The sequence below is a fragment of the Spongiactinospora gelatinilytica genome, from assembly GCF_003236385.1.
In the GTDB taxonomy this organism is placed as follows: domain Bacteria; phylum Actinomycetota; class Actinomycetes; order Streptosporangiales; family Streptosporangiaceae; genus Spongiactinospora; species Spongiactinospora gelatinilytica.
Genome location: NZ_POUA01000020.1, coordinates 1 through 41499, shown reverse-complemented (window position 1 = coordinate 41499; position 41499 = coordinate 1). Strand labels below are relative to the sequence as shown.

Here is a 41499-nt window from a genome sequence, read left to right as displayed (position 1 = left end):
AGATGTGGATAAGAGACAGTCCTACGAGCGGCGGGAGGACTTCGCGGAGGTGGCCCGCAAGAACGTCGAGAAGTTCTACGGCGGGCCGGTGGAGCAGTGGCGGCTGGTGGTGGGCGACTTCGTGACCGCGCTCGACGAGAGCGACGTCGACCGCGTGGTGCTCGACATGCTGGCCCCCTGGGAGTGCGTGGACGCCGCGGCCAAGTCCCTCACCCCCGGCGGGGTGATCTGCTGTTACGTCGCCACGACCACTCAGCTCTCGCGTACTGTCGAAAGCATCAGGGACCACGGGAGTTTCACCGAGCCGCATTCGTGGGAGACCCTGATCCGCGACTGGCATGTCGAGGGGCTCGCGGTGCGGCCCGACCACAGGATGGTCGGGCACACGGGGTTCGTCGTCACCGCCCGCCGCATGGCGGAGGGGGTCACCGCCCCGCCCCGCCGCAGACGTCCGGCGAAGGGAGCGTATGGCGACGAGGCGACCGCCCGCTGATGGTGACGATTCAGCCACAGCGGTGAAACGCCCACGACACGGGAACAGATCGCCGTGTTCGTATGCTGCCACTACTAAAGGCATCCATTGGGGATTAATCACCAAGCACCGGTTGTAACTAGACGAACACTGCCCGGCCAGGTTACGGAAAGCCGTTAGATAGGTAGGGTCTTCAGTAGTCGCCCTCGACTGGGAAGGAGGTGACGGGCGTGGCAGCTCGCGACGACGCCGAAGCTCGGGCCGCCCAGCGCGAACGGGAGGTCGCCGACCTCACAACACAGGTCTCCTTCCTCCAGGAAGAGATCACCGCGTTGCGGCGCAAGCTTGCGGAGTCTCCCCGTCAGACAAGGGTCTTGGAAGAGCGCCTGCATGAGGCACAGGCGAATCTGGCCGCGGTCACCGGCCAGAACGAACGCCTTGTGGCCACCCTCAAGGAGGCCAGGGACCAGATTGTCGCCCTGAAGGAGGAAGTCGACAGGCTGGCGCAGCCGCCCTCGGGATTCGGCGTCTTCCTCTCCGCGCGGGAGGACGGCACGCTGGAGGTGTTCACCGGTGGGCGCAAGCTCCGCGTCAACGCCAGCCCGGCCGTCGATGTGGCCTCGCTGCGGCGCGGCCAGGAGGTCATGCTGAACGAGGCGCTCAACGTCGTCGAAGCCCTGGGCTACGAGACGGTGGGCGAGATCGTGATGCTGAAGGAGTTGCTCGAGGACGGCGAGCGGGCGTTGGTGATCTCGCACGCCGACGAAGAACGCGTGGTCCGTCTTGCCGAGTCCCTCAAGGACCAGCCCGTCAGAGCGGGCGACTCGCTCCTGCTCGAACCCCGGTCCGGCTATGTGTACGAGCGGATACCGAAGTCCGAGGTCGAGGAGCTTGTGCTGGAGGAGGTCCCGGACATCTCCTACGAGGAGATCGGCGGCCTGACCCGGCAGATCGAGCAGATCAGGGACGCCATCGAGCTGCCCTACCTGCACGCCGACCTGTTCCGTGAGCACGAGTTGCGCCCGCCCAAGGGCGTGCTGCTGTACGGCCCTCCAGGTTGCGGCAAGACGCTCATCGCCAAGGCGGTCGCCAACTCCCTGGCCAAGCAGGTGGCGGAGAAGACCGGCCAGTCGGGCAAGAGCTTCTTCCTCAACATCAAGGGCCCTGAGCTGCTCAACAAGTACGTCGGTGAGACCGAGCGGCATATCCGCCTGGTCTTCCAGCGGGCCAGGGAGAAGGCGTCGGAGGGCACTCCGGTCATCGTGTTCTTCGACGAGATGGACTCCATCTTCCGCACCCGCGGGTCCGGCGTCTCCTCCGACGTGGAGAACACCATCGTGCCGCAGCTCCTGTCGGAGATCGACGGCGTCGAGGGCCTGGAGAACGTCATCGTGATCGGCGCCTCCAACCGCGAGGACATGATCGACCCGGCGATCCTGCGGCCCGGCCGGCTGGACGTCAAGATCAAGATCGAGCGGCCGGACGCCGAGGCGGCCAAGGACATCTTCTCCAAGTACATCACCACCACGCTTCCGCTGTCCGACGACGATCTGGTCGAGCACGGCGCCTCCCGGGCGGCCACCGTGCAGGCGATGATCCAGCGGGTCGTGGAGCGGATGTACTCCGAGAGCGAGGAGAACCGCTTCCTGGAGGTCACCTACGCCAACGGTGACAAGGAGGTCCTCTACTTCAAGGACTTCAACTCCGGCGCCATGATCCAGAACATCGTCGACCGCGGCAAGAAGATGGCGATCAAGGAGTTCCTGGAGACCGGCCGCAAGGGCATGCGGGTCGCGCACCTGCTCGCCGCCTGCGTGGACGAGTTCTCCGAGAACGAGGATCTCCCCAACACCACCAACCCCGACGACTGGGCCCGCATCTCCGGCAAGAAGGGCGAGCGGATCGTCTACATCCGCACGCTCGTCTCCGGCAAGCAGGGCACCGAGGCGGGGCGTTCCATCGACACGGTTCCCAACACCGGCCAGTACCTCTGACCTGACACGAGGCGGCGCGGGCCCGAGCGGCCCGCGCCGCCTCGTGCCGTCAGGCGGGGCCCATGTGACGGATGCGACCGCTGAAAGCCCTGTGAATTAAGGGGAACCGGTCGTCGATCTAGATCGTCCAAGGGGCGTGCGTGCAGACATCGGTGCGGACCCCCGGTGACCGGGCGGGTTCAGGGGCCCGGCACGGTGCGCGTGCCGGCGCAGCGGACGGGCGCCCGTAAGGGCGCCTCGGCGGGGCCGGCGCCGGGCCGGGAGCGGGTGACCGGCCGCATCGCCGAACTCGACCTGCTGCGGTTCCTGGCCGCGTTGGCCGTGGTCGCCTTCCACTACCTGGTCGCCTTCGCCTCGATCTGGGGGGAACGGCCGAGCACGCTGTTCCCCGGCACCGCGTCCGTCGCCGGGCTCGGCATCCTGGGCGTGGAGCTGTTCTTCATCATCAGCGGTTTTGTGATCTTGATGACCGTGTGGGGCCGGGGGATCGGCGGCTTCGCCCGCTCCCGGCTGGTCCGGCTGTTCCCGGCCTACTGGGTGAGCGTGCTGGCCGTCGCGGGCGTCTACGGGTACACCAAGGCGACCGCGCTGGACCCGCGCCTGTCGGTGGGGGAGTACGCGGTCAACCTCACGATGTTGCAGCGCGCGTTCGGGGTCACCGACGCCAACGGGGTCTACTGGTCGCTGTGGGTGGAGCTGCGGTTCTATCTGCTCATCGGCGTCCTGGTGCTGGCCGGGGTGACCCTGGGCCGGTGCCTGGCGTTCATGGGCGTGTGGCTGGCCGCGGCCGTCGCCGCCACCTTCGTCGAGCTGGGGCCGCTCACCGAGGCGGCGGACCTCGTCGTGATGCCGAAGTACGCGCCGTACTTCATCACCGGCATGGCCCTGTTCCTCATCCGCCGCTTCGGGTCGTCGATCCCGCTGTGGGGGTTCGTGGCCGCCGGGTTCGCGCTGGCGCTGCGCTCGGCGACGCAGCGGGTGGCCGGGCGCGTGGAGGCCGCCGGCTTTTCGGCGATGCCGGTGGAGGACTGGATGGTCATCGCCGCCATCGCGTTCATGTACGCCGTGATGGCCGCCGTCGCGCTCGGCGCGCTGTCCCGGCTCACCTGGGGCGGCCTGACCACGCTGGGCGGCCTGACCTACCCGCTGTACCTGTTCCACACCCCGGTTGCGGTGGTGCTCGTCCCGGGGCTGCGCGACACGCTGCCCCCGTGGGCGGTGGCCTCCGCCGCGACGCTGGCCGCCATCGCGCTGTCCTACGCCGTCTACACCCTGGTCGAGCGGCCCGCGCAACGGCTGTTCCGGCCGCGGGCCCGGGGCAGGCGCGGCGGGGGGCGGCGCGCGACGGCGTAAAGTCGGCCTGCGGACCCGGCAAAAGGCATCTGTGCCATAACCGTCTGCCCGCAGCCGATGGTGAAGGGTCTAGGCTCGGGGATATATACGGCGGAACCACTGTCCCGACGAACAGAGGATGCGCATGACGGTACGGCGGGTGATGGGCATCGAGACCGAGTACGGGATTTCCGTGCCCGGCCAGCCGGGGGCCAACGCGATGGTGACCTCTTCGCAGGTCGTCAACGCCTACCTGGCGGCCTCGGCGGCTCGGGCACGCCGCGCACGATGGGACTTCGAGGAGGAGAACCCACTGCGCGACGCCCGGGGTTTCGACCTGGCCCGGGAGGTCGCCGACCCCAGCCAGCTCACGGACGAGGACCTGGGCCTGGCCAACGTGATCCTGACCAACGGCGCACGGCTCTACGTGGACCACGCCCATCCGGAATACTCCACGCCAGAGTGCACCAACCCCCGTGCGGCCGTCATCTGGGACAAGGCAGGCGAGCGGGTGATGCTGGACGCGGCACTCCGGGCGTCGGCCATTCCCTCCAACGCCCCCATCCAGCTCTACAAGAACAACACCGACAACAAGGGCGCCTCCTACGGCTGCCACGAGAACTACCTGATGCGGCGGGCCACGCCGTTCGCCGACATCGTCAGGCACCTGACGCCGTTCTTCGTGTCCCGTCAGGTGGTGACCGGCGCGGGACGGGTCGGCATCGGCCAGGACTCCCGCGGCGAGGGCTTCCAGATCAGCCAGCGCGCCGACTTCTTCGAGGTGGAGGTGGGGCTGGAGACGACGCTCAAGCGGCCCATCATCAACACCCGTGACGAGCCGCACGCCGACCCGGAGAAGTACCGGCGGCTGCACGTCATCATCGGCGACGCCAACATGTCGGAGATCTCGACCTACCTCAAGCTGGGGTCCACGGCACTGGTGCTCGCCATGATCGAAGACGGGTTCCTCACCCGCGACTTCGCGGTGGAGAACCCGGTGGCCGCACTGCGGGCGGTCTCCCACGACCCGAGCTGCCGCTATGAGATACCGCTGCGCGACGGGCGCAGGCTGACCGCCGTCCAGCTCCAGATGGAATACCTGGAGCAGGCCAGGAAGTACGCCGAAGAGCGCAGTGGCAACGGCGTGGACGAGATCACCAAGGACGTCCTCGACCGCTGGGAGTCGGTGCTGACCCGGCTGGCCGAAGACCCGATGCAGCTCTCCAGGGAGCTGGACTGGGTGGCCAAGCTGGAGCTGCTGGAGGGCTACCGCAGCCGCGACGGGCTGCCCTGGAGCCATCCGCGGCTCCAGCTCGTCGATCTCCAGTACTCCGACATCCGCACCGAGCGCGGCCTGTACAACCGGCTGGTGGCGCGCGGGCGGATGCAGCGGCTGGTGACCGAGGCCGACGTGGAGCGGGCGGTGGAGCAGCCGCCCAACGACACCCGGGCCTATTTCCGCGGGCGCTGCCTGCGGCAGTACAGCGAGGCGGTGGCCGCCGCCTCCTGGGACTCGGTCATCTTCGACATCCCCGGCCGCGATTCGCTGCAGCGGGTGCCCACCTTGGAGCCGCTGCGCGGCACCAAGGCCCATGTGGGCGAGCTGTTCGACCGCTGCCGCACGGCCGCCGACCTGGTGGCCGCGCTCACCGGCGACAACTGACCGGCGCAGGCTTGAGCCGTACGGCCCGGCGGCGGGCCGTACGGCGATCCGGTCCGCGGCCCGCCACGCTGATCTACTTTGTAAAGGCGCCGGGCCGTCAGAGCAGCCCGACGCCCAGCGTCAGCGCGCCCACCCCGAGGCCCGCCCCGCCGGCCACGGTGAGCCAGAGCAGCCCGTTGGGCTTGGTGTCGCGCGGCCGTGCCACCGACAGGAAGAAGCCCGGCGGCATCAGGATCGGGGCCGCCGCGATCAGTACGCGCACCAGCGTCCGCATGCCGTCCGACAGGTCCGCCTGGTCCACGTAGAGCATCGCCACCAGCACGCCCGCATGCGCGTGCCCGGCCCGCCAGAGGCTCCGCCTGGTCGGATTATCCAGATAGCCGGGTATGTTGCGAGTGAGGTGAGCCAGAAGTGACATGCCGCCGAAGGCGACCGCCGGAACGGTGATCAACAGCACTCCGGCCGTGCTGAGCGAGGAGGAGGACATGGCGACTCCCTGATTAGGTAGCTCTGCTATCCAATTATTGGATAGGACGGCTATCTGGTCAAGCGGTGAAGATCGCCCGCCCTCGGGCGCGCAAGATGGTCCACTTCGGGGAAGATATGAACTCAGGTGCGTCCCCTACACGGAGGTAGCGATGGCAACCAGGGACACCGGCGGTCAGAAGCAGACCGGCCGCCGCGAGAACGAGACCGAGGAGGTCGACGCACAGGCGGCCCCCGAAGTCCAGGAGCGCCAGGAGAAGCTCACCGACGACGTCGACGCGATCCTCGACGAGATCGACGAGGTTCTCGAAGAGAACGCCGAGGAATTCATCCGCAGCTACGTCCAAAAGGGTGGGCAGTAGGCAAGCCGGTAGTACATATGTCGTAAAAATCAGTCGCCCGGACCACGGTCTCCTGGTTCGGGCCGGACATATTCAGCACGCCGCCGGGGATGGGTTTCCGCTGCGGGGCCATGGCGGGCGCCAGAGCCTACGTGCAAAGGGCCATGACCTCGTTGCGGGCCGTCTCCAGGCGGTGGGGACCGGCCGGGGCGGGGAGGGCGACGAGGTCGCCTGTGACGACCTGGCGGGTCTGCGGGCCCCACAGGACCAGGCCGTCGCCTCCGGCGATGAGGAAGTCCGCGCCGTGCCGCAGCAGCAGCGGGCCGCCGGGCGTGGTGCTCACCGCCGTGCGCCGGGCGCGGACGCCCGCCACCACCGACGCCGGATCGCCGGGGTCCTCGGCGAGCACCCACGTGGTGGGCGCGCCGAGCTTCTGACCGTCGTGCTCGCTGTGGAAGTCGCTTCCTCCCAGCAGCACCGGATCATCGCGCCAGGCGGCGGCCCACGCCAGCGGCGCCCCCCAGGTGCGGTCCCACCAGCTCCAGTGCCAGATCTCGGCGGCGTGGGCGCCGATGTCCGGAGAGTGCCGCCAGGCGCAGTCGGCGGCCACCGGGTGGTTGATCGACAAGACCCCGCCACCGCCGTCCGCGGCCCGCGCCCAGGTGCCCGGCGGCCGCCTGAAGTCGATCCAGCCGAGGTCGCCGAAGGCGTTGGCGTGACCGAGGTCGGTGGTCACCTCCTGGCCGGGGACCAGTGTCACGCCGCTCGCGCGGGCCGCCGCGGGCAGCTCGCGGTGGTGGCTGACGGTGTTGTGGTCGGTGACGGCGAGGAAGTCCAGTCCGGCGTCGCGGGCGTGCCCGGCCAGCACGGGCACGGTCAGCGCGCCGTCGGAGTGCACGGTGTGCGCGTGCAGGTCGCCCGCCACCCAGGTCAACCCGTCGAGCCGGGGCAGTCCGCGCCGCTCGGCCGCGGGCGGGGGACGCTCGCCCGCCGGCACGGCCGGCCGTGGCGGCTCCTGCGGTGGCGTGTCGTACGCCGTGACGGTGACCTCGTACGGCAGGCCCTCCGCCGGGACCCGGTACAGCCCGAGCAGCACCCGCCAGACGCCAGGCTCCGGTTCTCCGGGCAGATAGCCGGGAGTGGCCCAGTGCGGCCCGATGGTGTACTCCTCGCGCGCCCCGCCCGACCACCCGCGAAACCCGGCCGGCCCGGCACAGCCCAGGTCGATGGTCCCCGCGCCCTTGTCGTAGGACAGGCGGACGGTCAGCGCGCGCACCCACGCCGGCGGCTCGAACGGCACCTCCCGGACCGGGCCGGTCACGCGGTCGTGCAGCGTGTGGCGGCCGTGCAGGCGGATCACTTGTTCCATGGTCATCTGAGGTCATGCCGTCGGCTCGGCGGATGCGGGCGCGGGGGCGACCGGCGCGCCGAGCAGCCGGCCCTCGCGGTAGACCAGGGCGCGGGAGGTGCGCGGCACCGCCCAGGCGGGCGTGCCGAGGGCCGGTTCGCCGCCCTCCTCGGGCACCACCACCTGCACCAGCGGCCCGTCCCCGCCGCCCGCGGGCTCCAGCGTGACGAGCAGCGCGGTGCCCATGTTCTCCACCACGCCCACCCTGCCGGGAAAGCCGTCCTCGCGCGGCTCGAACGACAGGTCGGCGTACTCCGGGCGCACGCCGTACGTCACCGGCTCCCCGTCGGGCAGGCCGCGCGCCGGGCCGGGAGGGGTGAGCCGCGCCCCGGCCACCAGCAGCGCGCCGCCCTCGGCGCGGCCGGGCAGCAGGTTCATCGGCGTGGCGCCGATGAAGGAGGCCACGAAGGTGGTGAGCGGCCGCTGGAAGACCTCGGCGGGGGTGCCCACCTGGGCCAGCCGCCCGCCGGACATTACGGCCACCCGGTCGGCGAGGGCCAGCGCCTCGCCCTGGTCGTGGGTGACGAAGACGGTGGTGACGCTTAGTTCGCGCTGCAGGCGCTTGAGGAAGGTGCGGGCGGTGAGGCGCAGCCGGGCGTCCAGGTTGGACAGCGGCTCGTCGAACAGGAAGGCGCGGGGGCGGCAGGCGATGGCGCGGGCCAGCGCGACGCGCTGTTGCTGGCCGCCGGACAGTTGCGCGGGCCGCCGTTCCAGCAGCCCGGAAAGGCCCAGCCGGTCGGCGGTGGCGGCGGCCCTGGCCCGCCGCTCGGCCCTGCCGACCCGTTTGACGCGCAGCGGGTAGGCGATGTTGGCGGCGACGTCCATGTGCGGGAAGAGGGCGTAGTCCTGGAAGACCATCGCCACGTCGCGGCGGCCGGGCGGCAGCGCCGTGACGTCCCGGCCGCCGATGCCCACCCGCCCGGCGGTGGGCGTCTCCAGCCCGGCGATGGTCCGCAGCAGCGTGGTCTTGCCGCAGCCGGAGGGCCCGAGCAGCGCCAGGAACTCCCCGCCGGCGATCTCCAGATCCAGGTCGTCGATGGCCCGGACCCCGCCGGGGAACTGCTTGACCAGGCCGCGCAGCGAGATCATCGCTTGATCCCTCCGTGGAAGCGGAAGCCGTACCTGCCGCTGACGAAGACGTACATGAGCACGACCGGGAGCGAGTAGACCAGCGAGAAGGCCGACACCAGCGGCAGGTCGGGCTGCCCGCCCTCGGTGTAGAGCGTGTAGAGGATCACCGAGCCGGGGGCCAGCCCGGGGTCCCTGATCAAGATGAACTGCAGCAGGAACCCGCCCCACACGTTGGCCACCGTCCAGACCGCGATGGTGGCGAGCCCGGGGCGGATCAGCGGCACCACGACGTGCCGCAGGATCTGCAGCGGGCTCGCCCCGAACACCCTGGCCGACTCCTCGTAGGAGGCGGGGGTGGCGTCGGTGAAGTCCTTCAGAATGAAGATCGCCGCGGGCAGCAGGCCGCCGGAGACCACCAGGATCACGCCGAGGTGGGTGTCGATCAGGTTGAGCCGGGTGGCCAGCTCGAAGATCGGCACCATCGCGGCGGTCCCGGTGACGATTGAGGACATCAGCAGCAGCAGGTACAGCAGGAGGTCGCGGCCGGGGACCTGGACCCGGGACAGGGCGTAGGCGGCGAGCGCGGCCAGTACCACCACCAGCGCCGCCGCCCCGCCCGCCTGGACGGCGGAGTTGACCAGCGAGCCCACCGCGAACGGGTTGACCAGCAGGGCGCGGAAGTTGGCCAGTGTGAACTCCGGCACCGACACCCGGATCGAGGCGCCCGCGTCGAACGGGGCGGTGGCCAGCCACAGCATGGGCAGCGCGAAGAAGCCGAGCAGGACCGCGACGAAGGCGGTGACACCGAGCCGCGCCAGCACGTGCCGGACCACGCGACGGCCCTCATCGGCGCTCACACCGGCCCCCGGCCGCCCGGCGCCGCCGCTGTGGGGGGCGCGTTCCTGGCCCGCAGCAGGCGCAGGTAGATGAGCGCGAAGACCAGGTTGATCAGCAGGATCAGGAACGACACCGCCGCCCCCGCGCCCAGCCGCCCGCCGTTCAGGGCGATGGCGTAGACGTAGACGGGCAGGATCTCCGAGCGGCCCTCCGGCCCGCCCGCGGTGAGCAGGAACGGCGTGAAGTCGTTGAACGTCCACAGGCTGATCAGCAGCAGGTTGGTCAGCACGTGCCCCTTGATGCGCGGCAGCACCACGTCACCGAGCTGGCAGGCGGTGGAGGCCCCGGCCAGGCGCGCGGTCTCCAGGTGGGAGGGCGGCACGTTCTCCAGGGCGGCGGAGTAGAGCATCATCGAAAAGGCGGTGCCCCGCCAGATGTTGAACACGATGATCGAGAGCATCGGATGGTCGAGCAGCCAGGCCGTGCCCGGAGTGTTCAGCAGCGCGTTCAGGGTGCCGCCGTCGCGGTCCAGCAGGGCGATCCACAAGAACGCCACCACCGAGCCCGGCAGGATCCACGACAGCAACACCAGGCCCTCCACGGCCCGCCGTACGGGGGTCCGCAGGCCGCGGGCCACCCAGGCCACCGCGAAGCCCAGCACGGCCTGCCCGGCGACCGCGGAGCCCAGCACGAACTGCACGGTCAGCCACAGCGAGGAGCCGAACCTCGCGTCGGTGAGCGCGGCGGCGTAGTTGTCCAGGCCGACGAACCGGGGCTCGGCGGCGGCGAGCCCGGTGAGCCGGTAGTCGGTCAGCCCGAGGTAGACCGTCCACAGCGCGGGGAAGACCAGGAAGACCCCGATCAAGACCAGCGCGGGCAGGATGAACGCCATGGCCCTGCCGCGGCCCAGCCCCGCGGCGTCGGTGCCCATCGGTCAGGCCGGGGTGATGGCGGAGGCGCCGACGAGTTCGGTGAGCCTGTGGTGGTAGGCGGCGGCGGCCTCTTCGGGGGAGCGGCCGGAGACGACGGCGGCGGTCGCCTCCTGCAAGGCCGCCGACACCTCGGGGTAGACCGCGAGCGGCGGGCGGTAGGCGGTCACCGGCAGCACCTTCTCCGCGACGAAGGAGAGCATGGGGTCGCGGCCGAGCACCTTGTCGTTGACGTCCGTCCTGGCCGTGACCCGCGCCTCGCCGCCGAGTTCGGCCTCCACGGCGGCGGCGGAGTGCATGAACGACAGCAGCTCCCAGGCCAGCGCCGGATAGCGGGACCTGGGGTTGAGCACGCGGGCCGATCCGCCGGACATGCTGACGAAGTCCTGGCCGCGCAGGCCGGCGCCGGGCCGGGCGGCGGGGATCAGCGCGTAGCCGACGACTCGGTCGCGGTTCTTCATCGGGTTGACCCCGACGACGGGATCGACGACCGAGCGCCAGAAGTAGTCGCCCTCGGCCAGGATGCCGATCTCGCCCTCGGCGAACTCCAGGAACGACTTGTCGCGGCCCTGGGCCTCCTGCTGGATCCTGGGATCGCCCAGACCGCCGGAGTAGACCTCGCGGTAGAAGCCGAGGACGTCCCGCAGCGCCCCGGTGCCGCCGGTCCACTTGCCGCCGGAGTAGATCTCCGTGCCGGTGCCCGCGAGCAGCGGCAGGACGCCCTGCATGGTGGTGGCCTCGCCCATCGCGGTGCCGGCGTTGATCTGCAGCGGGGTGACCCCGGGGAGCCGTTTCAGCGCCCGCGCCGCGTCGATGACCTCCCGCCAGCTCCCCGGCTGCCACTGCGCGGCGAGGCCCGCCCTGGCGAACAGCTCCTTGTTGTAGTAGAGCACCCGGCCGTCGGTGCCGACCGGCAGCGCGTACTTGCGGCCCTCGAAGATCCCGAGCCCCTGTACGGCGGGCGGGATCTGCTTCCAGCCCTCCCAGGTGTCCACCGCCGCCCCGGCCAGTTCGCGCAGCGGCCTGAGGTATCCGGCCTGGGCCAACTCGCCGATCCAGATGCCGTCGATGTCGATCACGTCCGCGCCGCGGCCGGACTTCAGGTCAAGCGCGATCTTGGTCTTGTAGACCTCGTCCTCCACGCCGTTGGGCTGGAACCGGACACGGACGTTCTGGCCCGCGGCCCGCTTGGCGGCCTCGAAGCGGGGGATCACCCAGTTCTTGATCCAGTCGGCGCCCTTGGCGTTCTTCCCGCCGGAGATGGCGTTCTGGGTGATCGTCAGGGTGATCGCGCCGCCGCCCCCGCTCTCACCGCCGCACCCGGCGGCGGTGACCGCCAGCGTCAGGGCGGTGACCAGGGCGCCGAGTGTCGTCGCAGGCCGGCGGGGTAGTCTCACGGGAACCTCCTCGGGGAGGCGCGGAGCCACGGCATATGGGACGTGCAACCACATCGACCATCGCACGCCCGTACCCGGCCGTAAAGCTTCGCGCTGGTGAACGGAGGACGAAGCAACGCGGTTCGCGCTTAGCTGATCGTGGGAAGTGCAAGCAACGGACCAAGATGAGTAGGGTCGCCCTATCGGTTCGTACGTTTGGGAGGGAGTCGCGTGGCATCGCACAGGGACCTGCCCACGGGACTGACGGCCAACCTGTCAGTGGACCCCGGCGGCTTGCCGCTCGCGGAGTTCGCCGGGCCGCGCCAGCGGCGGCGGTTCCACTCCATCGGCTCCGGATCGATCTTCGCCAGGGGATCACTGACGCTCTGCCGCCAGGACGCGCGACTCCGGACGGCCCCACCGCACCGCTGAGCCGGCCCGCGGCAGAGCCTTCGGCCCCCCTGATCAACGGCACTGAACGAGGAGAGGAAAGCCACCGGTGTCCATGCCCTTTGGATACGTCCCGGCAGAACAGCAGATGCGGGACAAGGCCGACTACGCGCGGAAGGGCATCGCGCGGGGCCGCAGCTCGGTCGTGCTCCAGTACGAGCACGGCATCCTGTTCGTCGCGCACAACGCCTCCCAGGCCCTGCACAAGATCAGTGAGATCTACGACCGCATCGGGTTCGCGGCCGTCGGGCGCTACAACGAGTTCGAGTCCCTGCGGCTCGGCGGCATCCGCTACGCCGACATCAACGGCTACACCTTCGACCGGGGCGACGTCACCGCCCGCGGCCTGGTCAACGTCTACGCCCAGAACCTCGGCATGATCTTCACCGACTCGATCAAGCCCTACGAGGTGGAGATCGTGGTGGCCGAGGTCGGGGCCTCGCCCGAGCAGGACCAGATCTACCGGCTGACCTTCGACGGGTCGGTGACGCACGAGCACGGCATGGTGGCGATGGGCGGGCAGGCCGACGCGGTCGCCACCCGGCTGCGCGAGCGCTACCGCGAGGGGCTGTCGCTGCCCGAGGCGCTGCGGGTCGGCGTCGCGGCGCTGACCGAGCCGGACGGCGACCCGCCGCCCACCTCCCAGATCGAGGTGGCGGTGCTGGACCGCAACCGGCCGCACCGCAAGTTCCTGCGGCTGATCGGCCCGAGGCTCAACGCCCTGCTGGCCGAGGGCGCCGCCCCGCCCGCGGGCGAGAGCGCGCAGGCCGAGGGCGAGCCGCCCGCGGCGCCCGGCACGCCCGCTCCGGAGCCCGAGCCGGGCACCTCGAGCCCGCCGACCGGGCCCGGGGAGGGCGATATCGACACCGGATCGGGCGACTGACCGCCCCTCGCGGGGTACATGTACGGCCATGCCGCGTTTCCGCCGTGGAAGGACCGCAGGGCCCGGCACGGCGGAGGCCGGCGACCAAGATCTCGCGCGGTGCCGACGAGGGGACTAGTGTGTGGTGATGGATCGTCGCATCTTCGGTCTGGAGAACGAGTACGGCGTCACCTGCACGTTTCGGGGGCAGCGCCGGCTGTCGCCCGACGAGGTGGCACGGTATCTCTTCCGGCGGGTCGTCTCCTGGGGCCGGTCCAGCAACGTGTTCCTGCGCAACGGCGCCCGCCTGTACCTCGACGTGGGCAGCCACCCCGAGTACGCCACCCCCGAGTGTGACAACGTCGTGGAGCTGGTCACGCACGACAAGGCGGGGGAGCGCATCCTTGAGGGGCTGCTCGTCGACGCCGAGAAGCGGCTGCGCGAAGAAGGCATCGCGGGCGACATCTACCTGTTCAAGAACAACACCGACTCGGCCGGCAACTCCTACGGCTGCCACGAGAACTACCTGGTGGGGCGGCACGGCGAGTTCGGCAGGCTGGCCGACGTGCTGATCCCGTTCCTGGTCACCCGGCAGATCATCTGCGGCGCCGGCAAGGTGCTACAGACCCCGCGCGGAGCGGTCTACTGCGTCTCGCAGCGGGCCGAGCACATCTGGGAGGGCGTGTCCAGCGCCACCACCCGGAGCAGGCCGATCATCAACACCCGCGACGAACCGCACGCCGACGCCGAGCGGTTCCGCCGCCTGCACGTCATCGTCGGCGACTCCAACATGAGCGAGACCACCATGCTGCTCAAGGTCGGCGCGACCGACCTGGTGCTGCGCATGATCGAGGCCGGCACGGTGATGCGCGACCTGTCGCTGGAGAATCCGATCCGGGCGATCCGCGAGGTCTCCCACGACATGACCGGGCGGCGGCGGGTCCGGCTGGCCAACGGGCGCGAGGCGTCCTCGCTGGAGATCCAGCAGGAATACCTCTCCAAGGCGAGGGACTTCGTCGATCGGCGCGGCGGCGACGAGATCGCCCACCGGGTGCTGGAGTTGTGGGAGCGCACCCTGCGCGCGGTGGACACCGGCGATCTGGACCTGGTGTCGCGGGAGATCGACTGGGTGACGAAGTACCAGCTCATCGAGCGCTACCGGAACAAGTACGACCTGCCGCTGTCCTCCCCCCGGGTCGCCCAGCTCGACCTCGCCTACCACGACGTCCACCGCAGGCGCGGCCTGTTCTACCTGCTCCAGCGGCGCGGATCGGTGGAGCGGGTGGCCTCCGACGTGAAGATCTTCGAGGCCAAGTCGGTGCCGCCGCAGACCACCAGGGCGCGGCTGCGCGGCGAGTTCATCCGCAAGGCCCAGGAGAAGCGCCGCGACTTCACGGTGGACTGGGTCCACCTGAAACTCAACGACCAGGCGCAGCGCACGGTGCTGTGCAAGGACCCGTTCCGCAGCGTCGACGAGCGGGTGGACAAGCTGATCGCGGGCATGTGAGGGGAGCCGTGTTGTTTACCCTTCCCGTACAGGCGAGCGGGTAGGGTGACGCGGACAGCCGACTCCTCAGAGGGATACCTATACAATGCGACGCCGCCTGGCCGTACTCGCCGCAGTGCCCCTGTTGTTCGCCGCAGCCTGCGGCTCGGAAGGGGGCGGGTCGGCCACGTCGGCGTCGACCCCTGCGGGGGGCGGCATCACCGTGACGGGTGCCGCCAACGCCAAGCCGACCGTGAAGTTCCCCGCGGGCGCGCCGGCCAAGACCTCCAGCTCCAAGGTGGTCACCGAGGGCCAGGGCGCGCCGGTCAAGATGGGCGACACGGTCGTCACCAACATGACCCTCTACACCTGGGACGGCAAGTCCAACGCCCCGGGCGGGTCCACCTACGACGCCGGCTCCCCGGAGCTGGTGCCGCTGTCGGCGCAGTTGCCCAAGGTGATCCAGGAGGCCTTCGTCGGGTCCAAGCCGGGCGGCCGCTTCTACGCGATCGTGGCCCCCGACAGCTACTCCAAGAAGGATCTGGACCAGGCCAAGGCCCAGGGCGCCGACCTCAGCATGGCGCAGGTCTTCGTGGTGGACGTGATCGGCACGGCCAAGAGCATGGCGGCGCAGGGCGCGGCGGTGAAGCACAAGCTCAAGGGCGTCGATCTGGAGAACCCGGGCGGCGACAAGGCGCCGAAGCTCACCACCAAGACCAAGGAGAAGGCGCCGAAGGAGCTGGTCGCCGAGACGGTGATCAAGGGCGACGGCCCGGCGGTGAAGTCCGGCGAGACCATCATGGTCCAGTACACCGGCAAGATCTGGGGCAGCGACACCGAGTTCGACAGCAGCTGGACCAGGGGCAAGCCGGTGTTCTTCCAGATCGGCACCGGCAAGGTCATCAAGGGCTGGGACCAGGCCCTGGTGGGCGTGCCGGTGGGCAGCCGCGTGCTGCTCAGCATCCCGCCGGACCTCGGCTACGGCAAGAACGGCCAGGGCGACAAGATCAAGGGCGACTCGACCCTCGTCTTCGCCGTTGACGTCCTGGGCGCCTACAACCTGCCCGCCTGACCGGGCTCTGACGCGGGGCGGGCCACCGGCCCACCCCGCGTTCCAGACTCCCTGTGTGGAGGATCTTCAGGCCATCGCGCTGCTCCAGGACGAGGTCCGCCGGGCGCTTTACGACTTCGTGGCGGGCGCCGGGCGCGACGTCGGCCGGGAGGAGGCGGCCCGGGCGACCGGCGTGCAGCGCACCCTGGCCGCCTTCCACCTGGACAAGCGCGATGATGTGCTGTTCGCATGCACCTCGCCGAGCTGAACATCGCGCACATGCGAGCGCCCAAGGAGTCGGCCCTGATGGCCGAGTTCGTCTCCGCGCTCGCGCCGATCCACGCCCTCGCCGACGAGGCGCCGGGCTTCGTGTGGCGCTGAGGGCGGTGAGGAGCCCGACGCCACGGTGATCCACGGCGACCACCTGCTGATCGACTTCTCCGTCTGGGAGAGCCGCGACGCGCTGTGGAACTACGTCTACCGCAGCGCGCACCTGCCGGTGATACAGCGGCGCAGGGAGTGGTTCCACCGCATGTCCACGCCGTACCTGGTCATGTGGTGGATCGAGGAGGGCGTCATCCCGACCCTGGAGGAGGGCCTGGAGAGGCTGGAACGCCTGCGCGCCGAGGGCCCGGGGCCGCAGGCGTTCACCTTCAGGGACTTCTACGAGCCCCCCTCCGCCGCCGTGAGCGTCGCGGCCAGCCGCCCGCCGGCGGCCGAGGTCAGGAAGTAGGCCAGGTCCTCGTCCAGGCCGCGGCCCATGGTCGAGAGCCTGACCGGGGAGGCCGCCAGGGCCTCACGCAGGCCGTCCACCGGCACGCCGACCAGTTCGTGCCGTTCGCCGAGCGCCGCGGCCTGCGCGCTCACCCGCGCCCCGAACGCGCCGGGCAGCTCGGGCACCGCCACCGCGGCCCGGGCCAGCGCGACCCGCCCGTAGGCGGTCAGCGAGTGGTGGGAGACCCCGACGTGGCGCTCCCGGGCGTCGCCCTCGCTGACCCGCAGGGCCGCCACCGGCCGCCCGGACAGCACCGCCGCCGCGTTGACCGCCTCGCCCGCCGACACCCCGGAAAAGCCCCAGCGGGTGCCCGTGCCGAGGTTGCCGGGGCCCTGCGTCACGATCGCCACGTCCGCGCCGAGCACGTGCCGGGCGGCCAGCAGGCCGGTGTGGGTGGTCACCGTCTCCACATCGCCGCCGAACGCCTGCCCGACGGTGACCACGCCGGTCAGCCAGCCCGCCTCGCGCAGCCGGGCGCACGACATGGAAAACCACGCGGGCAGCGCGCCGCCGTCGAGCATCACGTACGCGACCTTGAGCGCGGGCCGCCCGCCGTACCGGTCGTACAGGCCGCACAGGATCGGCGCTAGCGCCGAGTGCAGGTCGGCCACGATCACCGGCATCCCCTCCACGGAGTCGGCCTCGCGCAGCACCTCGTGGTGGGGGGAGTCCTGCTCGTCGGCGCCGAGCACGGTGGCCTGCATCGGGGTGTACCTGGCCTTGACCAGGTGACCGGGCCCCTCGGGATCGGGGGGCAGCCGGTCGGGCACGGCCACCACCATGGCGTAGCCGCCGGTGCCCAGGCCCATCGCCAGGGCCGTCGTGTTGAGCAGGACCGTATCGCCGGGTTGCGGACGCCCGACCAGCGCCGGATAAGCGAGCGCGCGCACCTGTTGTCCAGATAGGCTCACCTGGAGTTCGACGGCGCCGTCCCACTCCCGCTGGATTTCCACCACTTCGCCCTTACGCCATCTGATCACGCCGGAAGGGTAGTGGAAGGCGGCGCCCGCTGACGCGCGCCGACGCCCCCCGGGACGCGGTAGCGTCTCCTGGGAGGAAGGAGGGGACCGATGTCGCGGCGCAAGACCGAGCGCCTGCTCAACCTCGTGATCTGCCTGCTGGCGACTCGCCGTCCGCTGCCCGCGGACCAGATCCGCCAGGTCGTGCCCGGCTACGACCGCGACGGCGACGAGGCGTTCCAGCGCATGTTCGAGCGTGACAAGAACGAGCTGCGCGAGATCGGCATACCCATCGAGGTCCACAAGGACCCGTGGGACGACGAGCCGGGCTATCGCATCGTACGGCAGGCGTACGAGCTGCCGGAGATCACGCTCGCGCCCGACGAGGCCGCCGTGCTCGGCCTGGCGGCGCAGGTGTGGCGGCGGGCCAGCCTGGCCGAGGCCGCGGGCGGGGCCCTGCTGAAGCTCCGCGCCGCCGGGGTGGAGACCCAGGAGAGCGGGATGGACGCGCTGGAGCTGCGCGTGGACACCCGCGACCCGTCCTTCCCCGCGCTGTGGGAGGCCGTGCGCGACCGCCGCGCCGTCCGCTTCGACTACCGCACGGCCGGCAGCGGCGAGGCCCGCACCCGCACGGTCGAGCCGTGGGGCGTGGTCAGCCGCCGCGGGCGCTGGTACATCGTCGGGCACGACCGCGACCGCGACGGCCACCGGGTCTTCCGGCTGAGCCGGATCACCGGCCCGGTCACCCCGCTCGGCCGCCCCGGCGCGGTCCGCGTGCCGCCCGGGGTCGATCTGCGCGAGCTGGTCGGCTACCGCGATGACCAGGCGATGCCCGAGCGCACCGCGCTGCTGCGCCTGCGTCCCGGCACCTGCCAGGGCGTGCGCCACCTCGCCAGGGATGTGCGCCCGGCCGGCGACGGCTGGGACGAGGCCGACGTGGTGTTCGCCGACCCCGAGCGGCTGGCCGGCTGGCTGGCGAGCCTCGGTCCCGACGTCGAGGTCGTGGACCCGCCCGACGCCCGCGACGCCGTCATCCGCCGTCTGAAAGGGGCCATGGCGTGAGCGCGTCGGCCGATCGTCTCCCGCGCCTGCTCGCGCTGGTGCCGTACCTGATGTCGCACCCCGGCGCCCAGGTCGCCGAGGTCGCCAAGATCTTCGCGGTGAGCGAGAAGCAGCTCATCGACGACCTGCAGCTCGTGTGGATGTGCGGGCTGCCCGGGCACACGCCGGGCGACCTCATCGACGTCTCCTGGGACGGCGGCGAGATCCTGATCGACAACGCCGAGACCATCGCCAGGCCGCTGCGGCTGGCCGTGGACGAGGCAAGCGCGCTGCTGGTGGCGCTGCGGATGCTGCTGGAGTTCCCCGAGTTCGCCGAGATGGGCGACCGTGAGGCGCTGGCCCGGGTGATCGCCAAGCTGGAGCGGGCGGCGGGCGAGGCCGCGGCGGCCGTCAGCAGTAAGGTCGCCGTGGAGGTCGACGTGGAGGCCGCGCCCGACGCGCTGGCCGCGGTGCAGGAGGGGCTGCGCGCCCGGCGGCGGCTTTCGCTGCGCTACTACGTGCCCGGCCGCGACGAGGTCACCTGGCGCGAGGTCGATCCCATGCGGCTGGTGTTCGCCGACGGGCGGCCCTATCTGGAGGGCTGGTGCTACCGGGCCGAGGCGGTCCGGCTGTTCCGGCTGGATCGCATGCAGGAGGTCCGGGTGCTCGGCGTGGCCGCCGAGCCGCCCGCGGGGGCCGAGTCACGCGACGTCGCGCAGGGCGTCTTCCGGCCCTCGCCGACCGACGAACTGGTGGAGCTGGAGGTCACGCCCGACGGGCGCTGGGTGGCCGAGTACTACCCGTGCGAGGAGGTCACGGAGCTGGGGGAGGGCCGCCTGCGGGTGGCCCTGCGGGCCCGCGACCAGGGGTGGCTGGTGCGCCTGGCGCTACGGCTCGGCGACACCGGGCGGGTGGTCTCACCGCCCGCGCTGGCCGCCGCGGTACACGAGCGGGCGGGCGCCGCGCTTGCCCTGTACGAACGCGAGCCGGCCCGATGACCTGGATCTTCGCCGGGGTGGGGGTGGCCTTCGCGGGGGTCGCCGTGATCGCCGTGCTGGCGGTGCGGGTGCTGGCCGCGGCGGAGAAACTGCACCGCGAGTTGGACCGCACCAGGGCCCAGCTAACCCCCAAACAGGACATACTTCGACAAAAGATCGACGCTTTGCGGCACCCGGAATGATGTGGCCGCGCCCGCGGCAGCGTACGATCGATGTCAGTGAAAGAACGCCGCTCGGTGTAAAGGATGTGTCATGCCCAACCTGGGACCTACTGAGCTGATCATCATCGCGGTCATCTTGGTGTTGCTGTTCGGTGCCAAGAAGCTTCCTGACGCCGCCCGGTCGATCGGCCGCTCCATGCGCATCTTCAAGTCGGAGACCGCGAAGCTGCGCGAGGACGACGAGACCACCGTGGAGAAGGTCGACTCCCCGGCGCAGCAGCAGCCCGCCCAGCCGCACCCGCAGCAGATCCACCAGGGCGTCGTGCTGACCCCTGAGGAGCAGGCCAAGATCCTCGCCGAGCGCGAGCGGGCCCAGGCCGGCACTCTCAAGGACAAGCTGAGCTGACGGTCCCGGCACCAGGTCGGCTCCGCCCTCGCCTACTTCTCCCCGAGACCAGGACACCCGTATGGCTCTGCTGAAATGGCCCAAGCCCGGCGCCGACGGGCGTGACCCGGAGGGGCGCATGCCCCTGATGGACCATCTGCGCGAGCTGCGCAACCGGCTCGTCGTCGCGGTCCTCGCGGTCATCGTGGGCACCGTGGTGGGGTTCCTCATCTTCGACCCGGTATGGAACTTCCTGAAGGCGCCGTTCTGTGACACGGCCGCCGCACAGCAGTTGCGGCCGGGGGAGTGCAGCCTGGCGGTCGGCGGCATCTTCCAGTCCTTCTTCCTCACCCTGCACGTCTCGGCCATGGTGGGGCTCGTGCTGGCCTCCCCGGTGTGGCTGTACCAGATCTGGGCGTTCGTCACGCCGGGCCTGTACCGCAACGAGCGGCGCTACACGTTCGGCTTCCTGGGCCTGGCCATCCCGCTGTTCCTGGCCGGCGCGGCGCTGGCCTACATCGTCCAGGACACCGCGCTCGGGCTGCTGCTGGGCTTCGCCCCCGACGACACCGTGCCGCTCATCCAGATCGACGAATACCTCAGCTACACCATGATCATGCTGCTGGTGTTCGGCATCTCCTTCGAGCTGCCGCTGCTGATGGTGTTCCTCAACATCATCGGCGTGCTCCCGCACCAGACGGTGAAGAAGCACCGGCGCATGGTCATCTTCCTGATGTTCGTGTTCGGGGCCGTGGCCACGCCCGGCGGCGAGCCGCTGACCATGATGGCGCTGGCGGCGCCCATGGTCCTCCTGTTCATGCTGGCCGAGCTGTTCATGTACCTGCGCGAGAAGCGGCGGCCCGCGGGTGAGGACTATTCGGGTCTCGACGATGACGAGGCATCACCGCTGGACCTCGACGGCTCGGACGACCAGGAGCCGGCGCGCTAGCCGACGTCCGGCATGGCCTGGTTCCGGTCACTTTGAGATCTACTTTGTAAAGGGGTCGGCCGGTTCCGCACCGGACGGACGGACCGGAATCCCGGTATCGGTAGGCTGAACAGCATGACGACGCCAGCGGAGCGGTATGCGGCCTTCCGGGAGAGCATCGCCGACGAAGGCCCCGCGATGAGCTCGTTCCGCGAGTTGTACGACTTCGAGCTGGACGAGTTCCAGATCGACGCGTGCCACGCCCTGGAGGCCGGTGACGGCGTGCTGGTGGCCGCGCCGACCGGCTCGGGCAAGACGGTGGTCGGCGAGTTCGCCGTTCACCTGGGGCTCGAGCAGGGGCGCAAGTGCTTCTACACCACCCCGATCAAGGCGCTGTCCAACCAGAAGTACAACGATCTGGTAAAGCGCTACGGCACCAAGAAGGTCGGCCTGCTGACCGGCGACAACAGCGTCAACGGCGAGGCCCCCATCGTGGTGATGACCACCGAGGTGCTGCGCAACATGCTCTACGCCGGGTCGGCGACGCTGGCCGGGCTGGGCTTCGTGGTGATGGACGAGGTCCACTACCTGGCCGACCGGTTCCGCGGGGCGGTGTGGGAAGAGGTCATCATCCACCTGCCGGAGTCGGTGCGCGTGGTGGCGCTGTCGGCCACGGTGAGCAACGCCGAGGAGTTCGGCGAGTGGCTGGGCGAGGTTCGCGGCGACACCACGGTGATCGTCGATGAGCACCGCCCGGTGCCGCTGTGGCAGCACATGCTGGCCGGCAACCGGTTGCACGACCTGTTCGTCTCCGAGGAGGAGGGCGAGCGGCCCAGGGTCAATCCGGAGCTGCTGCGCATGGCCCGCGAGGAGGGGCGGCTCGGCGGCCCGCCGCGGGGCAGGCGCGGGTACGGCAGGCCGCGCGGGCTCCGCGCGCCGAGTCGGGCCGACGTGGTGGAACGCCTCGACGCCGAAGGGCTGCTGCCCGCGATCACCTTCATCTTCTCGCGGGCCGGTTGCGACGCCGCCGTCATGCAGTGCCTGTATTCCGGGCTGCGGCTGACCACCGAGCGGGAGCGGCACGAGATCCGCCAGATCGTGGACGAGCGCACCGCGCATCTGCCCGACGAAGACCTCGCGGTGCTCGGTTTCCTGGAGTGGCGCGAGTGCCTGGAGCGGGGCCTGGCCGCCCACCACGCGGGCATGCTGCCGACCTTCAAGGAGGTCGTGGAGGAGCTGTTCACCGAGGGCCTGGTCAAGGCGGTGTTCGCCACCGAGACGCTGGCCCTGGGCATCAACATGCCGGCCCGTTCGGTCGTCATCGAAAAGCTCGACAAGTGGAACGGCGAGACCCACGCCGACCTCACCCCCGGCGAGTACACCCAGCTCACCGGGCGGGCCGGGCGGCGGGGCATCGACGTGGAGGGCCACGCGGTGGTGATCTGGCAGCCGGGCAGCGATCCGGTGTCGGTCGCCGGGCTGGCCAGCACCCGCACCTACCCGCTGCGCTCCAGCTTCCGCCCCTCCTACAACATGGCGGTCAACCTGGTCGGGCAGGTCGGCCGGGCGCGGGCGCGCACCCTGCTCGAAGCGTCGTTCGCCCAGTTCCAGGCCGACCGTGCGGTGGTCGGGCTGGCCAAGCAGCTCCGCCGTACCGACGAGGCCCTGGCCGGCTACCAGGACGCGATGACCTGCCACCTGGGCGACTTCACCGAGTACGCGGCGCTGCGCAGGCGGCTGTCGGACCGCGAATCCGACCTCGCCCGCCAGCGCACCGCGACCCGCCGCGCGCACGCGGTCAGGTCGCTGGAGGCGCTGCGGCCGGGCGATGTGATCCGGGTGCCCGCCGGGCGCCGGGCGGGTCTGGCGGTGGTGCTGGACCCCGGGCTCAACCCGCGCGGCGCGGCCGGGCGCGGCGAGGGCCCCTCGCCGCTGGTGCTGACCATCTCCAAGCAGGTCAAGCGGCTGTCGGCGGCCGACTTCCCGGTGCCGGTGGAGCCGGTCGAACGCCTGCGCATCCCAAAGAACTTCAACTCCCGGGCCCCGAGAGACCGCGCCGACCTGGTGGCCACCATGCACGCCAAGCTGGGCGACCGCGACCTCGGCAAGCCGCCGAGGGCCAGGGACCACGCGGTGGAGGACGAAGAGGTCACCGAGCTGCGGCGGCTGATCAGGCAGCACCCCTGCCACGGCTGCGAGGAGCGCGAGGACCACGCCCGCTGGGCCGAGCGCTACTACAAGCAGTTGCGCGAGAGCGAGGGGCTGCGACGCCGGGTGGAGAGCAGGTCCCACGTCATCGCCCGCACCTTCGACCGGGTGTGCGGGGTGCTGGACCAGCTCGGCTACCTCGACGGGGAGACGGTGACGGTGCAGGGCAGGCGGCTGGCCGCCCTCTACACCGAGCTCGACCTGCTCACCGCCGAGTGCCTGCGCTCGGGGCTGTGGGACTCTCTGGACCCGGCCGAGCTGGCGGCGTGCGTGTCGGCGCTGGTCTTCGAGTCGCGCCAGTCGGACGACGCGCGCCGGCCCAAGATCCCGGCGGGGGAGGCCACCGATACGCTGGCGGCCATGGTACGGCTGTGGGGCGACCTTGAGGCCATCGAGGAGACCCACGGGTTGTCGTTCACCCGCGAGCCCGACTTCGGGTTCGCCTGGGCGGCCTTCCGCTGGGCCCGCGGGCACAGCCTGGACGCCGTCCTGACCGACGGCGCGGGCGGCGCGGAGCTGGCGGCGGGCGACTTCGTGCGCTGGATGAAGCAGCTCCTGGACCTGCTCGGCCAGATCGGCGACGCGGCGGCGCCGCACAGCCCGGTCAAGAAGAACGCGTCCAAGGCCATGGACGCCATCCGCCGAGGCGTCGTCGCCTACAGCTCCGTCACCTGACCTCCGCCGCGCGGACCGGGGTCAGGCGGAGGTCTTGGCCAGGGCGTCGAGGAGGCGGTTGAGAGGGCCGTCCAGGCCGTGGCGGTCGGCGAGGGCGACCAGGGCGCGCTTGTCGCGGGGCTCGGCGGGCAGGGTCAGGTCGACGTCGGGCAGCGGGGCGTCGTGCGCGACCTTGACGACGGCGGGGGCGACCCGCAGGTAGTCGCGGGCGGCGGACAGCTTGGTGCGGGCCCCGGCGGGGAAGCCCTCGGTCTGCCCGGAGTCGAGGGCCGCGAGCATCGTGGGCAGGTCGCCGAAACGGGTGATCAGCGCGGCGGCGCTCTTGTCGCCCACCCCGGGCACGCCGGGCAGGCCGTCGCTCGGGTCGCCGCGCAGGGTGGCGAAGTCGGCGTAGGACCGGCCGGGAATGCCGTACTTGGCGGTCACCGCGGCCTCGTCCACGACCTGGAGGTTGCGGATGCCGCGGGCGGTGTAGAGGACGCGGATCTGCCGGGCGTCGTCCACGAGCTGGAACAGGTCGCGGTCGCCGGTGACGATGTCGACGGGGCCCTTTGCGCAGGCCGTGCAGGTGCCGATGATGTCGTCGGCCTCGTAGCCGGGCACGCCGATCCGGGCGATGCCGAGGGCGTCGAGGGTCTCCTCGATGATCGGGACCTGCGGCGCCAGCGCGTCCGGCACGTCTTCCTGGTCGCCCTCGGCGACCCGGTGGGCCTTGTACGACGGCACCGCCGCCACCCGGAACGCCGGCCGCCAGTCGGCGTCCATGCACGCCACCAGCTCGGCGGGGGAGCCGGAGCGGACCAGGGTGGCGATCATGTCGATCAGGCCGCGGACGGCGTTGACCGGCCTGCCGTCCGGAGAGGTGATCGACTCGGGCACGCCGTAGAACGCGCGGAAGTAGAGCGAGGCGGTGTCGAGCAGCATCAGTCCGGGCATGACCCTCATCCTCGCACGGCCTACATTGGACCCGTGACCTCTGATCTGTACCCCGTGTCCCGGCTGGCCGCCGCGCAGGAGGCGACCCGGCGGGCGGGCATCGACGCGCTGCTGCTGACCCCTGGGCCCGACCTTCGCTACATCACCGGTTACGAGGCACTGCCGCTGGAACGGCTGACGTGCCTGGTGGTCCCGGCCGCCGGTGACGCCTTCTTGATGGTGCCCCGGCTGGAACTGCCCGCCGCCGAGCACTCTCCGGCGTCCCGGCTCGGTGTGGAGTTCGTGGCCTGGGAGGAGACCGACGATCCCTTCGCGCAGGTGGCCAAGCGGCTGGGCGGCGGGGTGGCCAGGGTCGGCCTGGCCGACCGGATGTGGGCGATGACCTCGCTGCGCTTCCGCGACGCGCTGCCGGGGGCCGAGCAGGTGCTGGCCTCGTCGGTGCTGCGCGAGATGCGGATGCGCAAGAGCCCGGCCGAGGTGGCGGCGCTGCGCGCGGCGGGCTCGGCCATCGACGCGGTACACGCCCAGGTGCCCGGGTTCCTGCGCCCCGGTCGCACCGAGCGCGAGGTGGGGCGGGACATCGCCGACGCGATCATCGCCGCCGGGCACGCCACGGTCGACTTCGTCATCGTGGCCTCGGGGCCCAACGGCGCGAGCCCGCACCACGAGCTGTCCGACCGGGTCATCCAGGCGGGTGAGCCGGTGGTGGTCGACATCGGCGGCCAGATGCCGAGCGGATACTGCTCCGACTCCACCCGTGTCTACTGCGTGGGCGAGCCGCCCGCCGAGTTCGCCGCCTACTACGAGGTGCTGCGCCAGGCCCAGGAGGCGGCCTGCGCGGCGGTACGTCCGGGCGTGACGTGCGAGGCGATCGACGCCGCGGCCCGCCGGGTGATCGAGGACGCCGGCTACGGCGAGCTGTTCATCCACCGCACCGGTCACGGCATCGGCCTGGAGACCCACGAGGACCCCTACATCGTGGCGGGCAACGCCGAGCCGCTGGCCCCGGGGTTCGCGTTCTCGGTCGAGCCGGGGATCTACCGGTCCGGCGCGCACGGCGCGCGGATCGAGGACATCGTGGTGTGCGGCGAGGACGGCGGCGAGCGCGTCAACCTCCGCCCCCGCGAACTGATGGTGGTGTGAGATGCCGGTCGAGCGGGTGCTGCCCTCCTCCGAGGGCCACGATTTGATCGAGCTGACCAGGGAGATCGCCGCCAAGGAGGTCGCCCCGCGGGCCGCCGTCGAGGAGTCGGCGGGGCGTTTCCCGCGCGAGGTGCTCCGCACGCTCGGCGCCTCGGGGCTGCTCGGCCTGCCCTACCCCGAGGAGTACGGCGGCGCGGCCCAGCCGCAGGAGGTCTACCTCCAGGTGGTCGAGGAGCTGGCGGCGGCGTGGCTGGCGATGGGGCTCGGGGTGTCGGTGCACACGCTGTCGTGCTTCCCGGTGGCCTTCTACGGCGACGCCGGGCAGCGCGAGCGGTTGCTGCCCGGCATGCTCGGCGGTGACCTGCTGGGCGCGTACTGCCTGTCGGAGCCGCAGTCCGGCTCGGACGCGGCGGCGCTGACCACGCGGGCGGTACGCGACTCGGGCGGCTTCGTGGTCAACGGCGTCAAGGCGTGGACCACCCACGGCGGCGTGGCCGACTTCTACACCGTCATGACCCGCACGTCCGACGACGGCGCGCGGGGCATCTCCTGCCTGCACGTACCGGCCGGGACCGGCGGGCTGTCGTTCGGCGCGCCGGAGCGGAAGATGGGCATGCGGTCCTCCCCGACCGCGCAGGTCCGCTTCGATGACGTCCGGGTGCCCGCGGACGCGCTGGTGGGGGCCGAGGGCGAGGGCTTCAAGATCGCCATGGCGGCGCTGGACGGCGGGCGGCTGGGCATCGCCGCGTGCGCGGTCGGGGTGGCCCAGGCGGCCTATGACGCGGCGCTGGCCTACGCCAAGGAGCGGCGGCAGTTCGGGTCGCGGATCGCCGACTTCCAGGGGGTCGGGTTCATGCTGGCCGACATGGCCACCACGATCGCCGCCGCGCGGGCGCTGTACCTGGACGCGGCCCGGCTGCGTGACGCGGGCCGGCCGTACGGCACGCGCGCGGCCATGGCCAAGCTGTTCGCCACCGACGCGTGCATGCGGGTCACCACCGACGCCGTGCAGATCTTCGGCGGCTACGGCTATGTCGAGGACTTCCCGGTCGAGCGGTACATGCGCGAGGCGAAGGTGCTGCAGATCGTGGAGGGCACCAACCAGATCCAGCGGCTGGTGATCTCCCGGGCGCTGGCCAGGGACTGATCCCGGGCGCCTGTCAGGTCCCGGGCGGCGGGGCCGCCGCTTCGGCGTCGCGCCGCCAGGGCGGTTCGACGGGCGCGGCGGGCAGGTCGCCGGCGAGCAGCCCGGGCAGCAGGCCGGTGAGCCGCAGCGGCAGGATCAGCTCGTCGGTGGCCGGCAGCTCGGGCAGGGTGCACCAGTGGTGGGCGGATATCAGCTCGCGTTCCAGGTCCTCCTGGGCGCTGGTGTCCAGCGTGTGCTCCTCGATCCGCAGGAAGAAGAACGGAGTCGCAGGCCTGGACCGGCACGCCCTCGAACTCCGTGGGCCCCGAGGTGCGGGCGACCACCGGCCCGAGCCGCGCGGCCGGTACGCGCAGCCCGGTCTCCTCCCACAGCTCGCGGGCCGCGGCGTCGGCCAGCGCCTCCCCGCCGCCGGGGGTGCCCCAGAAGTGCGGGCGCCCCCAGTGCGCGGAGGCGCGGAAACGGAACATCAGCAGCCGGTCGCGGGCGTCCACGAGCAGGACGCGGGCGGTGGTCCGGACCAGGGGAGGGCTCATTTGACGATGCTAGGGGAATCCGCGTGCCGGGGGCGGGTCAGGGACGGTCGCCGAGGACGAGGCGTTCGGCCAGGCGCCGGTACTCCTCCTTCACCGGCAGGTCGCGGGAGATGTGGACGCGCCGCCGGGTGGTGGTGACGTCGGCGCCGCGGATCGGGTCGTGGCCGACGCGCTCGTAGGTCTCCCACCACAGGCCGACGCCGTGGCGCTGCCAGGCGGGCAGCTCCTCGTAGTTGACGCCGTGCCGGGACAGCAGCTCGTTCTTCTCGGCCACGCCGGTGCGGTCGAGCCTGCGGGCGGCCTGGGCCTGGGTACGGCCGGCCTTGCGCAGCGTCCAGTAGCACCAGCCGTTGAGCGCGCACCGCGCCGCGTCGGCCTGCCGCCACGACAGGTAGTCCACGACGTCTTCGACGGTGGCGCCGATCCACACCCGGCTGTCGAACTGCACGGGCTCGCCCGCCGCGTGGGTGAAGGCCGCGGTGGCCACGGCCGCCGAGATGGACACCAGCTTTTCCAGCTCGCGGCCGAACAGGCCGAACCCGGGCGGCAGCACAACGGAGATCTCGTCGCTCTCGGTGTAGGCGTAGCGCCCGGTGAACTCCTCCAGCAGGCTGCGCGCGGCGGTGGTCATCAGCTCGGAGAAGCGGGCGTCGAAGGGCTTGTCGAAGTTGCCTTCGGTGTAGCGGGAGAAGCCCCGGCCGTCCACCCTGATGATCGCCCAGGCCCCCGGGGGAACGGTAAGCGAGTGGAACCACTCCCGGGCCCGCATCCTGGCTTCCAGCTCGTTGCTGTTCATGTCGCCTTCCTTCGGCCTTCTCCTGCCATCATGGCGGATGAGCGGGCGCGCGCTGTGGTACGCCGGGCGGCCGGGCCGCTACCTTGGTGCGGGTGGAGGAGATCGATCGCAGGATCGTCACGTTGCTGGCCGTGGACGGCCGCATGAGCTTCACCGATCTGGCCAAGGTGACCGGGCTTTCGGTCTCGGCCGTGCACCAGCGGGTGCGCCGCCTGGAAAAGCGGGGGGTGATCCGGGGGTACGCGGCGTTGGTGGACCACGACGCGGTGGGGCTGACGCTGACCGCCTTCATCTCCATCAAGCCGATCGATCCGGCCGCGCCGGACGACGCGCCGGAGCGGCTGGCCCACCTGACCGCGATCGAGGCGTGTCACAGTGTGGCGGGTGATGAGAGCTACATCCTGAAGGTGCGCGTCCGGGGCCCGCTGGAGCTGGAGGAACTGTTGCAGCAGATCCGGGCGGCGGCCAACGTCTCCACACGGACCACGGTGGTGCTGAGCACGCCGTACGAGCACCGCGCCCCGGCGCTGGCGGCCGAACAGGAGCCGGTGGGCGACGACTGACCCTTCCGGGCGGCCCGGCCCGGGGTCTCAGGCGAGGCCGCGTTCGCGCAGCCGCAGCCAGGTGGCGCTGGCCACGTCGGGGTCGTCCAGGTCCGCGCCGAGTACGCGGGTGGCGGTGGCGATGCGGTGGCGCAGCGTGTTGCGGTGCACCGCGAGCTCGCGCGCCGCGGCCTCCCACTGGCCGCGGTGGCGCAGGTAGGCGACCACCGCGCCGAGCAGGTCGCTGCGGGTGTAGGCGAGCAGCGGCTCCAGCGCGGGCGCCGTGCCCGGGCCGCTCTCCCGCGCCAGGTCGCGTACCGTCCCGGTGCCGGTGCGGGCGAGTGCGGCGCGCAGCCCGGGCAGGTGCCCGGCCAGGTCCCGTACGGCCAGTTCGGATGACACGACCGCGCGTCCGCCGGACCCCGCCCCGGCCACGAACTCCGTCACGCACGCCTGGACGACGGGTACGTCGCCGTCCGGGACAAGCGTCCAGACCTCGTCCGGCCCGACGGCGGCCAGGACGTGCCGCCGGTCGCGGGGCAGCGCCGTCTCCACGGCGTCGAGGAGTTCGGGGCCCGCCGCGCCCGATCCGGCCACCGCGGCGACCCGGAGCCGGGTGGGCGGGGCCGGTAACCCGAGGTCGGCGGCGAGGTCGCGGGCCGACGCCGGGTGGCCGAGCAGCAGCAGCCGGGCCACCGCGTCGCGGGTGGCCCTGGAGCCCGCCATTCCGCGCCGCCGGTGCTCGCTTTGCAGGGCGAGCAGTGAGCAGGCGGCGAGCACGAGCTGGCGGTCGCGGGCGCGCATCGGCGGCGGGCAGCCGATGGCCACGAACCCGGTCAGCCGTCCCTGCCTGCCGAGCGGCTGCACCACAACGTGGTCGCCGTCGATCGGCAGGGTCGCCGAGGCGTGCGGGCCGGCCGCGCGGAGCCGGCCGAGTTCGCCGGCGATGAGCCGGGCGGTGGGCCGCCGGTCGCGCGGCCAGACCTCCACGAGCCGCCCCTGCGGGGTGAGCTGCGCGGCCCAGCCCGCCACGGCGTGCGCCAGGGACCTGACCACCGCGGGCACCGGGTTGGGTCCGGCGGCGGCGCGGACCAGGTCGCGGTGCGCGCCGAGCGCGGCGTTCAGCTCCTCCTGGCCGGCCTCGGCGAGCAGCCCCCAGTAGGTCCGGGCGATCAGCAGGAACGGCGTGCGGTCGGGCACGACCAGCAGCGGCAGCCCGGCCCGGGCGCACGCGTCGGCGAGGGCGGGCGGCACCCGCCGGTGTACCGGGCCGAGCCCGAGGCCGACCGCGGCCACGCCCCTTTCCACCAGCCTGGCGGCGTAAAGCCGCGCCTGGGCCGGGTCGCCGGTGAGCGCCGCCCCGGTGGTGAGCAGCAGCTCGCCGCCCTCCAGGTACGGGGTGGGGTCGGTCAGCTCGCTGACGTGGACACCGGTGAGGGGGCGGTCCGGCGGCTGGGCGTCGCCCTCGGGGCGCAGTGCGCGCCCGAGGGCGCGGCTGAGTTCGGCAAGGGTCGGCATCACGCCTCCAGCGCGCCGGATCTTGGATATATCCTCCAAAGTATCGCAAACCTTGTAAGGAGTGTCCGAAATGCGGCTGTGCCGGTCACTCTAGCGCCCCGCCGCCGCGGACCGCGGCTGTTCAGGCGTGCGCGGCCCCGGCCAGAATCGCGCCGTACTGGATGGCGACCAGGTGCCTGATCGGGATGGTCCGGTCGGAGCCGACCGACTCGGCCTCCTCGCACCACTTGGCGTAGGCGGCGGCCAGTTCCCGGCTCCTGGCCCGGATCTCGGGCGTGCGGTTGCCCACGGCCAGCTCGCCCTCCAGCGCCCGCAGCAGCATCCCGCCGAAGCGCAGCCGCATGCTGTTGAGGTTGTCCCGGCAGGAGGCGACCTCGGCGACGGTCGCGGGCCTGCCGTTCTCCGGGGCGCCGGCGCGGTTCTCCTCGGTGACCGCCATCCGTTCCAGCATCGGGATGAACGACCGGCTGGCCCGCAGGAACGGCGAGTCGGTGACCAGGTCGGCGGTGACCGCGGACAGGGTCTCGTCGAGCAGGCTGTAGGCGTCGCGCACCAGCACCGCCTGGTCGGCGATCAGGTCGCGGTAGCGGGTGCCGGTGGGCGTGGTGTCATCGGCGGTGTCGTCGGTCCAGTAGGGAAGTTCGGCGGTCAGGCCGAGCGTGCCGTACTTGCGGATGTAGGAGTCGCTGGCGGCGCCGGCGATGTGCTCGGTCGGGTCCTGCCCGAGCGATTCGAAGTAGTCGTAGGCGTCGACCATGCTGGGGGACAGGAAGACGGCCTTTTCCAGGCGGCGCACCGAGGGGTGCTCGGGCTCGCCCGCGTGCAGCGGCACGCCGTACCTGGCGGGCAGCGCCTTCAGCACGGCGTGCAGTTCCGGCTCCGCCCGGTTGAGGTAGTAGAAGACCCCGCCCGCCTCGCCGTTGTGCAGAGTGGTGAAGAAGTCCGGCCGGGTGTCGTCGATCAGCCGCATCAGGGCCAGCGTCTCGGGCAGCACCCGGTCGAAGTAGGCGCGCTTGTAGGCGAACGGGAAGGTCCACTCGACCTGCTCGTGGCCGGGCGGCCGGTAGAAGTGCCGGCCGTAGTGGGTCTTGGTGAACGGACCGGCGAACCACCCCTCGTTGAGCCTGGTGCCGTCCGGGTCCAGGCAGCCCACGATGTGCCAGGTGTACCCGGTCGAGCGGCGCAGCTCGGCGTCCGTGCACAGCCGGGTGGCCAGGTGCGTCACGCTCAGGCCGCCGATCGGCTCGTTGGGGTGCGGCCCCGCCGCGACGATGGCGTGGCGCGGCCCGTCGCCCACGGCCAGGCAGAGCAGCGGGTCGCCCAGGCGGGAGGTGCCGATCCGGCGCAGCGAGGCCGTGCCCGGATGGTGGCGGGCGAGTCCCGCCAGGCTTTGGTGAACCTCGTCGACGGTGGCGAAACGGTCATACTCGGGTACGGTGTCCAGTTCGTCTACCACACCTCATGATGCGCGCCCAGACCGGGGTAAATCATCGTCGGAGTTCCCAACGTGAGGAACGGGTCATTGTAGTAACCATCCAGACAACGGGCGCTTTTCACCGCATTGCGAGGGTCAGGCGAGCAGCGCCCGCCGGCTGCTCTGCAGGCAGCGGCAGGCGCCGTAGAGCTGAAGCGCCATGAACAGCGCGCTCACCCAGGACAGCCCGACGCCGGGCGGGTAGTCCTCGAACCCCTGCGGGCCGTTCGCGCCGAACATCAGCGCGGCGCACAGCACGATCATGACGGGCAGCAGCGCCCACACCATGACCCCGAGTGCCCTGGCGATCCGCTCCGGCCTGCGAATCCGCCGCAGCCCGCGGCCCAGCGCGAGCACCGCCACGCCGCCCAGCAGGCCGGTCAGCAGTTGCAGGATGTCCACGGCGCGCGCGGTCGGCACGAACCAGTCGGGCCGGTTGACCAGGTCGACCTGCCGGGTGGGGAAGACCTGCCAGATCACCGACCACATCAGCGCGCTCAGCGGCACCGTGAGGAACAGCACCCGGCCCAGCCTGCGCCCCGCGCCCGCGGCCAGCTCCCGCTGGTAGTCCGGGGCGATCTCGCCGACCGGCCCGAACTCCTCGACCGCGGCCCGCTCGGCCTCCGCCCGCGCCAGCCCGGCCCGCTCCAGCGCGTCGGCCGCGTCGAACAGGCTGTCGCGGGCCTCGGTGACCAGGTCGCGCTTGCGCCGGTGCGGTCCGGTGAGCGCACGGCCGAGGGAGGTCACGTACTCCTCGATGACGGTCCCTCGTGCCATGCTCTCTCCGCTCGGTGCGCTTGATGTGCCCGGGTGCCTACGGCGGTGCCGCGACCAGGTTACGTCCCTGCATGAGAGGAGAAATCGGGGAATCCCCTGATGTATCCCGGACCCGGCGCGAGCGGCCCCCGGTCACTTGTCCACCCCGGTGCTCATGACCCCGCGCATGAACGCCCGCTGGAAGCAGGCGAACAACAGCACCGGCACGGCGATCGTCATCATGGTACCCGCCTGGATGTAGGCGGGGTTGTGGGTGTAGAGCCCGTTGAAGGCGGCCAGCCCCACCTGTAGCGGTTGCAGGTCGGGCCGCCCCGACAGATAGACCAGTGGGGTGAAGTAGTCGTTCCAGGTGTAGACGAAGTTGAACAACGTGACCGCGCTGATCGCGGGCCACGCCTGCGGCACGATAACCGACAGCAGCGTGCGCAGCGGCCCCGCCCCGTCGATCGCGGCCGCCTCGTCCATCTCGCGCGGGATGGTCATGAAGTACTGCCGCAGCAGGAACACGCTGTAGGCGTTGGCGAAGAACGCCGGAACGAGCAGCGGCAGCCAGGTCCCCACCCAGCCGATCCGCGCGAAGACCGTGTAGGTCGGGATCAGCGTGACCGTGGTCGGCAGGAAGATCGTGGCGATCAGCAGGGTGAACAGCGGCCCGCGCCCGGGGAAGCGGAAGCGGGCGAAGCCGTAGCCGACCAGCGTGCAGGAAAGGACGGTGCCGAGCGTGCCGATCAGCGCGATCGCGGCGGTGTTGAACAGCAGCCGGGGGAAGTCGATCAGGTTCCACACGTCCGCGTAGTTCGACCACTGCGGCGCGAGGGTCCAGCTCGGCCGCAGGGCCCGCCACGAGCCCTGCCAGGTGATGACGCCGTCCTGCGGGCGGTCCGGGTCGACGAACCCGCTTTCCGTGCGGCCCTTTTCGACCAGGGCCAGCTCGCGGACCTCGCCGCCGACGGGCACCAGGTACACGTCGTACCGTCGCCCCTGGTAGGTGAAGGCACGCGGATCGGACGGCAGCAGCGGCGCGTACGCCTGGCTGATCTGCCGCTCGCTCTTCAGCGAGGTCAGCGCCATCTGCGCCAGCGGCGACAGGAACACCGCCACGACGCCGAACATGACGATCGTCAAGATCGCGACCCGGACGCGCCGCGCGGCGTGCGGTGTCATCGCGGATCACCTCTCGCTCGTGTAGTGGACCCACCGCCTGGACAGGCGGAACAGCAGGAGGGTCACGGCCAGGGTGATGACGAACAGCAGCCAGGCCAGCGTCGAGCCGTAGGACATCTCCTGGAAGGTGAAGAACGTCTGGTACAGGTAGAGGTTGAAGAAACGCGTCGCGCCGCCGGGGTCGCCGTTGCCGTCGAACAGCACGAGCGGGACCAGGAAGTACTGCATCACCTCCACCACGGCCAGGATGATCGTGTAGAAGAGCACCGGCGACATCATCGGGATCGTCACGTGGCGCAGCCTGCGCCACCAGCCCGCCCCGTCGATCAGGGCCGCGTCGTAGAGCTGGGCGGGGATGGCGCGCAGCCCGGCGAGGTTGACGATGAGGCCCGCGCCCAGCCCCCAAAGGCCGATCAGGACCAGGCCGGGGGTCACCCAGGCCGGGTCGTTCAGCCAGCTCGGCGGGTGGGCGACGCCGAGCAGGCGCAGGGCGGAGTTGATCCAGCCGTCGGCGGCCAGCATGTTCTGCCAGATCAGCGCACCGGCCACGAACGGCACGACGTACGGCATGAACAGCAGCACCCGCAGCAGCCCGCCGCCGCGCACGCCGCGGCTGTTGACCGCCAGGGCCAGCAGGAACGGCAGGGCGACCACCACCGGCAGCCACATCAGCGCGAACCGGGCGGTCACCCCCAGCGCGGCCCACGCCTGGTCGTCGCCGAGCAGCCGCCGGTAGTTGTCCAGGCCGACGAACCTGAGCGGTTCCGCCTCGGCCAGTGAGATGTTGAGGAAGGTGAACACGAACGTGGCCGCCATCGGGAGCGCGGTGAACGCGATGAACCCGATGATCCACGGAAGGATGAACAGGAACCCGTGCCTGGTCTCCCGGCGGGCCGCCCGGGACATCGGGACCCGCCGGGGCATGCGAACGGCGGTCATCGGACGCCTTTCACGAGGGGGTGAGAGGAGGGCCGCGGGCGCGGTCAGCGGTCCCAGATCTTCTGGATCTCCGCGCGCAACCGGGTCAGCTCGGCGTCCATGTCCAGCCCGCCCTTGGTCATCCAGCGGCTTCGGTAGGTGCCGAGAACGGCGAGCGTCTGGTTGTACTTCGGGGTGTGCGCCTCGGAGTGCGGGGTGTCGGCGAACCGCACGCTGTCCTTGGCGACCTGCCAGTCGACGGTGTTGGTGAACTGGGCGGCCAGCTTGGTGAAGAAGGCGTCCTGGTCGGCGGTGCGCGCCGGCATCGCCCCGTACGCCTCCAGCAACTTGTTCGACGCCGGGCCCACCAGGTGGCTCAGGAACTCGAACGCCTTGTCCGGATGCTTGCTGCCGGCCAGGATGCGGAAGGTGTCGGCGCTGGTGGGGGAGGTGGTCCTGCCGTCGTGGGAGGGCATCGCGGCGACGTCCCAGTCGGGGCCCGCGCCCGCGACGCCGTAGGTGGACCACAGGAAGTTCACGCTCATCGCGACGTGCCCGGAGAAGAAGGCCGCGCCGTCGCCGTTGAACCGGTCGGTCTCGAAGACCGGCCCGGTCATGATGAACCGGTCCTTCCACATGCCGTCGTAGAAGAAGCGCCAGGCGTCGGCCCACGGCTCGGGGATCTTCACGGTCTTGCCGTCGCCCGCGTCCAGCGAGGCGGGGCCGAAGGCCGAGCCCTGGTAGCGCAGGTCATCGCGGGCGGGCTCGAAGCCGTACTGCACGATGTTCCCGGCGTCGAACCCCTGCTGGGTGGCGTCCTTGCCGTTCTTGTCCACGGTGAGGCGAAGGGCCAGCTCCCGCAGCGTCTCGTAGTTCCACTCGGCCTCGCGCCCGTCCGGCCAGCGGTACTTCTCGCCGTACTTGTGCGGCGGCTCGGCCAGGCCCGCCTCCTCGAACAGGTCGGCCTTGTAGTACAGGGTCGAGGGGTAGATCGCGAACGGCAGGCCCTCCTGCACCGAGCCGATCCGGTACAGGTCGGCCGCGCCCTCGGAGTACGGGCGCAGGTCGAAGCCGCGGGCCTTGATGAACGGGCCGAGGTCCAGCCACTGGCCGTGGAAGGCGGCGGCCCCGCCGACGCCGACCGGGCCGACGATGTCGGGCCCCTTGCCGGAGGCGATCTGGGTGGCGAGCGTGTCCCGGGCGGAGTTGTAGGGGACGACGTCCAGCTTCACCTTGATGTCGCGATGGCGGGCGTTGAACTCATCGACGACCGCCTGCTGTGCCTTGACCTGGTCGGCCTGCTCGCCGGTGCCCAGGCAGCAGTACCAGCGCAACTGCACCGGCGCGGCGTCGCCGCCCGCGCCTGTTGTGCATGCGGTGAGGAGCACGAGTGCGGTCAGGGCGGCCAGTAAGCGGGGGAGGGTCCCGTTCATGCGTCTCCTTCAGGGGGTGCCGGCCGCCCCGGCGCCGGGCCGGGGCGGGCGAAGGATCCTTCCTTCGAAGGACAGGTGGGCCCGGTCTCCCCGCATGTAACTGCGGGTGAACTCGATCGGCTCGTGGTCCGGCTCTGGGCCGTACGCGATCCCCTCCACGAGCAGGGCCGGGCGGTCTGAGGGCTGGTCGAGCAGGTACGCCTCGTGCGCCCGCAGCAGCACCGGCTCGATGGCCTCGCGGACGCGCGCGATGACCACCCCGTACTGCTCGATCAGCAGGTCGTACAGGGAGTTTCGCTCCAGGTCGTGGTCGAGCAGGCCCTCGAAGCGGGCGGCCCGCAGGTGGACCTGCTCCAAGATCAGCGGCTCGCCGCTGGCGATGCGCAGCCGTTCCAGATAGATGGCGGGCGCGCCGGGCGGCAGCGCGAGCGCGGCGGCCACCGCCTCCCCGGACGGCTCGATCCGGGAGGCGACCACCCTGGTCTCGGGGTGCCTGCCGTGCATGCGCATGAGGTCGGCGAAGCTCCCGCCGTAACCCATCTCGACCTCAAGACGCGGGCGGGGCCGCAGGACGAACGTGCCGCGCCCCCGGATGCGCTCCAGGCGGCCCTCGCGGCTCAGCTCGTCCAGCGCCCGCCGAACAGGGATGAGGCTGCATCCGTAACGGCGGGCCAGTTCGCGCTCGGGGGGCAGCCGGTCGCCGAGCCGCCATTCCCCTTCGTCCAGCGCGGCGCTCAGCGACAGATACACCTGGTGGTGCAGGGGGGTCGGACCAGATTCCAGCCGGTAGCGGGCCATCTGGTGTCCCGTCCTTCCTGCTCGGGACGACGAATCACACCCGAGCAGTTGATTGATGATAATGTTGTCAGCAATAATCGCCATGGCCGATACCCCTGTCAATACGGCAACCAGCGGCTCCTCGATACAGAGGTAGGCAAGACGTGGCGAAATCCCCCCAATCCCAATCCCAAGCCTCGTGGCGGGTCGCGCTGACCTTCGACGTCGAGCACCACGACCGCCCCGCCCACCCGGACGGCACCCGGCTCGTGCTGCGCACCCTGGCCGAACGCGACGTGGTGGCGACGCACTTCATCCAGGGCCGCTGGGCCCAGGCATACCCCGACCTGGCCAGGGACCTGGCCCGGCAGGGCCACCTGATCGGCAACCACTCCCATCACCACACGCCGATGACCTGGTTATCGCCCAAGGGGCTCGCCAAGGACGTACGGCAGGCCGAGCAGGCCGTCCGCCGCGCCACCGGGCACGACCCGCGGCCCTGGTTCCGCTGCCCGTACGGCGACGGCGCCGACGACCCGGAGGTCCTGGCCGCGCTGGACCGGCTCGGCTACCGCGACGTGGGCTGGCAGGTCGACACCTTCGACTGGCGGGCCAAGGCCACCGGGCCCCAGGTGGTCCGCACCGTCATCGAGCAGGCCACCGCGCACGGCGACGGCGCGGTGGTGCTGTTCCACCCGTGGACGCCGGCGACCGGCCGGGCCATGCCGCAGATCATCGACGGCCTGCGCGCCGCCGGGGCCCGCTTCGTGCGGCTGGACGAGCTGCGATGAGCCGGCCGCGCCTGGCCATCGCCGGCACCGGCTACATCGCCGGCCACCACGCGCAGGCCATCGCCGCCGCGGGCGGCGAACTGGTCGCCGCCGTCAACCACCGCGCGGCGTCCCTTTCCGCGCTCTCCGACCGCTACGGCTTCGCCCGCCGCTACCTCGCCCTGGACCGGCTGCTGGCCGACGGCGAGGTGGACGCGCTCGTGGTCGCCACCCCCAACGCGCTGCACGCCGGGCAGGCCATCGAGGCGCTCGGCGCGGGGCTGCCGGTGCTGCTGGAAAAGCCGATGGCCATGACCACCGCAGAGGCCCGGGCCATCGCCGCCGCGCAGCGCGGGCGCGCCCGGGTGATGCCCGCCCACTGCCTGCGCTTCGACGAGCAGGTCGGCTGGCTGCGCGGCCTGGTCCGCGACGGCGGCCTCGGCCGCCCGGTGCACACCACGGCGTACGCGGTCCACGCCGGGTTCGGCCCGGACGGCTGGTTCACCGATCCCGCCCTGGCCGGCGGCGGCGCGCTGATGGACCTCGGGATCCACGCCATCGACGCCACCCGGTACGTGCTCGGCGACCCCGAGCCGGTCAGCGTCACCGCGCACTGCGGCACCCACTACCGCGACCTGCGGGTCGAGGACACGGCGATCCTCACGATCGTCTGGGAGGGCGGCGTCACCTCCGGCATCGAGGCGGGCTGGTGGCATCCGCACGCGCCAGGCCCGTCGGGGAGCGTGCGCGTGTCCGGCACCGAGGGCTACGCGCAGACCTTCCCCGGCACCCTTGTGCGGGCCGGGGCCGAGCCGGTCGTGAGGTTCCCGGCCGAGCTGTCGGAGCAGGCCGTACAGCGCAGGTACGACGCGCAGATGCGCGCCTTCCTCGCGACCTTCGCCGGGGCGGCGCCCGCGCCCGGCGCCGCCGACGGCGTCACCTCGATGCGGATCATCGAGGCCGCCTACCAGAGCGCGTCCAGTGGGCGGACCGTCGTCCTCGGGAGGGACCGATGAAGTCGTGGTTCGTGGAGTTCACCGGGCCGGGCGTGGTACGCGTGGCCGAAGAGGACGTCGCCGCCCCCGGGCCGGGGGAGGTGCTGTGCCGTTCGACCCTCTCGCTGATCAGCCCGGGCACCGAGCTGGCCTGCCTGCGCGGGGAGTTCGATCCCGGCTCCAACTGGGAGGAATGGGTGCGATACCCGTTCCGGCCGGGATACAGCATGGCCGGGGTCGTGGCGGCGGTGGGCGAGGGGGTCACGGGCCTGCGGCCGGGGGATCGGGTGCAGTCCTACGCCCCCCATCAGGAGTTGGTGACGCTCAAGCCGGGTGAGGCGCGCCCGCTGCCCGACGCGGTGCCGGACGAGGAGGCGGTGTGGGTGCCGCTGGTGGTCACCGCCGCGGCCGGTGCGGCCAGGGCCGCGATCGCCATGGGCGAGACCGTCGCGGTGGTGGGTCTCGGCCCGGTGGGGCAGCTCGTCGTCCAGTACGCCGTCGCGCACGGCGCCGCCCGGGTCGTGGCGATCGACCCCGACGCCCGGCGGCTGGACCTGGCGCTGGCGGGCGGCGCGACGGACGTGCTGGCGATGCCCGCGTCCGAGGCCCGGCACGCGGTGGCCGCGCTGACCGGAGAGCGGATGGCCGACGTGGTGTTCGAGGTCACCGGCGGCACCGCGGTGCTCGCCCAGGCGGTACGGCTCGCGCGGCCCCTGGGCCGGGTCGTGCTGCTGGGCGACACGCCCACGCCATCGCGGCAGATGCTGGGCCCCGGCGTGGTCAGCGACTCGCTGACGATCCTCGGGGCGCACGCCGGCATCGTCTCCGACGACCCGTCCTGCGGCCCGCTCAACCGCGACGCGGTGACCGACCTGTACTTCCGCCGCCTGGCCTCGGGCGCCTTCCGCACCGCCGCGATGATCGCCGCCCGCGCCTCGCCCCTGGAGGCGGCGCGGACCTATGAACACCTGCGCGGCGGCGGGGCGCCGGCGGGTGCGATCTGCTTCGACTGGACGGCACTGCCGCACGACTAGCGCCGACCGGCACATGTGCGGAAAGATCACGACATGCCGGTGTTGATCAGGGCGGCCGTGGTGGGCGCGACCCTCGCGGTGACGCTCGAACGAGCTGGTCGCCGTACTCCCGGCGTTCCGTCCCATCACCCCGGAGCGACTGGTCCCGTTGGGCCGACCGATCTAGTGATGTAAGTCACACCTCTTCTGGCGAACCTGGATGCTTCCAGGTCAACTCCAAAAGGCCATGAAATCATTGATTCGGACGCTGGTGATCGCGGGCGCGGCCGCGGCGGTCATCCTGCCCGGGGTGTCGGCAGAGGCCGCCGCGATTCCGCACTACAAGAAGCCCAAGGTCTTCGGAATGAAGTTCCAGGCCGACCCGCACCACGACTTCAGCAAGGGCCTGCACTCGCGGCACAACGGCATCCTGCGCGGCTGGATCACCGAGGTGCGCGGCGGGGTCGCGGAGTACGAGCCGATCCGCTGGAAGCTCAGCAAGGAGGGCCACGCGCGCTTCGTCGGCCCGCCGGAGTACGACGTGATGGCGTACGCCTCGCGGATCGCCAAGGACATGCGGTTCTACAGCGCCTACGGGTGCAAGATCTCGCCGAGCGGCACCTCCTACGACGACAACGCGAGCCTGGGCGCCAAGCGGTGCTCCACCAAGGTCCTGCTGGAGCGCACCAAGCGGTTCGGGCCCGCTCCCGCCCTGATCACCGTGCACAAGGGAGCGATCGTCAAGGTCCAGGAGATCTTCACCACCTGAGCGCGGCGCGGGGTTTCGTGAAACCGCGCGAAGACGCGGCTGGGACGGCCACAGGGGGGCCGGCCCGTCCCGGCGTGAGCGGTGCCGACGTACGCGATTGACCCGGCCGCGGGCGCGCCGAGCGCCGCCCGGTGATCCCGGCGAATGAACACCTGCAGACTTTTTCCCTACAACAGCGCATTGATCGGCGATTAGCGGCAAATACTGCTTACGCTCCGGTACATGCGTGCTTCAACCCGGGCGTTAGCCGCCCTTGTCGCCGTCGGCGTGGCCGCCGCCGGAGCGACGGCGCTCTCCGCGCCACCGGCCGCCGCCGCACCCGGCACCGTCGTCGTCAGCCAGGTCTACGGCGGCGGGGGGAACAGCGGGGCCCTCTTCACCAACGACTTCGTGGAACTGTTCAACCGGGGGACCTCCGCCGTGTCACTGGACGGCTGGTCCGTCCAGTACGCCAGCGCCACCGGCACCGGCCACTTCGGCGCCAACCCCGTCGTCGCGCTGTCGGGCACCCTGGCCCCGGGGCAGTACCATCTCGTCCGGCTCGCCGGCGGTTCCACCGGCTCGCCGCCGCCCGCCGCCGACACGACCGGCTCGATCGACATGAGCGGATCGGCGGGCAAGGTCGCCCTGGTCGGCGCGGCCACGGGCCTGGCCTGCAACGGCGGTTCGACGCCCTGCACGGTCGAGCAGTCCGCGCTGATCCGCGACCTCGTCGGGTACGGCAACGCCGGATACTTCGAGGGCCGGGCCGCGGCCCCCGCCCTGAGCAACGCCACCGCCGCCGTGCGCGGCGGCGACGGCTGCGCCGACACCGACGACAACGCGGCCGACTTCACCGCGGCCGCGCCCGCGCCGCGCAACTCCGCGACGCCCCCCGCCCCCTGCGGCGACGTGGAACCGACGCCC

Annotated in this window: 43 protein-coding genes; 26 read left to right on the top strand and 17 right to left on the bottom strand. The window is 71.6% G+C overall.

What is annotated here, in order from left to right; translation table 11 throughout:
- From C1I98_RS04610 to dop, 4 genes are all read left to right on the top strand, one after another.
- Positions 1-493: tRNA (adenine-N1)-methyltransferase (locus C1I98_RS04610; RefSeq protein ID WP_368773521.1), on the top strand; the 493-nt coding region annotated here is incomplete at its 5' end.
- Positions 494-693: 200 nt separating this feature from the next.
- Positions 694-2466, top strand: a complete 1773-nt coding sequence (gene arc / locus C1I98_RS04605; protein WP_199536717.1) for a proteasome ATPase — start codon at positions 694-696, stop codon at positions 2464-2466.
- A 165-nt stretch (positions 2467-2631) separates the two neighbouring features.
- Positions 2632-3819: an acyltransferase family protein gene (locus tag C1I98_RS04600; protein WP_233507163.1), complete on the top strand. Its 1188-nt coding sequence runs from the start codon at positions 2632-2634 to the stop codon at positions 3817-3819.
- 124 nt (positions 3820-3943) lie between these two features.
- Complete coding sequence (dop, locus tag C1I98_RS04595) at positions 3944-5461, top strand: depupylase/deamidase Dop (RefSeq protein WP_111165814.1); 1518 nt, start codon at positions 3944-3946, stop codon at positions 5459-5461.
- A 97-nt stretch (positions 5462-5558) separates the two neighbouring features.
- Here dop and C1I98_RS04590 read toward each other — a convergent pair whose 3' ends face one another.
- Complete coding sequence (locus C1I98_RS04590) at positions 5559-5948, bottom strand: hypothetical protein (RefSeq protein WP_111165809.1); 390 nt, start codon at positions 5946-5948, stop codon at positions 5559-5561.
- Between the two features lie 151 nt (positions 5949-6099).
- On the opposite strand from C1I98_RS04590, the gene C1I98_RS04585 reads away from it, so the two are divergent.
- On the top strand, positions 6100-6309 hold the full coding sequence (locus C1I98_RS04585; protein ID WP_111165808.1) for a ubiquitin-like protein Pup: 210 nt from the start codon (positions 6100-6102) through the stop codon (positions 6307-6309).
- Between the two features lie 127 nt (positions 6310-6436).
- On the opposite strand, the gene C1I98_RS04580 is transcribed toward C1I98_RS04585, so the two are convergent.
- From C1I98_RS04580 to C1I98_RS04560, 5 genes are read right to left on the bottom strand one after another with little or no spacing between them, the layout of a single operon-like run.
- On the bottom strand, positions 6437-7663 hold the full coding sequence (locus C1I98_RS04580) for a CehA/McbA family metallohydrolase (protein ID WP_233507161.1): 1227 nt from the start codon (positions 7661-7663) through the stop codon (positions 6437-6439).
- A gap of 6 nt (positions 7664-7669) precedes the next feature.
- Complete coding sequence (locus C1I98_RS04575) at positions 7670-8785, bottom strand: ABC transporter ATP-binding protein (RefSeq protein ID WP_111165807.1); 1116 nt, start codon at positions 8783-8785, stop codon at positions 7670-7672.
- Entirely contained in the window at positions 8782-9624 is an 843-nt protein-coding gene (locus C1I98_RS04570; protein ID WP_233507157.1) for a carbohydrate ABC transporter permease, read from the bottom strand. Before C1I98_RS04570 ends, C1I98_RS04575 begins: the two co-directional genes overlap by 4 nt.
- On the bottom strand, positions 9621-10535 hold the full coding sequence (locus C1I98_RS04565; RefSeq protein ID WP_111165805.1) for a carbohydrate ABC transporter permease: 915 nt from the start codon (positions 10533-10535) through the stop codon (positions 9621-9623). Before C1I98_RS04565 ends, C1I98_RS04570 begins: the two co-directional genes overlap by 4 nt.
- Before the next feature lie 3 nt (positions 10536-10538).
- Positions 10539-11930: an extracellular solute-binding protein gene (locus tag C1I98_RS04560; RefSeq protein ID WP_199536716.1), complete on the bottom strand. Its 1392-nt coding sequence runs from the start codon at positions 11928-11930 to the stop codon at positions 10539-10541.
- A gap of 210 nt (positions 11931-12140) precedes the next feature.
- Here C1I98_RS04560 and C1I98_RS40325 point away from each other — a divergent pair, with 210 nt between their 5' ends.
- The 7 genes from C1I98_RS40325 to C1I98_RS04535 all read left to right on the top strand — a co-directional run bounded on the left by C1I98_RS40325 (position 12141) and on the right by C1I98_RS04535 (position 16491).
- A complete protein-coding gene (locus tag C1I98_RS40325) occupies positions 12141-12341 on the top strand; it encodes a hypothetical protein (protein ID WP_146607283.1) in 201 nt (66 codons plus the stop codon).
- A gap of 73 nt (positions 12342-12414) precedes the next feature.
- Positions 12415-13242: a proteasome subunit alpha gene (gene prcA, locus C1I98_RS04555; RefSeq protein WP_199536719.1), complete on the top strand. Its 828-nt coding sequence runs from the start codon at positions 12415-12417 to the stop codon at positions 13240-13242.
- Positions 13243-13369: 127 nt separating this feature from the next.
- A complete protein-coding gene (gene pafA, locus C1I98_RS04550) occupies positions 13370-14728 on the top strand; it encodes a Pup--protein ligase (protein WP_111165812.1) in 1359 nt (452 codons plus the stop codon).
- A gap of 85 nt (positions 14729-14813) precedes the next feature.
- Positions 14814-15779, top strand: a complete 966-nt coding sequence (locus C1I98_RS04545; protein ID WP_146607282.1) for an FKBP-type peptidyl-prolyl cis-trans isomerase — start codon at positions 14814-14816, stop codon at positions 15777-15779.
- 55 nt (positions 15780-15834) lie between these two features.
- On the top strand, positions 15835-16026 hold the full coding sequence (locus tag C1I98_RS04540) for a helix-turn-helix domain-containing protein (RefSeq protein ID WP_199536715.1): 192 nt from the start codon (positions 15835-15837) through the stop codon (positions 16024-16026).
- Entirely contained in the window at positions 16008-16139 is a 132-nt protein-coding gene (locus C1I98_RS45285; protein WP_306461841.1) for a DUF3291 domain-containing protein, read from the top strand. Before C1I98_RS04540 ends, C1I98_RS45285 begins: the two co-directional genes overlap by 19 nt.
- Positions 16140-16164: 25 nt before the next feature.
- Complete coding sequence (locus C1I98_RS04535) at positions 16165-16491, top strand: DUF3291 domain-containing protein (RefSeq protein ID WP_306461840.1); 327 nt, start codon at positions 16165-16167, stop codon at positions 16489-16491.
- Here C1I98_RS04535 and C1I98_RS04530 read toward each other — a convergent pair.
- The gene (locus C1I98_RS04530; RefSeq protein WP_111165801.1) at positions 16422-17513 is read right to left on the bottom strand and encodes a DUF3866 family protein; all 1092 of its coding nucleotides are present in this window, start codon (positions 17511-17513) and stop codon (positions 16422-16424) included. The genes C1I98_RS04535 and C1I98_RS04530 overlap by 70 nt on opposite strands.
- Before the next feature lie 90 nt (positions 17514-17603).
- On the opposite strand from C1I98_RS04530, the gene C1I98_RS04525 reads away from it, so the two are divergent.
- The 6 genes from C1I98_RS04525 (at position 17604) to C1I98_RS04500 (ending at position 23888) form a co-directional block, all read left to right on the top strand.
- The gene (locus tag C1I98_RS04525) at positions 17604-18554 is read left to right on the top strand and encodes a helix-turn-helix transcriptional regulator (protein ID WP_111165800.1); all 951 of its coding nucleotides are present in this window, start codon (positions 17604-17606) and stop codon (positions 18552-18554) included.
- Positions 18551-19531: a helix-turn-helix transcriptional regulator gene (locus C1I98_RS04520; protein WP_233507156.1), complete on the top strand. Its 981-nt coding sequence runs from the start codon at positions 18551-18553 to the stop codon at positions 19529-19531. Before C1I98_RS04525 ends, C1I98_RS04520 begins: the two co-directional genes overlap by 4 nt.
- Positions 19528-19713 carry a hypothetical protein gene (locus tag C1I98_RS04515; protein WP_111165799.1) on the top strand — a complete coding sequence of 62 codons (186 nt, stop codon included), beginning with the start codon at positions 19528-19530 and terminating at the stop codon, positions 19711-19713. The genes C1I98_RS04520 and C1I98_RS04515 overlap by 4 nt, the downstream gene beginning before the upstream one ends.
- 70 nt (positions 19714-19783) lie before the next feature.
- Positions 19784-20098 (top strand): Sec-independent protein translocase subunit TatA, encoded by a 315-nt coding sequence (tatA, locus tag C1I98_RS04510; RefSeq protein ID WP_111165798.1) that lies wholly within the window; start codon positions 19784-19786, stop codon positions 20096-20098.
- Positions 20099-20159: 61 nt separating this feature from the next.
- Positions 20160-21026, top strand: coding sequence for a twin-arginine translocase subunit TatC (tatC, locus tag C1I98_RS04505; RefSeq protein ID WP_111165797.1), 867 nt, complete (start codon positions 20160-20162; stop codon positions 21024-21026).
- Positions 21027-21140: 114 nt separating this feature from the next.
- On the top strand, positions 21141-23888 hold the full coding sequence (locus C1I98_RS04500) for a DEAD/DEAH box helicase (RefSeq protein ID WP_111165796.1): 2748 nt from the start codon (positions 21141-21143) through the stop codon (positions 23886-23888).
- 21 nt (positions 23889-23909) lie between these two features.
- On the opposite strand, the gene C1I98_RS04495 is transcribed toward C1I98_RS04500, so the two are convergent.
- Positions 23910-24824 carry a 5'-3' exonuclease gene (locus C1I98_RS04495; protein ID WP_111165795.1) on the bottom strand — a complete coding sequence of 305 codons (915 nt, stop codon included), beginning with the start codon at positions 24822-24824 and terminating at the stop codon, positions 23910-23912.
- A gap of 33 nt (positions 24825-24857) precedes the next feature.
- Here C1I98_RS04495 and C1I98_RS04490 point away from each other — a divergent pair, with 33 nt between their 5' ends.
- Positions 24858-25967: a M24 family metallopeptidase gene (locus tag C1I98_RS04490; RefSeq protein ID WP_111165794.1), complete on the top strand. Its 1110-nt coding sequence runs from the start codon at positions 24858-24860 to the stop codon at positions 25965-25967.
- Between the two features lies 1 nt (position 25968).
- Complete coding sequence (locus C1I98_RS04485) at positions 25969-27114, top strand: acyl-CoA dehydrogenase family protein (protein WP_111165793.1); 1146 nt, start codon at positions 25969-25971, stop codon at positions 27112-27114.
- Here the strand turns inward: C1I98_RS04485 and C1I98_RS45520 are convergent.
- On the bottom strand, positions 26997-27647 hold the full coding sequence (locus tag C1I98_RS45520) for an NUDIX domain-containing protein (RefSeq protein ID WP_146607281.1): 651 nt from the start codon (positions 27645-27647) through the stop codon (positions 26997-26999). The genes C1I98_RS04485 and C1I98_RS45520 overlap by 118 nt on opposite strands.
- Before the next feature lie 37 nt (positions 27648-27684).
- Positions 27685-28443 carry a tRNA(His) guanylyltransferase Thg1 family protein gene (locus C1I98_RS04475; protein ID WP_111165792.1) on the bottom strand — a complete coding sequence of 253 codons (759 nt, stop codon included), beginning with the start codon at positions 28441-28443 and terminating at the stop codon, positions 27685-27687.
- Positions 28444-28535: 92 nt separating this feature from the next.
- Here C1I98_RS04475 and C1I98_RS04470 point away from each other — a divergent pair, with 92 nt between their 5' ends.
- Positions 28536-29006: an Lrp/AsnC family transcriptional regulator gene (locus C1I98_RS04470; protein WP_111165810.1), complete on the top strand. Its 471-nt coding sequence runs from the start codon at positions 28536-28538 to the stop codon at positions 29004-29006.
- Between the two features lie 27 nt (positions 29007-29033).
- Here C1I98_RS04470 and C1I98_RS04465 read toward each other — a convergent pair whose 3' ends face one another.
- The 7 genes from C1I98_RS04465 to C1I98_RS04435 form a co-directional block, all read right to left on the bottom strand.
- Positions 29034-30503 carry a PucR family transcriptional regulator gene (locus C1I98_RS04465; protein ID WP_111165791.1) on the bottom strand — a complete coding sequence of 490 codons (1470 nt, stop codon included), beginning with the start codon at positions 30501-30503 and terminating at the stop codon, positions 29034-29036.
- Positions 30504-30624: 121 nt separating this feature from the next.
- The gene (locus C1I98_RS04460) at positions 30625-31959 is read right to left on the bottom strand and encodes a M14 family zinc carboxypeptidase (RefSeq protein WP_111165790.1); all 1335 of its coding nucleotides are present in this window, start codon (positions 31957-31959) and stop codon (positions 30625-30627) included.
- A gap of 114 nt (positions 31960-32073) precedes the next feature.
- On the bottom strand, positions 32074-32754 hold the full coding sequence (locus C1I98_RS04455; protein ID WP_111165789.1) for a permease prefix domain 1-containing protein: 681 nt from the start codon (positions 32752-32754) through the stop codon (positions 32074-32076).
- Between the two features lie 132 nt (positions 32755-32886).
- Positions 32887-33918, bottom strand: coding sequence for a carbohydrate ABC transporter permease (locus C1I98_RS04450; RefSeq protein WP_111165788.1), 1032 nt, complete (start codon positions 33916-33918; stop codon positions 32887-32889).
- Positions 33919-33924: 6 nt separating this feature from the next.
- Entirely contained in the window at positions 33925-34857 is a 933-nt protein-coding gene (locus C1I98_RS04445; protein WP_111165787.1) for a carbohydrate ABC transporter permease, read from the bottom strand.
- 44 nt (positions 34858-34901) lie between these two features.
- A complete protein-coding gene (locus C1I98_RS04440) occupies positions 34902-36269 on the bottom strand; it encodes an ABC transporter substrate-binding protein (protein ID WP_111165786.1) in 1368 nt (455 codons plus the stop codon).
- A 9-nt stretch (positions 36270-36278) separates the two neighbouring features.
- Positions 36279-37067, bottom strand: coding sequence for a GntR family transcriptional regulator (locus C1I98_RS04435; RefSeq protein WP_158557911.1), 789 nt, complete (start codon positions 37065-37067; stop codon positions 36279-36281).
- A gap of 143 nt (positions 37068-37210) precedes the next feature.
- Here C1I98_RS04435 and C1I98_RS04430 point away from each other — a divergent pair, with 143 nt between their 5' ends.
- The 5 genes from C1I98_RS04430 to C1I98_RS04410 all read left to right on the top strand — a co-directional run.
- Positions 37211-37837 (top strand): polysaccharide deacetylase family protein, encoded by a 627-nt coding sequence (locus tag C1I98_RS04430; protein WP_158557910.1) that lies wholly within the window; start codon positions 37211-37213, stop codon positions 37835-37837.
- Positions 37834-38832 (top strand): Gfo/Idh/MocA family protein, encoded by a 999-nt coding sequence (locus C1I98_RS04425; protein ID WP_111165783.1) that lies wholly within the window; start codon positions 37834-37836, stop codon positions 38830-38832. The genes C1I98_RS04430 and C1I98_RS04425 overlap by 4 nt, the downstream gene beginning before the upstream one ends.
- Positions 38829-39845, top strand: a complete 1017-nt coding sequence (locus tag C1I98_RS04420) for a zinc-dependent alcohol dehydrogenase (protein WP_111165782.1) — start codon at positions 38829-38831, stop codon at positions 39843-39845. The genes C1I98_RS04425 and C1I98_RS04420 overlap by 4 nt, the downstream gene beginning before the upstream one ends.
- Before the next feature lie 226 nt (positions 39846-40071).
- Positions 40072-40593, top strand: coding sequence for a hypothetical protein (locus C1I98_RS04415; RefSeq protein WP_146607280.1), 522 nt, complete (start codon positions 40072-40074; stop codon positions 40591-40593).
- Positions 40594-40815: 222 nt separating this feature from the next.
- Positions 40816-41499, top strand: a 684-nt coding sequence (locus tag C1I98_RS04410) for a lamin tail domain-containing protein (RefSeq protein WP_146607279.1), incomplete at its 3' end; no start/stop codon positions are given.

Coding starts and splice junctions, on each gene's coding strand:
- prcA (WP_199536719.1), top strand. CDS start 12,415: ATGCCCTTTGGATACGTCCCGGCAGAACAGCAGATGCGGGACAAGGCC.
- C1I98_RS04580 (WP_233507161.1), bottom strand. CDS start 7,663: ATGACCATGGAACAAGTGATCCGCCTGCACGGCCGCCACACGCTGCAC.
- C1I98_RS04445 (WP_111165787.1), bottom strand. CDS start 34,857: ATGACCGCCGTTCGCATGCCCCGGCGGGTCCCGATGTCCCGGGCGGCC.
- C1I98_RS04575 (WP_111165807.1), bottom strand. CDS start 8,785: ATGATCTCGCTGCGCGGCCTGGTCAAGCAGTTCCCCGGCGGGGTCCGG.
- C1I98_RS04415 (WP_146607280.1), top strand. CDS start 40,072: ATGAAATCATTGATTCGGACGCTGGTGATCGCGGGCGCGGCCGCGGCG.
- C1I98_RS04545 (WP_146607282.1), top strand. CDS start 14,814: ATGCGACGCCGCCTGGCCGTACTCGCCGCAGTGCCCCTGTTGTTCGCC.
- C1I98_RS04525 (WP_111165800.1), top strand. CDS start 17,604: ATGTCGCGGCGCAAGACCGAGCGCCTGCTCAACCTCGTGATCTGCCTG.
- C1I98_RS04500 (WP_111165796.1), top strand. CDS start 21,141: ATGACGACGCCAGCGGAGCGGTATGCGGCCTTCCGGGAGAGCATCGCC.
- C1I98_RS04485 (WP_111165793.1), top strand. CDS start 25,969: ATGCCGGTCGAGCGGGTGCTGCCCTCCTCCGAGGGCCACGATTTGATC.
- pafA (WP_111165812.1), top strand. CDS start 13,370: ATGGATCGTCGCATCTTCGGTCTGGAGAACGAGTACGGCGTCACCTGC.
- C1I98_RS04585 (WP_111165808.1), top strand. CDS start 6,100: ATGGCAACCAGGGACACCGGCGGTCAGAAGCAGACCGGCCGCCGCGAG.
- C1I98_RS45520 (WP_146607281.1), bottom strand. CDS start 27,647: ATGAGCCCTCCCCTGGTCCGGACCACCGCCCGCGTCCTGCTCGTGGAC.
- C1I98_RS45285 (WP_306461841.1), top strand. CDS start 16,008: ATGCACCTCGCCGAGCTGAACATCGCGCACATGCGAGCGCCCAAGGAG.
- dop (WP_111165814.1), top strand. CDS start 3,944: ATGACGGTACGGCGGGTGATGGGCATCGAGACCGAGTACGGGATTTCC.
- C1I98_RS04515 (WP_111165799.1), top strand. CDS start 19,528: ATGACCTGGATCTTCGCCGGGGTGGGGGTGGCCTTCGCGGGGGTCGCC.
- C1I98_RS04455 (WP_111165789.1), bottom strand. CDS start 32,754: ATGGCACGAGGGACCGTCATCGAGGAGTACGTGACCTCCCTCGGCCGT.
- C1I98_RS04465 (WP_111165791.1), bottom strand. CDS start 30,503: ATGCCGACCCTTGCCGAACTCAGCCGCGCCCTCGGGCGCGCACTGCGC.
- C1I98_RS04495 (WP_111165795.1), bottom strand. CDS start 24,824: ATGCCCGGACTGATGCTGCTCGACACCGCCTCGCTCTACTTCCGCGCG.
- tatC (WP_111165797.1), top strand. CDS start 20,160: ATGGCTCTGCTGAAATGGCCCAAGCCCGGCGCCGACGGGCGTGACCCG.
- C1I98_RS04590 (WP_111165809.1), bottom strand. CDS start 5,948: ATGTCCTCCTCCTCGCTCAGCACGGCCGGAGTGCTGTTGATCACCGTT.
- tatA (WP_111165798.1), top strand. CDS start 19,784: ATGCCCAACCTGGGACCTACTGAGCTGATCATCATCGCGGTCATCTTG.
- C1I98_RS04565 (WP_111165805.1), bottom strand. CDS start 10,535: ATGGGCACCGACGCCGCGGGGCTGGGCCGCGGCAGGGCCATGGCGTTC.
- C1I98_RS04435 (WP_158557911.1), bottom strand. CDS start 37,067: ATGGCCCGCTACCGGCTGGAATCTGGTCCGACCCCCCTGCACCACCAG.
- C1I98_RS04420 (WP_111165782.1), top strand. CDS start 38,829: ATGAAGTCGTGGTTCGTGGAGTTCACCGGGCCGGGCGTGGTACGCGTG.
- C1I98_RS04450 (WP_111165788.1), bottom strand. CDS start 33,918: ATGACACCGCACGCCGCGCGGCGCGTCCGGGTCGCGATCTTGACGATC.
- C1I98_RS04475 (WP_111165792.1), bottom strand. CDS start 28,443: ATGAACAGCAACGAGCTGGAAGCCAGGATGCGGGCCCGGGAGTGGTTC.
- C1I98_RS04425 (WP_111165783.1), top strand. CDS start 37,834: ATGAGCCGGCCGCGCCTGGCCATCGCCGGCACCGGCTACATCGCCGGC.
- C1I98_RS04440 (WP_111165786.1), bottom strand. CDS start 36,269: ATGAACGGGACCCTCCCCCGCTTACTGGCCGCCCTGACCGCACTCGTG.